This window comes from Duodenibacillus massiliensis (assembly GCF_900128485.1).
Lineage (GTDB): Bacteria > Pseudomonadota > Gammaproteobacteria > Burkholderiales > Burkholderiaceae_F > Duodenibacillus > Duodenibacillus massiliensis.
This window is the reverse complement of the sequence record NZ_LT635856.1, coordinates 10,242-66,025: the sequence shown is the minus strand read 5'-3', so window position 1 is coordinate 66,025 and position 55,784 is coordinate 10,242. Positions and strand designations below refer to the sequence as shown.

General features: G+C 54.6%; 64 protein-coding genes (1 of these 64 only partly in view). 49 read left to right on the top strand and 15 right to left on the bottom strand.

Annotation, left to right across the window (positions count from 1 at the left end; all coding sequences use genetic code 11):
• The 10 genes from BQ7486_RS01585 to BQ7486_RS01540 form a co-directional block, all read left to right on the top strand.
• Positions 1–116 carry the end of an ATP-binding protein gene (locus BQ7486_RS01585; protein ID WP_074008705.1) on the top strand. 724 nt of this gene lie to the left of the window's left edge, so the window shows 116 of its 840 coding nt (coding positions 725–840); its start codon lies beyond the left edge, outside the window; its stop codon occupies positions 114–116.
• Positions 113–394, top strand: a complete 282-nt coding sequence (locus tag BQ7486_RS01580; protein WP_074008704.1) for a hypothetical protein — start codon at positions 113–115, stop codon at positions 392–394. Before BQ7486_RS01585 ends, BQ7486_RS01580 begins: the two co-directional genes overlap by 4 nt.
• On the top strand, positions 391–576 hold the full coding sequence (locus tag BQ7486_RS01575; protein WP_074008703.1) for a hypothetical protein: 186 nt from the start codon (positions 391–393) through the stop codon (positions 574–576). The genes BQ7486_RS01580 and BQ7486_RS01575 overlap by 4 nt, the downstream gene beginning before the upstream one ends.
• On the top strand, positions 573–776 hold the full coding sequence (locus BQ7486_RS11550) for a hypothetical protein (protein WP_074008702.1): 204 nt from the start codon (positions 573–575) through the stop codon (positions 774–776). The genes BQ7486_RS01575 and BQ7486_RS11550 overlap by 4 nt, the downstream gene beginning before the upstream one ends.
• Entirely contained in the window at positions 773–1,138 is a 366-nt protein-coding gene (locus BQ7486_RS01565; protein WP_235836706.1) for a hypothetical protein, read from the top strand. Before BQ7486_RS11550 ends, BQ7486_RS01565 begins: the two co-directional genes overlap by 4 nt.
• On the top strand, positions 1,139–1,372 hold the full coding sequence (locus tag BQ7486_RS11545; RefSeq protein ID WP_143182994.1) for a hypothetical protein: 234 nt from the start codon (positions 1,139–1,141) through the stop codon (positions 1,370–1,372).
• 150 nt (positions 1,373–1,522) lie between these two features.
• Complete coding sequence (locus tag BQ7486_RS01555) at positions 1,523–1,975, top strand: terminase small subunit (RefSeq protein WP_074008700.1); 453 nt, start codon at positions 1,523–1,525, stop codon at positions 1,973–1,975.
• Positions 1,972–3,312, top strand: coding sequence for a terminase large subunit domain-containing protein (locus BQ7486_RS01550; RefSeq protein ID WP_074008735.1), 1,341 nt, complete (start codon positions 1,972–1,974; stop codon positions 3,310–3,312). The genes BQ7486_RS01555 and BQ7486_RS01550 overlap by 4 nt, the downstream gene beginning before the upstream one ends.
• Positions 3,313–3,375: 63 nt before the next feature.
• On the top strand, positions 3,376–5,631 hold the full coding sequence (locus tag BQ7486_RS01545) for a hypothetical protein (RefSeq protein ID WP_074008699.1): 2,256 nt from the start codon (positions 3,376–3,378) through the stop codon (positions 5,629–5,631).
• Between the two features lie 2 nt (positions 5,632–5,633).
• Positions 5,634–7,922, top strand: coding sequence for a glycosyl hydrolase family 28-related protein (locus BQ7486_RS01540; protein WP_074008698.1), 2,289 nt, complete (start codon positions 5,634–5,636; stop codon positions 7,920–7,922).
• A 75-nt stretch (positions 7,923–7,997) separates the two neighbouring features.
• Here the strand turns inward: BQ7486_RS01540 and BQ7486_RS11845 are convergent, their stop codons facing one another.
• Genes BQ7486_RS11845 through BQ7486_RS01525 form a run of 3 tightly spaced genes read right to left on the bottom strand, consistent with a single transcriptional unit; the run spans position 7,998 to position 9,136 of the window.
• On the bottom strand, positions 7,998–8,171 hold the full coding sequence (locus tag BQ7486_RS11845) for a hypothetical protein (protein ID WP_154666297.1): 174 nt from the start codon (positions 8,169–8,171) through the stop codon (positions 7,998–8,000).
• Between the two features lie 8 nt (positions 8,172–8,179).
• On the bottom strand, positions 8,180–8,509 hold the full coding sequence (locus tag BQ7486_RS01530; protein ID WP_143182993.1) for a hypothetical protein: 330 nt from the start codon (positions 8,507–8,509) through the stop codon (positions 8,180–8,182).
• Between the two features lie 9 nt (positions 8,510–8,518).
• Positions 8,519–9,136: a hypothetical protein gene (locus BQ7486_RS01525; RefSeq protein WP_074008695.1), complete on the bottom strand. Its 618-nt coding sequence runs from the start codon at positions 9,134–9,136 to the stop codon at positions 8,519–8,521.
• Between the two features lie 333 nt (positions 9,137–9,469).
• Here BQ7486_RS01525 and BQ7486_RS01520 point away from each other — a divergent pair, with 333 nt between their 5' ends.
• The 18 genes from BQ7486_RS01520 to BQ7486_RS01435 all read left to right on the top strand — a co-directional run bounded on the left by BQ7486_RS01520 (position 9,470) and on the right by BQ7486_RS01435 (position 29,951).
• The gene (locus BQ7486_RS01520) at positions 9,470–9,934 is read left to right on the top strand and encodes a GNAT family N-acetyltransferase (protein ID WP_074008694.1); all 465 of its coding nucleotides are present in this window, start codon (positions 9,470–9,472) and stop codon (positions 9,932–9,934) included.
• A gap of 280 nt (positions 9,935–10,214) precedes the next feature.
• The gene (locus BQ7486_RS01515) at positions 10,215–10,532 is read left to right on the top strand and encodes a hypothetical protein (RefSeq protein WP_074008693.1); all 318 of its coding nucleotides are present in this window, start codon (positions 10,215–10,217) and stop codon (positions 10,530–10,532) included.
• 2 nt (positions 10,533–10,534) lie between these two features.
• Positions 10,535–10,840, top strand: coding sequence for a hypothetical protein (locus BQ7486_RS01510; protein WP_074008692.1), 306 nt, complete (start codon positions 10,535–10,537; stop codon positions 10,838–10,840).
• Positions 10,830–12,497 carry a portal protein gene (locus BQ7486_RS01505; protein WP_074008691.1) on the top strand — a complete coding sequence of 556 codons (1,668 nt, stop codon included), beginning with the start codon at positions 10,830–10,832 and terminating at the stop codon, positions 12,495–12,497. The genes BQ7486_RS01510 and BQ7486_RS01505 overlap by 11 nt, the downstream gene beginning before the upstream one ends.
• Positions 12,498–12,519: 22 nt before the next feature.
• On the top strand, positions 12,520–12,840 hold the full coding sequence (locus BQ7486_RS01500; RefSeq protein ID WP_143182992.1) for a Bbp19 family protein: 321 nt from the start codon (positions 12,520–12,522) through the stop codon (positions 12,838–12,840).
• Positions 12,837–13,523: a hypothetical protein gene (locus tag BQ7486_RS01495; RefSeq protein ID WP_074008689.1), complete on the top strand. Its 687-nt coding sequence runs from the start codon at positions 12,837–12,839 to the stop codon at positions 13,521–13,523. Before BQ7486_RS01500 ends, BQ7486_RS01495 begins: the two co-directional genes overlap by 4 nt.
• Before the next feature lie 9 nt (positions 13,524–13,532).
• Positions 13,533–14,531, top strand: coding sequence for a major capsid protein (locus BQ7486_RS01490; RefSeq protein WP_074008688.1), 999 nt, complete (start codon positions 13,533–13,535; stop codon positions 14,529–14,531).
• Between the two features lie 13 nt (positions 14,532–14,544).
• Positions 14,545–14,946, top strand: a complete 402-nt coding sequence (locus tag BQ7486_RS01485; RefSeq protein ID WP_143182991.1) for a hypothetical protein — start codon at positions 14,545–14,547, stop codon at positions 14,944–14,946.
• Between the two features lie 92 nt (positions 14,947–15,038).
• Positions 15,039–15,668: a phage connector family protein gene (locus tag BQ7486_RS01480; RefSeq protein WP_074008686.1), complete on the top strand. Its 630-nt coding sequence runs from the start codon at positions 15,039–15,041 to the stop codon at positions 15,666–15,668.
• Positions 15,658–18,279 (top strand): phage tail protein, encoded by a 2,622-nt coding sequence (locus tag BQ7486_RS01475; RefSeq protein ID WP_074008685.1) that lies wholly within the window; start codon positions 15,658–15,660, stop codon positions 18,277–18,279. The genes BQ7486_RS01480 and BQ7486_RS01475 overlap by 11 nt, the downstream gene beginning before the upstream one ends.
• Before the next feature lie 117 nt (positions 18,280–18,396).
• Positions 18,397–18,630: a phage holin family protein gene (locus BQ7486_RS01470; protein ID WP_162272213.1), complete on the top strand. Its 234-nt coding sequence runs from the start codon at positions 18,397–18,399 to the stop codon at positions 18,628–18,630.
• Positions 18,627–19,004, top strand: a complete 378-nt coding sequence (locus BQ7486_RS01465; RefSeq protein WP_074008683.1) for a YcbK family protein — start codon at positions 18,627–18,629, stop codon at positions 19,002–19,004. The genes BQ7486_RS01470 and BQ7486_RS01465 overlap by 4 nt, the downstream gene beginning before the upstream one ends.
• Complete coding sequence (locus BQ7486_RS01460; RefSeq protein ID WP_074008682.1) at positions 19,001–19,249, top strand: crAss001_48 related protein; 249 nt, start codon at positions 19,001–19,003, stop codon at positions 19,247–19,249. The genes BQ7486_RS01465 and BQ7486_RS01460 overlap by 4 nt, the downstream gene beginning before the upstream one ends.
• A complete protein-coding gene (locus tag BQ7486_RS01455; RefSeq protein WP_074008681.1) occupies positions 19,246–19,659 on the top strand; it encodes a hypothetical protein in 414 nt (137 codons plus the stop codon). The genes BQ7486_RS01460 and BQ7486_RS01455 overlap by 4 nt, the downstream gene beginning before the upstream one ends.
• Before the next feature lie 47 nt (positions 19,660–19,706).
• Entirely contained in the window at positions 19,707–20,483 is a 777-nt protein-coding gene (locus BQ7486_RS01450) for a hypothetical protein (protein ID WP_143182990.1), read from the top strand.
• Between the two features lie 83 nt (positions 20,484–20,566).
• Positions 20,567–22,591, top strand: coding sequence for a hypothetical protein (locus tag BQ7486_RS01445; RefSeq protein ID WP_143182989.1), 2,025 nt, complete (start codon positions 20,567–20,569; stop codon positions 22,589–22,591).
• A 2-nt stretch (positions 22,592–22,593) separates the two neighbouring features.
• Complete coding sequence (locus tag BQ7486_RS01440) at positions 22,594–27,417, top strand: LPD3 domain-containing protein (protein ID WP_074008678.1); 4,824 nt, start codon at positions 22,594–22,596, stop codon at positions 27,415–27,417.
• Positions 27,414–29,951, top strand: a complete 2,538-nt coding sequence (locus BQ7486_RS01435) for a hypothetical protein (RefSeq protein WP_074008677.1) — start codon at positions 27,414–27,416, stop codon at positions 29,949–29,951. Before BQ7486_RS01440 ends, BQ7486_RS01435 begins: the two co-directional genes overlap by 4 nt.
• Before the next feature lie 315 nt (positions 29,952–30,266).
• Here the strand turns inward: BQ7486_RS01435 and BQ7486_RS01430 are convergent, their stop codons facing one another.
• From BQ7486_RS01430 to BQ7486_RS01380, 11 genes are all read right to left on the bottom strand, one after another.
• Entirely contained in the window at positions 30,267–30,482 is a 216-nt protein-coding gene (locus tag BQ7486_RS01430) for a helix-turn-helix transcriptional regulator (RefSeq protein WP_074008676.1), read from the bottom strand.
• 10 nt (positions 30,483–30,492) lie between these two features.
• Positions 30,493–31,308, bottom strand: a complete 816-nt coding sequence (locus tag BQ7486_RS01425; protein ID WP_074008675.1) for a DUF2303 family protein — start codon at positions 31,306–31,308, stop codon at positions 30,493–30,495.
• A gap of 9 nt (positions 31,309–31,317) precedes the next feature.
• Positions 31,318–31,689: a hypothetical protein gene (locus tag BQ7486_RS01420; protein ID WP_143182988.1), complete on the bottom strand. Its 372-nt coding sequence runs from the start codon at positions 31,687–31,689 to the stop codon at positions 31,318–31,320.
• Positions 31,690–31,783: 94 nt separating this feature from the next.
• A complete protein-coding gene (locus BQ7486_RS01415; protein WP_143182987.1) occupies positions 31,784–31,966 on the bottom strand; it encodes a hypothetical protein in 183 nt (60 codons plus the stop codon).
• 49 nt (positions 31,967–32,015) lie between these two features.
• Complete coding sequence (locus BQ7486_RS01410; protein ID WP_084765528.1) at positions 32,016–32,378, bottom strand: single-stranded DNA-binding protein; 363 nt, start codon at positions 32,376–32,378, stop codon at positions 32,016–32,018.
• Positions 32,360–32,740, bottom strand: a complete 381-nt coding sequence (locus BQ7486_RS01405; protein ID WP_074008671.1) for a hypothetical protein — start codon at positions 32,738–32,740, stop codon at positions 32,360–32,362. The genes BQ7486_RS01410 and BQ7486_RS01405 overlap by 19 nt, the downstream gene beginning before the upstream one ends.
• Complete coding sequence (locus BQ7486_RS01400; protein ID WP_074008670.1) at positions 32,715–32,957, bottom strand: hypothetical protein; 243 nt, start codon at positions 32,955–32,957, stop codon at positions 32,715–32,717. Before BQ7486_RS01400 ends, BQ7486_RS01405 begins: the two co-directional genes overlap by 26 nt.
• 65 nt (positions 32,958–33,022) lie before the next feature.
• Positions 33,023–33,994 (bottom strand): P63C domain-containing protein, encoded by a 972-nt coding sequence (locus BQ7486_RS01395; RefSeq protein ID WP_074008734.1) that lies wholly within the window; start codon positions 33,992–33,994, stop codon positions 33,023–33,025.
• A gap of 668 nt (positions 33,995–34,662) precedes the next feature.
• A complete protein-coding gene (locus BQ7486_RS01385; protein ID WP_074008668.1) occupies positions 34,663–34,908 on the bottom strand; it encodes a hypothetical protein in 246 nt (81 codons plus the stop codon).
• Between the two features lie 7 nt (positions 34,909–34,915).
• A complete protein-coding gene (locus BQ7486_RS11840) occupies positions 34,916–35,053 on the bottom strand; it encodes a hypothetical protein (protein ID WP_154666296.1) in 138 nt (45 codons plus the stop codon).
• Between the two features lie 178 nt (positions 35,054–35,231).
• Positions 35,232–35,846 carry a LexA family protein gene (locus BQ7486_RS01380; protein ID WP_074008667.1) on the bottom strand — a complete coding sequence of 205 codons (615 nt, stop codon included), beginning with the start codon at positions 35,844–35,846 and terminating at the stop codon, positions 35,232–35,234.
• Between the two features lie 117 nt (positions 35,847–35,963).
• On the opposite strand from BQ7486_RS01380, the gene BQ7486_RS01375 reads away from it, so the two are divergent.
• From BQ7486_RS01375 to BQ7486_RS01290, 17 genes are all read left to right on the top strand, one after another.
• Complete coding sequence (locus BQ7486_RS01375) at positions 35,964–36,164, top strand: helix-turn-helix domain-containing protein (RefSeq protein ID WP_074008666.1); 201 nt, start codon at positions 35,964–35,966, stop codon at positions 36,162–36,164.
• A gap of 4 nt (positions 36,165–36,168) precedes the next feature.
• Positions 36,169–37,092 carry a helix-turn-helix domain-containing protein gene (locus tag BQ7486_RS01370; RefSeq protein ID WP_143182986.1) on the top strand — a complete coding sequence of 308 codons (924 nt, stop codon included), beginning with the start codon at positions 36,169–36,171 and terminating at the stop codon, positions 37,090–37,092.
• Positions 37,085–37,240, top strand: a complete 156-nt coding sequence (locus tag BQ7486_RS11835) for a hypothetical protein (RefSeq protein WP_154666295.1) — start codon at positions 37,085–37,087, stop codon at positions 37,238–37,240. Before BQ7486_RS01370 ends, BQ7486_RS11835 begins: the two co-directional genes overlap by 8 nt.
• A 459-nt stretch (positions 37,241–37,699) precedes the next feature.
• On the top strand, positions 37,700–38,287 hold the full coding sequence (locus BQ7486_RS01360; protein WP_074008663.1) for a hypothetical protein: 588 nt from the start codon (positions 37,700–37,702) through the stop codon (positions 38,285–38,287).
• Positions 38,278–38,667, top strand: coding sequence for a hypothetical protein (locus BQ7486_RS01355; RefSeq protein ID WP_074008662.1), 390 nt, complete (start codon positions 38,278–38,280; stop codon positions 38,665–38,667). The genes BQ7486_RS01360 and BQ7486_RS01355 overlap by 10 nt, the downstream gene beginning before the upstream one ends.
• 425 nt (positions 38,668–39,092) lie before the next feature.
• Complete coding sequence (locus BQ7486_RS01345; RefSeq protein WP_074008660.1) at positions 39,093–40,004, top strand: haloacid dehalogenase-like hydrolase; 912 nt, start codon at positions 39,093–39,095, stop codon at positions 40,002–40,004.
• A gap of 227 nt (positions 40,005–40,231) precedes the next feature.
• Positions 40,232–40,858, top strand: a complete 627-nt coding sequence (locus BQ7486_RS12080) for a hypothetical protein (protein ID WP_074008659.1) — start codon at positions 40,232–40,234, stop codon at positions 40,856–40,858.
• Complete coding sequence (locus BQ7486_RS01335) at positions 40,773–42,647, top strand: phage terminase large subunit family protein (RefSeq protein ID WP_074008658.1); 1,875 nt, start codon at positions 40,773–40,775, stop codon at positions 42,645–42,647. The genes BQ7486_RS12080 and BQ7486_RS01335 overlap by 86 nt, the downstream gene beginning before the upstream one ends.
• Positions 42,641–43,180 carry a hypothetical protein gene (locus BQ7486_RS01330; protein WP_074008657.1) on the top strand — a complete coding sequence of 180 codons (540 nt, stop codon included), beginning with the start codon at positions 42,641–42,643 and terminating at the stop codon, positions 43,178–43,180. The genes BQ7486_RS01335 and BQ7486_RS01330 overlap by 7 nt, the downstream gene beginning before the upstream one ends.
• The gene (locus BQ7486_RS01325) at positions 43,177–44,685 is read left to right on the top strand and encodes a phage portal protein (protein ID WP_074008656.1); all 1,509 of its coding nucleotides are present in this window, start codon (positions 43,177–43,179) and stop codon (positions 44,683–44,685) included. The genes BQ7486_RS01330 and BQ7486_RS01325 overlap by 4 nt, the downstream gene beginning before the upstream one ends.
• A 26-nt stretch (positions 44,686–44,711) precedes the next feature.
• On the top strand, positions 44,712–46,634 hold the full coding sequence (locus BQ7486_RS01320) for a phage major capsid protein (RefSeq protein ID WP_074008655.1): 1,923 nt from the start codon (positions 44,712–44,714) through the stop codon (positions 46,632–46,634).
• The gene (locus tag BQ7486_RS01315) at positions 46,634–46,945 is read left to right on the top strand and encodes a hypothetical protein (protein WP_074008654.1); all 312 of its coding nucleotides are present in this window, start codon (positions 46,634–46,636) and stop codon (positions 46,943–46,945) included. The genes BQ7486_RS01320 and BQ7486_RS01315 overlap by 1 nt, the downstream gene beginning before the upstream one ends.
• Positions 46,942–47,514: a hypothetical protein gene (locus tag BQ7486_RS01310; protein WP_074008653.1), complete on the top strand. Its 573-nt coding sequence runs from the start codon at positions 46,942–46,944 to the stop codon at positions 47,512–47,514. Before BQ7486_RS01315 ends, BQ7486_RS01310 begins: the two co-directional genes overlap by 4 nt.
• Positions 47,507–47,962, top strand: coding sequence for a hypothetical protein (locus BQ7486_RS01305; RefSeq protein WP_074008652.1), 456 nt, complete (start codon positions 47,507–47,509; stop codon positions 47,960–47,962). The genes BQ7486_RS01310 and BQ7486_RS01305 overlap by 8 nt, the downstream gene beginning before the upstream one ends.
• Before the next feature lie 19 nt (positions 47,963–47,981).
• Entirely contained in the window at positions 47,982–49,463 is a 1,482-nt protein-coding gene (locus tag BQ7486_RS01300) for a phage tail sheath family protein (protein WP_074008651.1), read from the top strand.
• Positions 49,464–49,478: 15 nt separating this feature from the next.
• Positions 49,479–50,012 (top strand): phage major tail tube protein, encoded by a 534-nt coding sequence (locus BQ7486_RS01295; RefSeq protein ID WP_074008650.1) that lies wholly within the window; start codon positions 49,479–49,481, stop codon positions 50,010–50,012.
• Between the two features lie 46 nt (positions 50,013–50,058).
• Positions 50,059–50,439 carry a hypothetical protein gene (locus BQ7486_RS01290; RefSeq protein WP_074008649.1) on the top strand — a complete coding sequence of 127 codons (381 nt, stop codon included), beginning with the start codon at positions 50,059–50,061 and terminating at the stop codon, positions 50,437–50,439.
• A 137-nt stretch (positions 50,440–50,576) separates the two neighbouring features.
• On the opposite strand, the gene BQ7486_RS01285 is transcribed toward BQ7486_RS01290, so the two are convergent.
• The gene (locus BQ7486_RS01285) at positions 50,577–50,762 is read right to left on the bottom strand and encodes a hypothetical protein (protein WP_022373339.1); all 186 of its coding nucleotides are present in this window, start codon (positions 50,760–50,762) and stop codon (positions 50,577–50,579) included.
• A 51-nt stretch (positions 50,763–50,813) separates the two neighbouring features.
• Between BQ7486_RS01285 and BQ7486_RS01280 the strand changes: the two genes are divergently transcribed.
• From BQ7486_RS01280 to BQ7486_RS12015, 4 genes are all read left to right on the top strand, one after another.
• Positions 50,814–54,065, top strand: coding sequence for a phage tail tape measure protein (locus BQ7486_RS01280; protein WP_074008648.1), 3,252 nt, complete (start codon positions 50,814–50,816; stop codon positions 54,063–54,065).
• A 9-nt stretch (positions 54,066–54,074) separates the two neighbouring features.
• Complete coding sequence (locus BQ7486_RS01275) at positions 54,075–54,290, top strand: tail protein X (protein WP_074008647.1); 216 nt, start codon at positions 54,075–54,077, stop codon at positions 54,288–54,290.
• On the top strand, positions 54,290–55,375 hold the full coding sequence (locus BQ7486_RS01270; RefSeq protein ID WP_074008646.1) for a phage late control D family protein: 1,086 nt from the start codon (positions 54,290–54,292) through the stop codon (positions 55,373–55,375). The genes BQ7486_RS01275 and BQ7486_RS01270 overlap by 1 nt, the downstream gene beginning before the upstream one ends.
• A 1-nt stretch (position 55,376) precedes the next feature.
• On the top strand, positions 55,377–55,784 hold a 408-nt coding region (locus tag BQ7486_RS12015), incomplete at its 3' end, for a phage baseplate assembly protein V (RefSeq protein WP_074008645.1).

Sequence of the window (55,784 nt, the reverse complement as noted above, 5' to 3'; positions counted from 1 at the left end):
ACGTTCTCGGTCCGCGCCTTGTGGACCGCATCCGCGGCAAGTGCGTCGCTTATCAGTTTTTAGGTAACTCAATGCGCCGGCCGCTTTCGGCTGACGTTTTCGGAGAGGCGGCATGAGCACCGAAACTTTTCTTGCCCCTAACGCGAGTCTGATTTCGTGCGACGTCTTTGTCAGAGAAAAAGTACTCGGGCCGGAAGACGTGGTGTACGACTCTTGGCACGTCGTTATCAGCATTCCGGCGTACGTGCAGTGGACGCCTGCCGTCTGGGTGGGGCTCGATGAGGGCGAACGCAGACTGTGGCCGGTTCCGGCGGACTGGCGCATGACAGCAAAGGACTGCGAAAAGGTCGCTGTGGAATTTATCGAAAAACTCAAAAAGGAGGGATTGGCATGAGCAACCCGAAGCACGTGCAGTTGAAGCCTGAGGACGCCGCGAAGATCGTGGAAGTTCTCGCAGATGTTGAAACAACTGCGCCGCGATATTTCAAAAAACAAGGTTTGTTGCTTCAGCTCATGCGGCTGAAGCGAGAGGTTCGGCGCGTTCACGCGCAGTACGAAAGGGAGGATGAGGAATGATGAAAACGCCTACCGGAGTTTCACGCGCTGTCGCAGAGAAGCTGACTCGCGCTTATAAGGTCGGCCACGACGTAGGGCTTAAAGGCTGGGCGCCGTCCGTAGAGGCTGAACAGTTCAAGACGAAATTAGAGCAGCGGTATTTTTGGCTGGGCGTCTGCGACGCTCAGGTCGAAAAGAACCACAGGAAGGACGAAGAATGAAGCCCACAATGAAACGTCTATACGCCAAAGGTCGGCTGAAGCCTGGTGAGATGAACGCGACGGAATCCGCTTATGCGGCTTTTCTGAAGGCAGAACAGCAGGCGGGGCGCATTGAGAAGTTTTGGTTCGAGTCCATGAAAGTCAAGATTGCCGCCGGGAAGTGCTGGTACACGCCCGACTTCATGGTGCTCCGGCCAAACGGTGAAATTGAACTTCACGAGGTCAAAGGGACGCTCGCCGTGTTTCAGGACGACGCCCGGGTAAAGGTGAAGGTTGCTGCGTCTCAGTACCCGTTCCGGATGTTTGTGGTCTTCCCAAAGGCGAAGCGTCAGGGGTGCGGGTGGAACATAGAGGAGTTTTAAATGAATGAACGACTCGGAATTGCTTTTGTTTTCCCGCCTTTGGTGGCAACCCGACTTGCCCGGGCTGCCGCCGAAGCCCAAGCCTTGCCAAAAGAGTCAATCTCCCGCAAGCGCGTCATCGAAAACGCCGTCGCGCAAGCTCGACAAGAGTGTCCGAGTTTCTTTGCGGATGGTGGCAGTGAGCGGCAACGGGGTACGGATCGGGGAGGACTCGCCGGTGGCAAAGTACACTGACGCTGAGATAGATCAGGTGTTTCAGCTGCGGGATGAGGGGTACAGCTTCAAGGCCATAGCCGATATGCTTGATATGCCAAAATCAACCGTGTGGGCTGTGGCGGCGGGGCTCATGCGTGGAAGAGTTGTGGATCATTGGGAGAGGAGAAAGTGCCGAAACTGACGCCGAAACAAGAACGATTTGTGCAAGAGTACCTTGTCGATCTGAACGCGACTCAGGCTGCAATTCGGGCGGGATATAGTGCGAAGACGGCGCGGGAGCAGGCATCACGCCTGTTGTCAAATGTTAACGTTATGGAGGCTGTTGCGGACGGGAAAGCCGCTCGAACGCAACGGCTCGAAATCACTCAGGATCAGGTGCTGCAGTGGCATATCGATCAGTACCGGATCAATGCCAAGACTTACGGGAAAACCGAGTTCGATGGCGAACGCCGGTCTCAAGTCTACGACGATGCAGGACTGCCGGTGCAGGAACAGGTAGACGCACCGGCCGCCAATAAGGCGCTTGAGTTGATCGGAAAGCACGTCGGGTTCTACGAAAAGGACAACAAGACGACAATTGCTGGCGGTCTCAGCATCGGATGGAGCGGCGACGAAGAATGACGGTACAGATAAAAATTCCGTACGCGCCCCGGTATCCTCAGGACGAGATTCATCAGGCGCTTGAAACTCATCGTTTCGCTGTCCTGGTTGCGCATCGCCGTATGGGTAAAACGGTTCTCAGTGTCAATCACCTTATCAAGCGGGCTATCGTTGACGCGAAGGAGCGGGGCTTTTACGCCTACATTGCCCCGTTCCGGAATCAGGCCGAACAGATCGCCTGGGGTTATCTGAAGCACTACACGGCCCCGATACCGATGTGCAAGGTCAATGAGCAGAAGTTGTCTATCACACTGCCGAACGGCGTCACTATCCGCATTTACGGTGCCGATAATCCGGATGCCCTTCGCGGCGCGTATTTTGACGGCGTGGTTCTTGACGAAGTGGCGCAGATGAAGCCCGAAGTGTGGGGCGAAATTTTGCGCCCGGCGCTCGCTGACCGCAAAGGTTGGGCGGTATTCATTGGGACGCCGAAGGGGATAAATCTCTTCAGTCAGATGTATGACAAGGCTCTCGAACGCATGGCCGCCGGTGACCCGGAGTGGATTGCAATGCTCTACTCAGTGGATCGGACGCACGTTATTCCGGACAACGAGTTGCAGGCGTTGAAACTCGAAATGTCCGAGAATGAGTTCCGGCAGGAATTCATGTGTGACTTCAATGCGGCGGCCGACAATGTGCTGATCTCGATTGATACCGTCCGCGCCGCTGCGTGCCGACAGTACCGAGAGCACGATTACGCTGCGTCTCCGCGCATCCTGGGTGTTGACGTGGCACGCTTTGGGTCTGACGCTTCTGTGATATTCAAGCGTCAGGGCGTTGTGTCTTGGCCGCCGACAGTCATCCGGAAACTCGACAATATGGCACTCGCGGATCAGGTGGCGATTCAGATTAGGGAATGGCAACCGGATGCGGTGTTCATCGATATTGGCAATGGTTCCGGTGTTGTCGATAGGTTGCGGCAATTACGTTTTGATGTGACGGAAGTGGCCTTTGCCGGTGCCTCTTCGGATCCGCACTACGCAAATAAACGCATGGAAATGTGGGCAGAAATGGCGAAATGGCTACAAGACGGCGGGGCAATCCCTCCGGATACGATGCTACAAGCTGACTTGTCCGCGCCGACGTACGGCTACACCACGGGCAAAGGGCTGAAGATTTTGGAGTCGAAAGACAAGATCAAGGAACGCATTGGGCGAAGCACTGACTTGGCGGATGCTTTGGCGCTCACCTTCGCCGCGCCCGTCGCGCCGAAACTAGATCAGCGGCTCGAACGACAGCTCTACGGCTCTTCGAACGACTACGACGCAAACGAGGAGTTCGATAGGTCGTGGCGTTAACCCGTCCATAAACGCCGGGGCCACGGGGCGAGACTGCAGAGACTAAATTCTGAGGTCTCGCCCATGGCTATTCAATCTCAACTTCGCCGAAGCGATATTTATGTCGGCGACGGTGTGCAGACGCAGTTTTCTTTTTCTTTCAAATTACTGAAGTCTGAGGATGCCGAAGTTCACGTTGCGCCGCCCCATGGCGTTGATGCGGTTCTTAACCCAAATGCGTACGTCTGCGTCCTTAATGACGACCAAGATATCAACCCTGGCGGCAAGATTACGCTTAAGGAGCCACTGGTAAAAGGCGCGGCGCTTGCCGTTATCTCGGGCGAAGCCTATGTACAGCCGACGGTTTTCACAAACCGAGGGGCGTTCTTTCCGACGGTGCTCAATGATTCGCTCGACCGGCTGACGATTCTCTGTCAGCAACTTGTCGAGCAAGTCAGCCGCGCGCTCATCACCGATCCGACGGACGCGATCACCCCTCGTCAGCTGCGCGATAAGTTGCTCGCCGCGGTGGACGACGCTATCGCTGCAGCCGGGGCGTCCAAGGAAACGCTTGCCGCCTGCGAAGCCATCAAGGGCTTTATCGAACGTTATTCGTGGGATATTCCCCACCTGGTGAACTCCCTTGAAGAGGTCGAGGCTTATCCCTACGACGGTTACTTTTGGGTCAAGGGCTACGGCAATCCGGGCAACGCCGGGGAGGATATTTCGAACAGGTTGGTGGGCGGCGAGACCTTGGAAAAGCTGTTTCAGACGATTGCGGAGAAGTTGGCCGATATGCTCAGCAAGAGCGCCGTGCTGGCTTCTCCGTGGTGGCGGACTCGTCAATTTACCGAACGCCTTGATCCCGGCATCCTTTTTACCACGACGGTTGACTGGCGGGATTCAAACTCGCGCTATTTTCTGCAAGGCTTTTGCACCGATGGAGAGGATACCGTTTGGTTCGCTGAAATCACGCAGGACAACGCGTCTCAGCGAATTGTGAAATACACGGTGTCTACGGGCGCCCGAACGTCCGCGGATTACACTGATCTCTATCACGCTAATGGTCTGACGTACTGCAATGGAAAGTTGTACGTCACGACGTTGGCTAGTGACGTGGCTCAGGCTATCGCTGTCGTTGACGCGGCTACATTGACGCGCGAAGGTTTTATCGCTTTGCCTGCAGCTAGTGGCGGCGCTATCGCCTACGACTCCTATACCGATCGGTTCTACGCCTATGCCAATGCCAAGGTTTTGGTGTACACGACGGAATGGGTATTGGAGCGTTCTATCCCGTGGAGCTATCCAACATGGGCTCCGGCGACAGGGCAGGACTTTGGTGTGTACAAGGGCTTGTTGTTCTTCCCGCGCAGTACCACAAGCAGTACGAATGTTCTGCAGCGCGAGGAAGCCATTGTCGTGTTTGATACGGCAAAGTGTGAAGTCGTGTGGAAGTGGTTCCTTGGGGGATCGTTCGCCGAGTTGGAAAGCGTGGACTTCTTCAAGGGGGCCATGCTTCTTGGCTTTAACGACGGCCCTAATGAAATTCCTTTCTATCTCGCAGATTTCGACTTGGCGGAGCCATCAGCGTTACCGCAAACACAGGATAGAGTCCTCGCTGAAAGCGGGGGCTTTTTCGGTAATCTGATGCAGGAGAACGTCGCCATCTATGTGGATGCCTCGGCGGCCTACGCCGGGGATGGTACCGCGGCTAAGCCATTCAACTCTTTGAACCGGGCAATTTGGTGCCTGCAGCAGACTAAGAAGCCATACCGCGCGGTTATCAACGTGGCCGGGGACTTCTCCCGCGTCAGCGTTCTGTATCTGCAAGGGCTGCTTCGCCTAGTTGTCGTGCAGCAGTGGGCAGGGAAAACGACAGCCGTTCTTCCGCCTCTCCGAATCAACGACAGTACGGTGCGATTCTCACAGCTCACGTTCAAGGGGGTTCAGGACTACGGTGGAATACGGATGATTGTTCATGCCGAAGGCGGAGAGGTCGATATTCGAAACTGTAGCTTCAACTCGGACGGCGCATCGTTGTCGCCTCAGTACGCCATCTATACCCTGCGCTGCGACCTGCGAATCAATACCCTCGACTTCTCCGGAATGTCGTCAAACCTTCCGACGAATTACCTCGTGTACTCGAACTCGGGCTCCTCCTTAAGTCTGTATTCGAATCTGGCGTCCTTCACTTTCCCCGACGGCTTCACCGGTGTGCGGTTCTTTGTGTTGGGGCCCATGTACTCGCAGTACAGCGATTGCCGATCCAGTATGAAATCAAATATGTATGTCGGTGCAAAGACTGCCGTGGTCTACGACGGTAGCGGCACGGGTGCTTAATCATGACAATCCAATACCATTCCGGCGTCGCCCTCGCCAAGAAGAAGGGCAAGGATATTCACATTGTGGAAACGCCCACAGGCATCGGGGATATGTTGCCGGTGGCCGCGGCCGGTACCGTCTACCCGCGTCAGCTCCGGTACCGCTTCGCGGACGTCGTCAATGTGAAGGATTTTGGAGCTGTTGGCGATGGCCACCATGATGACACTGCAGCCATTCAGGCCGCGATTGTTCAAAGCACTGACAGACATGTCGCTTGCTACATGCCTTCAGGCGTCTACTTAATTTCGTCAGATATTGCGTTGCCCTCTGACAGCTTCGTTTATGGAGATGGCGAAAAGAAAACGATATTTGTCGTGGCTAAAACGGCAAAGAACGAACTTGATGGTTTCGTAAATCTTTCTAGATATAAAGCGAAGTACCAGTCAGTCGCACAAACAACTTATGATACTGACATCACAATCAAAAACTTAGCTATCAAGATGAACGGGTGGGATAGAGCCGCTCAGGTTACTGATAGTTATGGTGGTTGCGGTGTAAAGCTCGCAGGCGTAAAAGGTGCTTTAGTTGAAAATGTTACTGTCATAGATGCAGTTATGCACGGGTTTGACTGTAGCACTTTTGAATTAAAAAACAACCACGATGTTGGTCACTTTAATTACGATGCTGTGTCTGGCGGATGTGAGCAAATTGTCTTTAGAGATACAAAGACAATTAACTCAGTCATCGACGATGGTTTAACGACACACTTTGCTAAAAATGTTTTGGTTGATGGTCATAAATCAATATTTAATCGATCTGTCAAAGCAAAAGAAAATCAAAACGGCATTGAATTTGATGGGGGTAGTGAAAATTGCACTGCTACAAGCTGCTACGTCTATGGCTATGCAAGCGCATATTCTGCTGTTGGGCACCATCAAGAGCCGCCTGCAAGAAACATCACAGTTACAGCTTCAACTGCTGAAAAGGTTGCCAACGGTTGTGTTGCCTGGTGCGTTCCTACGGAAGTGCCTCAGACTGAACTTGCAGAAAAGACTTGTGCAAGGAATGTTATTTTCACTGACATTACGTTAAGAGATTTGAGTGCTTCATACGAGGGCGCAACCAAACTCCGACCTGTCAAGGTGGAAGGTTATGCAAACGTAGTCGTGGACGGGTTGCAAACTTATGGGATTTGTTCTGAAAACGTGGCGAAGGTTCAATGCGTCCTCAACGGATTCTTTGGCGTATATAGAAATCTCGCCTTCAGAGATATTAGCTATGTAAGCGGTACTTCGGAATACTACGGGCTGTTTACGACGCAGGTATCGGATTTTGCATCGTCTAAGCACAATATCGTCGAAAATGTTTTCGTGGATAATCTAGAAGGCTATACGTATGCTCTTTTCGATAAGGCTGGATCCATAGATAAAATTGCAAATTTCATTGTAGAAAAGCAATCTGGATTAGCTGCGGGCATCATATCTAATAACGAGCGAGTTGTTCTTGAAAACATTGACATAGTAGGCTTGAAAAATAAAGTCTTGGTGACATCGTCAGAAACATCTACGGGGCAGCTAAGAGACTTCGTTGCAACTAATGTCAGTGCTTGTGAGTCAGATTTTGCTCAAAATGCAACGTCAACATTCGTTGGGGTAAACCGTCCGCACTTTCGATTTGGAAATGCATATTCAAAATCAGGGCACATTTCCTATCCGATAAATACTCAATTTTTTATTGGGGAGTGGGATGGATCTACATTTACTGCACGAGTTTTACTAAGTGCAGAAAAATCTCTTAACCCCGGTTTGAGTAATGCTCAGGCGTTAGGATCAGCAACGGCACGTTGGTCTCAACTTTTCGCGGCTACAGGCACAATCAACACGTCCGACGAGCGGTCGAAGACTTCGATCGACTCCCCCGACGACGCCCTCATGCGTGCCTGGAGCAAGGTGAACTTCAAGGTCTTCCAGTTCAAGGACGCTGTAGAGAAGAAGGGCGGCGACGCTCGAATCCACGTCGGCGTCGTTGCCCAGGAGGTGAAGGCGGCATTCGAGTCCGAAGGTCTGGACGCAACTCGTTACGGTCTTCTCTGCTACGACAAATGGGATGACGAATACGAAGACGTAGAGGTTGTCGATACGCCAGAGGTCGTCGCAGAAGATGGTACCGTCACGCCTGCTCAGACTCACGTTGTGCATCGTCTCGTGACTCCTGCGGGCGATCGGTACGGCATCCGCTATGAAGAGGCTCTTGCACTTGAAGCCGCTTACCAGAGATGGCGCCTGGCGCAGATTGAGGCGCGGCTGTAACGAAACCCCGTTTCAGCAGCGACTCGTAGAACTGAGATTGCAATGAGAACCCCGGCGATGAACCGGGGTTTTTCGTTACTCCTTGCAGACAGCCTTTATAGTGGCGATGGCGCACCACGCTTTTTCAAGCGTGCGAACGTCCTCACCGCTTAAGCCGCCACTGTCGCGGGCCTCATCGCATACCTTGTCGATCTTTTCGAGCAGGCAGTGCATGGATTGCTCCGCGCGGGCTTTCATAAGTTCCTTCATTTCCATGACTATTCTCCATGCCGGTTCATGATTTCCTTCAGCGCATCCAGGTCGCCTCGATCAGGCTTGTACGGCCCGATGGCGAACGGGTGCGCTTCAAGGTTCTTTGCGGCTTCGCCGTACAGTAAGTCCACGTCGATTCGGTTTTGCTCATCCACCGCTCCCAAAGACTTGAGCATCGGCAGGTAAGGTTCGATCATCGCCGGGGCCCGCTGTGCGACGAGCCCCGAGACGATGCCGACGGCGAAGGGCAGAGAACCGCCCTGCTTTTCTGCGGCCGGGATGAGGACTTGCTGAGCAAATTCCACAACCACCGCAGGCAAGTTTCCAATCGGCATTCTCATGGCTTAACCCCGGTTAACGTTGATGCTGCCAGTCACCGGCTGAACTGCCGGAGCTGCGGCTGTGGGCGCAACCCACGAGTTGTAGCGTTCCATCACTTCAGGACAGATCGCTGTGCGCGGGATAACCGTGTGGGTGATCTGGTTCAACGTGGTGTTGATACCGGCGACAGCGTTGTTGAGCTGGGCAATACCACAGCCGCACGTCTGCGCAACAGTGTCAATCTTGGCGCCAAGTTCGGCGCGCACCAGCTTCTCGCGCAGGTCGGCGATCTCGGCGTTCTTGGCCACGTTGGTTTCGAGCACAGCGATGCGTTCACGGTTCTGCGCGGCCTCGTTGGAGAGCGGGCGGATAAAGCCCATGAGCTCGTCACGTAGCGCCTTGTTCTCAGCGCGAGAGGCGACGTACACCTCGGCGTTCTTGTTGTCAGAGTACTTCTCCGCGCGGAGGTTAGCGTTCTCAGCCATCAGCGCAGAAACCTGATTGCAGTTTCCGCCGCCAAAAAGGCCGCCGAGGATTCCGCCGTTGCCGTTGTTGGCAGAGCCAAGAAAGCCGAGAGAGCCCAAAACAAGGGCAGGGATGCCTACGCCGTTGGCGAGGCCTTTAGAAGCAAATTCAGCCATAGCAAACTCCTTTTGCTATGGAACTCAAGGTTCTCAGGATTGTGCGCTCGCTTGGCGCTGAGAAGTGGGCTCAGGGGCCTCTTTTGAAACAGGCTCCGAATGGGCCTGCAGATTGGAATACGCTGAAAGGTCGATGACGTTCATCGTTTTACAGCGACACAAGATGTAGATGCGTCCGCCTGGAGGCCTGTCTAGCGAAAGGTCGAAAAGGCGTTTGCCGCATCGGCAACGGACTTGAATTTCCATTGCAGTACCCTCCCATGAAATTTCATGAACGCATCGTATTTGCAAGGCTTTGAAGTTTATGGACGATTGAGCGATTGTCGTCCATAAATGTACCGTCGCCCCGCTGAAACTGCGGGTATGCGATACGTACTCATGTCCTGTTATGACCTGCTGCGGAAGCACCGAGATTTGCTTGAAACGAATTTCCGCGAATCAGGTAACGGCCCGATCTTTGATCCGACGGAAGACTTCTACCGCGCACTCTCCGAAAACTCGCTGGCGTTTGCCTTTGTCGCCTACGACGGAGAAAAAGCGGTGGGGGCTGCGTCGATCTTTGTCGCGCCTCATCAGCATTCTGGGGAACTTACGGCCTGCAACGACACGATTTTCGTATTGCCCGAATACCGAGGGACGATGGTGCCCGGACGGCTTTTTGTGATGTGTGAGCGTGAGGCAAAAAAGCGGGGGTGTACGTCGTTTCAGTGGATCTGCGACGAGCAAGCACCACTCGCCGCGGCTTTGCAGAAACGGCCGCATTCAGGCTGTCAGGTGACATTTATAAGGAGTCTGTGATGGCTGAACCTTCAGCAGAAGAGTTTGAACGTCGGCATTTGCGAAAGCATCGACTTGGAGGTGACAAGAAATGAGCCATGGCCTTGCTTTGAAAATGGGCCTTGCCAACATTGTTTCTCGCATTACATCCCGTAGGCGTAACAACGGCACTCCTGGCAAGCCTGCTAGTGCTGAATCCACAGGGGCAGACGACGCGGCAATGGACGCTGGTACGTCTAGTGCTGCGGACGGTGAAGGCGGAAAGTTATTCCGCAAGCGCAATACGTTGGGGGGCTAACAAATGGGATTTTTCTCTAAATTAAATCCGGTAAAGGCCGTAAAGAAGGCTTTCAACAAAGTAACGGGCAAAGACGCCCGCGACAAGGCCAAGGAAGAAGCACGTCGGCAGGAGGCCGAATTAGCAGCGCAGAAAAAGAAGCAGCAATCTTTGTTGGACCAGCAACAACGCAAGTCCAACGGGAACGACGCTGATTCCTCTCAGCTTTCAGGGCTTGGTGACTTCGGCGCTGACTCCGGTCCGGGCGATTCGTTGACGGGGCTTGGCGGCATCAGTACGGATGATCTCAAGCTGCAGAAGAAAAAGCTTTTGGGGGCGTAGCTATGGCGCAGACAATCGCTGGGGCAATTATCGGTGCTGTCACCGGCGGCCTCAACATTTATACCCAAAAGCGCCAACTGGATCGTGAGAAGGCTTTGGCAGAAAAGCAGTATCAGGCCACTAAGCAAGCTTATGAAAACGAGGCGCAGGAACGCGAGAAGGCTAACGGCAAAGAACCGGATATTGATTCTTTGCTTGCTTCAAACACGTCCAGCAAGCGGGCGGCTACTGATCTAACGGGAGGCAAGCTGAAGAAAACGAAGCTGTTTAACCAAACGAGTACGCTCGGGGGCGCGAATGGCAGTTGATGTCAAGCAGCTTCAGCAGCGCTTGGCTGGGCTGAAAGCGGAACGTGAGACGTGGGAAAACCTTTGGTACGACATACGCGACTATGAGGTGCCGGACTTGGGGGCGTTCCCCGGTGAGCGTGGCTACGAGGGCGGTAAGCGCTACACGCGCCTGTATGATGCCGAAGCCGCAGACAGTGCCGATATTTTGGCGGCAGGACTCTTGGCGGGCGTCAGTTCGCCGTCGCGGCCGTGGCTGCGTCTTACGACAATGGATCCGGACTTAGACGAATCGCCGGATGTGAAACAGTGGCTGTCTGAACTTCAGGACTTGATCCTGATGTATTTCGCAAAGTCGGAGGTCTACAACTCGCTGCATCGCTCATATCTTGAGCTTCCGGCGTTCGGGACTGCGTGTTCCATTGTGCAGCGTCACCCTGACCGTGTCATCGATATGATGAATCTCACGGTTGGGGAATACTGGCTCGCGGCTGATCCGTTCGACCGTATCGACACGGTTTATCGTCATATCAGCATGACGGCGAAGCAGATGGTGCAGAAGTTCGGTATCGATGCTGTCAGCACCGATGTCAGAAGTTCCTTACGCGATAACCCGTACCGTCGCTTTGACGTGATGCACGCCATTGAGCCGCGTCTTGACCGTAACGTGATGAAGCACGACAACCACAATAAGCCGTGGCGGTCTGTGTATTGGGAACAAGGCCGCAGTGACGGCAAGGTGCTGGGTGAGTCCGGCTATGACCAATTTCCGGCGTTGTGTCCCCGATGGCTCACTACGGCGGGCTCTGTTTACGGGCGTGGCCCTGGTGCGAAAGCCTTGTCGGCGGCTAAAAGTCTGCAGCGCCTGCAAAAGCAGATGGGCATCCTCACGGATTATCTCTCGAATCCACCGATTCAATACCCGACAAAGTACAAGGGCGCAATGCAGCTATTCCGTCCCGGCGGTCGCATCCCGGTTGACCCTGCGGACAACGACGTGATTCGCTCGGCTTGGGCAGTGCAGGCATCGCCTGAAATGCTGCAGGCGCAGATCGCAGACGCACGGGCGCAGATACAGCGCTACTTCAATGTGAACATCTTCCAGATGATCGCGGCGAATCAAGGTACTGACCGTACGGCTACCGAAATCCAGGCGTTGGAACAGGAAAAGGTGATGATGCTTGGGCCGGTGCTTGAGCGCCTTCATACGGAAATGCTTGATCCGTTGGTCTCTACGGCGTTTGGATACCTAGTGGAGGCCGACTTGGTGCCTGAACCTCCGCAGGAAATGCAGGGGAAAGAACTCAATGTTGAATACATCTCGGTACTGGCGCAGATGCAGAAAAGTTCTGCGGTGGACGGCGTTATGCGCACGGTGCAGCAGATTGGCGTTCTGGCGCAGATGCGTCCGGAAGCGCTCGACAAATTGGATGCCGATGAAACGATTGATCTCTTGGCGGATATGAACGGCGTTCCGCCGTCCATGATCGTTGCGGGCTCTCGGGTGGCAATCATTCGCAAGCAGCGCGCCGAAGAGCAGGCGCAGCAACAGCAGCAGATGCAGGCAGCACAGGCGGCTTCCACTATCAAGGATTTGGGGCAGGCGGCAGGCAGTGTCGGCGGCGCGGATATAGCGATGAGTCCCGAACAAGAGCAACCATCTCAGGGCGTGATGTAAGGCCGTCCATAAAGGTGACGGGATGACAGAAACAATGGCAGACACTCGGATGCAGGGCATTTTCGAAGAGGAAGAAGCCCGCGCAGAAGAAGAACGGCTGCGAAAGCAGGAAGAAAAGAAACTCGACAACGCGCTGAAAAGCCTGATGGAAACCGAGTTCGGCCGTCGGGCAATGCACTGGGTTCTCTCCCTTACGGGGCAGGCGGACTCGGTGACGAGTACTGATCCGATGCGAATGATGCTCCTCAGTGCTCGGCGAGATGTAGGACTTGACATTCTCCGGCGACTTCGCTCGGCCGGGCTTGAAGAGCAGATCAATTCAATGCGAGAGGAAAACAAATGACAGATGCGGCAACTGTTACGGATACCGGTGCGGACGCTGGCGCTACGCCTCCTGATACCGGTACGACTGATCCCGGTGTCGCCGGAGGTACGCCCGCTGCCGCCGATGCAGTACCTCCGGCGACCGGGGGGGCGGACGCGGCCAATGATGGTGGCGAACCTGCGGCGGGTGACGACGGGACGGACAAGGGCGATAAGCCCAATGAATGGCTCGGTGCGCCCGAAGATTCCTACACCAACGAAGGCATCGAAGTTCCCGAAGGCGCGGAACTGAATGACGATGTTTGCGAAACGTTGGCGGGTGTCTGCCACGAAATGGGCCTCTCGCAGAAGTCCTTTGCCACGATCATCAACAAGATGAGTCCGGTGCTGCAGCAGGCGCAGGAACAGGCGCTGGCGGCCTTCAAGAGTGAAAACCTCAAGGCGTTCGCTGCGGACAAGGAACTCGGCGGCGCGAAGGCCAAACAAAACCTCGGCATTGCGGCGAAGGCATTTCAGAAGTATTGCCCGCCGGAGGCGCGGGAGCTCCTCGTAAAGACGGGGCTCGATACGCATCCGGGGATTATCAAGATGTTCTATCAGATCGCTCAGTCGATCTCCGACGACGTTTCACCGCGCGGCAACGGTGAGGGCGGACAGGGAGACCCGTTGGCCCGGTTTTTCAACAATTCCAAGATGAACTAAGAGGAAAGCATGGCTGCTATTGCTCAGTATCCTACCCTTGCTGATGTCGCATCCCGCACGGATGAGAACGGCGAGATTGCTCCGATTGCAGAAGTCTTGTCGCAGAATAACGCTATCCTGCGACATATTCCGTGGCGCGAATGCAACATGACCACGGGCTTCAAGCATTCAATCCGAACTGGCATCCCTGAACCGACGTGGCGCGGGATGTACGAAGGCGTCCAGCCGACGAAGTCTTCGACTGCCTCTGTGGTGGACGTGACCTCTAACGTTGAAAACTACGCTAACGTTGATATTGACCTTGCCAATATAAACGGCAACACGGCTCAGTTCCGCCTCTCGGAAGAAAAGGCCTTTATTCAGGGCATGAGCGATGCCGTCGCTGCTGCTCTTTATTACGGCGACAATGACAAGGATATTCGCAAGTTCACTGGCTTGGCTACGCGCTATGCCACGATGAACAAAAAGGTTCCGGCGTCGCACAATGTGGTTGCTGCTGATGCTGGTTATACCGGTACGGCTGATGGCTACACTTCTGTCTACATTGTTAACTTTGACGAATTCTTCGGACTTTACCCGAAGGGCTCGAAATATGGTTTGCAGCATACAGATAAGGGACAGCAGACTGTCGATGCCCCCGACGGCAAGGGCAAGATGGAAGCATACGTTGACCACTACAAGTGGCAACCCGGTGCGGCTCTTAACGATTGGCGAGCCTGCGTTCGTGTGTGCAACATCCCGATGAAGGATGGCGAAGTTGATCTGCAGTCTGATTCTCTTATCAAGACGCTGATTCGCGCGAAGAACCGTATTCCGGCTCAGTTGCGCCGTCATCAGGTGATGCTTTGCCGCACCGAAATTCAGACGGCCTTGGAAATTGCCGCCTATGAAAAGTCCACGCAGTGCCTCAAGATTGTGGAAGCTGCCGAACAGATGGCGACGCACTTCTTCACGATTCCGATTGAAGCCGACGACGCTATTCGCATCGACGAAGCCAAGATCAGCTAAGGGAGAAAGAACGATGCATGTTGATTTTTTAACCATGTATGCCAGTGAACTGACGCTTTCCGGCGCAAGCAAGGATTCGAAGGTTCTTGATATTGGTAAGGCCGGTATTTCCGAAGGTGTCGGCTATATCTACGTCCGCAACGTCGGTGCCGTGACGGGGCTCGCAAGCGTTGCGCTTCAAGGCAGTTCCGATAATTCCACGTTCACGGAAATCCTTTCCTACAAGCTGACTGACCTCACGGACGGTGGTGGGATCAATATCCCGATTCCGCAGGGCTTACCCCAGTACACCAAGTTGGTGTTTGCGGGCACGTCCATGTCTGGCAAGGTGTCTGCCGGCGTGACGCTCCGTCCGGACAGCCCGCGCGGGAAGCGAATCGGGGATTATGAAGCGAATCCTAACTACGCTGCTTAAGGAGGTGATCCTTATCTCTCCGCTGGCCTGACGGTTGGCGGTGCGCAGTTTTACGGGGAGTCTGACGGCTCCCCGCTTTCATAGGAGGCCCTATGACTACCGTTGTCGATATTTGTAACATCGCGCTGTCGTATCTCGGCGATACGGGCACGGTGACTTCCATTGATCCGCCCGAAGGTTCTCCGCAGGCGGATCATTGTGCCCGGTTCTACCCGTTGGCGCTTAACCGTATTCTCACTGAAACGGCGTGGACATTTGCCACAAAGCGCACCAAACTCAATCAGCTGAAAGAACCTCCGATTGGTGCGGCCTATGCCTACGGATATCCATCGGATTGCCTGCAGATTCAGCGTGTATTCGACAAGTCGGGCCGTGACCTGTATTCCTATCATCTTGAACGGTCGGATTACGGTATGGCGATTCTGACGGACGTTCCAGCGGATTGGGTTCGGTATACGACGTCGCTGGTGCCGGCCGAGTTGTTCCCATCGGATTTTGCCGATGCTCTGGCGCATTTGCTGGCAGCCAAACTCGCAGGTGCAGCGATTACCGGGGCGACTGGTGCTTCCATGGCAGAAGAACAACTGAAGATTTACACGCTGATGGTGAAAGACGCTATTAAGCGCGACGCTTTGCAGGACACTTCGGTGGATATGGCACGAACGCCTTATACGGGTGATATGCGCCTTCCAGAGGAAATGGGAGGCTGGTATGGCCGTTGATAAAGTAATTCAGCTTAGCTTTGCCGGGGGCGAAATCTCGCCGGATATGTATGGCCGCCGCGACGACGTGAAGTATCAGGCCGGGCTTTTGAAGTGCCAAAACTTCATCTGCCTGCCGCAGGGACCTATCCGCAACCGCCCGGGGTTCGAGTTCGTGAACAAAGTGGGTAACGACTCGCGCCCAGTGCGGCTGATCCCGTTCACGTACAGTGCCGGGCAGACGATGATTATTGAGCTCGGACACAAGTACGCCCGGTTCCATAGCTACGGTGCGACGCTGGTGAATGACGACGGGACGGAGTATCAGGTCACAACACCTTGGGATTCTGCGGACTTGTTCTCTTTGGATTATGTACAGTCTGGTGACATTGTGACGGTGACGCACGAAAACTATCCGCCGACTGAAATTCGTCGCTATGGTGCACGGGACTGGCGAATCGTAACAGTCGAAACCAATACGAAACTCCCGAAGCCGACGGGGGTAGCGGCGGTACGTGCAACGGCTGCGGCTGAAGATTCGAACGCCGACAAGTACACTCAGAAGTATCGGGTATCTTGCCTCAATGCCGACAAAACAGAGGAAAGCGAAGCGAGTGAAGCGGTGAGTGTCGTGGCAAACCTCTACGCTTACGGGACTACGGTCAAGATTACCTGCGACGAGATGAAGGGCGCAGCCTTCTATCGCTTCTATAAAAACAAGGGCGGACTTTACGGCTACATTGGCGATAGTGAAACGCCGGAAATCATCGACGACAACATTACGCCGAAGACGGAGATAACGATTCGTCGCTTTGATGATGTGTTCTCTACGTCTCGCGGCATTAAGTCAGTGACGGTAACAAACGGCGGAAGCGGTTACACCAACTGCGTCAATGGACTTTTGCCGGTGGAAAACATTAGCACGACGTGGATTTCACGTTCTGGCTACCCTTCGCTTTCAGTAACGCTTAGCGATTCGGCCAATACTGGCTACGGCGGCAAAGTTGAGTTGGTGCTTGAGCGACATTCATCGCCCGGAACGTCTTCAAGCGGTAACAGTTATACCAACTACTACACGACGCTGAAAGGCATCCGAATTGTCTCCGAAGGGAACAACTACACTTCTCCGAAGGTGGTGGTTTCCGGTCAGACACTCTCTGCGTTTTTCGTGTCCACAAAAACTGAGACGTACTCGCTCTCCACTTATTCTGGCGTTCCGACGGTGGAAGTGTCCGATAGTACGGGTTCGGGGGCTCAGCTGCGGGCTGTGGTTGAAAACGGGAAGGTTGTTTCCGTACAGATCAGGGCGGCGGGTTCCGAGTACACGGCACCGAAACTGACATTCCGCGGCGGTACGGGCTCCGGTGCTACGGGTACGGCGACGACAGGTGGCGCTGGTGACTATCCTCGGGCCGTCGGGTACTTCGAGCAGCGGCGTATCTTTGCCGGATTGCATTCGGATCCGCAACGTGTGCTGATGACGCGTACGGGCAGTGAGTCGGACTTCAGTTATTCCCTCCCATATCGCGATGATGACCGCGTGAGTTTTCAAATGGCAAGTCGAGAATTCAGCGCAGTACAGCACGTCGTTTCGCTGACAAGTCTGATTCTCCTCACGTCCAGCATGGCTTTCCGCATCAGTCCGCAGGACGGCAGTGTGATTTCTCCGTCGTCCATTGCCGCAAAGCCTCAGAGTAATACAGGATCGAGCCGGGTGATGCCGCAGGTCGTCGGCAATGCCGTTGTCTATTGTGCGGCCCGTGGCGGGCACGTCCGAGACTTTGCTTATGAATATTCGGCGGGCGGCTTTGTGTCGTCGGATTTGTGCCTCCGGGCTTCGCATCTTTTCGACTTCAAAAAAGTTTTGGACTCGGCATTGGCTTTGGCGCCTATACCGCTTCTTTGGTATATCAGTTCCGATGGCTCGCTTTTGGGGCTGACATACATTCCAGAACAGGAAGTTTTGGCCTGGCATCAGCATATTACCGACGGTGTGTTTGAGTCCGTGGCGGCCGTGGAAGAGGGCGAAGAGGACCATCTTTACGTTGTCGTTCGTCGTGAAATCAACGGGCAGACGAAACGCTACATTGAGCGGATGACTTCAATGAACGTTGAAAACATCCAGGATGCGTTCTTTGTTGACTCGGGCGGCGTGTATTCAGGAGAGCCGACAACGCACGTTACCGGTTTGAATTGGCTCGAAGGCAAGACGGTTTCTATCCTTGCTGATGGTGCCGTCATGCCTCAACAAGTTGTAACGAATGGAGTGGTCGATCTTGATTCGCCTGCGTCCAAAGTGATAGTCGGATTGCCTTTCGAGGCTGATGCTAAGACGTTGCCGCTCACAATGCAGAACAAGAGTGCGCTTGGTGGGGGCATTAAAAAGAACATCATTCAAGTCTTCCTACAGGTCTATCGCTCGTCGGGTGTATTTGTGGGTCCGGACTTTGACAATCTCACGGAATACAAACAGCGTACGACAGAAATGCCCGGAAAGCCGCCGGAACTCAAGACAGAGGAAATTGAGTTGCGCCTCGCGCCGACGTGGCAAACCGAAGGTTCCGTTTGCATTCGACAGGCTGACCCGTTGCCGCTCACGGTGCAGGGGTTGGTTCTTAATGTCTCGACTTAACCGTCCATAAAGAGTCGCCTCGCCCTTCGAAAATGCTTCCGTTAGAAGAGGGGCGAGATTCCCATGCAGGAGTACCACGATTGTTTTCGATACCTTTTTTCCTTCGCGGTGGGCGCTATGGCTCAGTGTCTGATGTATTTGAACTCGTTGGATAAAGCGAAACCATTCCTTTGGTGGGAATTCTTCGGGGCGGTAGCCTTGTCGGGATTCATTGGTTTTCTGATCTGTATGGCCGCGCACTCTTACGGTTTGCCGGACGAGGCCGCGGGGGCGCTTGCCGGGCTGGGTGGCATGATGGGAAAAGACGGCGTGAGCATCCTGAAAAGTTTTTTAGAAAGAGGCGGCCGATGAAATACGGTTTCTTTGACGAAAAGGAGTTGCAGAGTCCGAATGACCCGCATCAGTCTCCTTTCCCGCACGTCGTACGGGACGAGCTTTTGAATCTTTTGAACCGCATCCGCCGACAGTGGGGGAAGCCGGTTCTCGTTAATTCGGGATACCGAAGCCCAGAATACAACGCGACGATTCCCGGGGCCGTGTCTAATTCTTATCACACGAAAGGCATGGCGGCGGATATTCGACCGGATGATCCGCGGTTAATTCCTGAGTTTCAGGACTTGTGCCTGGAGCTCAATAAAGACGGCGGCGTCGGACTTTACGACGCGTTCGTCCATGTTGACGTGCGTGGTCATCACGCTTATTGGGACTACAGGAGTCGCAAATGATGGAGCTCAAAGACACTGCCGCGCTGATGTGTAGCGATGACTACAAAGATCGCTTCAAGGCGGAGTACCTGCAACTGAAAATTCGCCGGAAAAAACTTGGGGCGATGCTTGATAAATGGGATGCGGGGAAGCTGGACTTTACGCCGACGCTCTCTCGTGAGCTGTATGGTTTCCAGACCTATGTGATGGATGGGTATCTCGACGTTCTTCGCCGCCGCGCGAAACTCGAAGGGGTAGAGCTGTGAAAGATTACGTCTACATGGTGGCGGTCGTCCTGGCTTTTGGCACAGGAGCTTGGTTGACCTCTGCGCACTATGACCGGGAAATTGCCCTCATGGAGGCGGCGCAGTCTGATGCGCTACGTGCGGCGGAGAGAAAGAATGCAGAAGGACTTTCAAAAGCAACGGACACGATCAACCTGGCGCAGGCTGAGTACAACGATTTGCGTGCTGAGCTTGATCGTGCTCGCGCCCGGTTGCGCCACGCGGACGGTCACGGCTCCGCAGGCGGAGATTCCACAGACGCTCTTAGACGAAGAGTTACCGAGCTGGAAGGCTTGGTTCAAAGACTGGCTGACTCTGGTTCGGAATGCGGCCGACTTTATCAGCGCTGCGCCGCAAACCACGACGCCCTCGCCAAAGTAGTCCGTCCATAAAGCTCTGATCTTTCGGTTTACTCTCGGCGAAAATCCGGGAGTGCCGAATGCCTCAATATCTCCATCCAACCAAACAGACAAGCGAAGGATCTACACAATCCTCCGCGATTTCGTCGTCCGCAAACGCTTTCATGAGCGCAAAAGGTGCGGGCGGCTTCTCTCGATTTCAGCAAGGATTCAAGGTCGGTTACACGTCCGTGATGCAGATCGGCGAGACGTGGCTTGCCTATCGCGCTGCAAAGCAGGAAAAGGCGCTCATGAAAATGAATGCCGACTTAATGAATTTGCAGGCGCAGAGCTACGAGACGGCGGCAGACGACGTGATGGCCGGCGGTGAACGTCAGGCGGCGGCCATTGGGTATGAGGCCGGGCAGGCAAAGTCAACTACCAAAACCCGGCAGGCTGCAGCGGGCGTCCGCGTGGGCGGTTCTGGATCGGCAGCCGAAGTGCTGACCTCCATTGACATTGTGAAGGAAATGCAGGTGAATCAGGTGATGGCGAATGCCGTTGCTGAGTCCTGGGGCTACCGCCGTTCGGCTGTCGATTACAAGAATCAGGCACTTGCCTACCGTTCGGCCGCAAAGTCTATTACTCCATGGGCGGCTGCGCTGACCACTTTCAACAACTATGCGATGGACATTATGAATGGACAGATGGGCGGCTCACAGTCCGGTTCTGGCAAGTCCTCGTACAGCGGCGCAACCTTGAGCGATTTCAAGGATGTTTTCGGTGGCAGTTCCGGTAGCGGCGCTACGTCGTCTGGCTCATTCGGGGCTCAAGGATGGAGCCTCAAGATGCCTTCTAATTTCAGTTGGAGCAAGTAATGGGAACTATCACTGTGCCCGGTAATCCGTATCAGGGCGGCGTGACTCCGAACGCTGTAAGGGGGCTCGGGACGCTTCATGCTATGCCGGATTCCAAGTGGCGTACTGACAAACTCGTCGCCGGGGCTACTGATAAGATTGTCTCGGCTGTGGATAAGTGGCAGGCCGAAACCGACAAGACGCTCGTGCAGGACGCTATCAATCAGTCCAAGAGCGAACTCGAAGATTTGAAGTCGAATCCGGAAGAGGGTTGGGGCAATCTCACGGGCAGTAACGCCCTTAACCGTCCTGACGGGAAAAGTCTGTCGGAAGAGTATCTCGAAAAGGGACGCGCACTCTTCGCAAATCGCCGCGGTCAACTGAAGACAGATCGTCAGCGGAAGATGTATGACCTCTATTCGCAGGCGGCCTATCAGCAGTTGGGGGCAGAACTTCAATCCCATATGGTGAAGCAACAGGCGGTATTCGAGAAGGCGACGCACGCGGCGACTTTCAATACTGCGACGAATGACGTTTTGAACGGTGTCCAGTCCGGCGATATGGACAGGGCGAACTCAGGCTACGCCGTTGCAATGTCTGAACTGCAGTGGCAGGCTGACAAGTCTGGCCTTCCGGTTGATGTGACGAAACTGATGGACACCGTTAACTCGAACGCTATCGGTATTTTCATTGAGGGCAAGAACCTTGCGGCGGCTCGTGCGTGGCTGAAGGCGCACAAAGACGATATGAGCGCTGTGCAGGTCGCTAAAAGCGAAAAACTCATCAAGGCCGGTCAGCAGAAACAGGACATTGAGTACCTGGTGGAAAAGGTGCTCGCGACTTCTGGAAGCGATTCGGACATTCTGAAGGCGACGCACGAGGCCACAAAGGGCACTGATGCCGACGTTCGGCAGGGCGTTACGGTGAAGGTTCGGCAGGCGCTGGCGGCGCGTGAATGGGAAAAGCGCACGGAAGCGTCTGATCTTGTTAATACGGCCTACAAGGCGCTAGACAACAATGAAGAGTTGCCGGTTACGCTACTGCAGCGTTTGGACGAACTTGATCCAGAAAAGGCGGCAAAGGTGCGGGATGCTCAGGCGTCCCGAAATCTTTGGGGCTTGGATAGCGCCGGAGTGATGGATTTCGTGAACTCCGCCCGAACGAAAGAAGCAAAAGCTCTTGGGGTAAAAATTCTGAAGGAACGCGAGTCTGATCCTATCGGTGTCGCGATGGCTACGAATCAGTACGGCATCACCCCGCTCAATTGGCAGAACACAGATGAGCTGAAAGCGCAACTTCAGAAGCGCGTGGAAATGGCGGACGCGATGGCGAAGGATTGGCAGGTGCCGCAACGCCTTTTCTCTAAGCAGGAGGCCGCAGGACTGGTGACGCTTCTTGATAGCTCGCCGATTGAAACCCGTGTAGCACTTTTGAAAACGATTGCTGACACGGCGGGTCCGGACGGGATTCGTATGGTGTCAGGGCAACTGAAGGGAAACAGCAACAAGTACGCTATAGCGATGGCGGGGTTTGACATTGTTCCAGGCGACGGCGGCATTACTTCCGGAGAAATGTACCTGCGAGGGCTGCAGCTCATCGCCGAAAAGCAGGTCAAAGATGATCCGGCAGTGGAAACCGGCAATGTGGCACGGCTTTACGCAACTATCAATCCGGACAACGATGGGACGCAGGGGCTGTTTAAGTCGGACGCGGCCCGGGCCGATACGGTGGAATTGGCGCGCGGCATTTTGGCTTATCAGCAATGGGCGGGCTCCGGGAACATCGAAGACGCCATAGCTGCGGCAGTCGGTGGCGATGTTGAAACGTACAACGGCAAGAAAGCCGTGATGCCGAAGGGGATTAAGTCGTCAGCCATTTACTCAGAAGACTTGGGCGATCTCGTAGAGACTCAGGCGCAAGAAGTCAAAAAAGCCCGTGGCACGTTCTACGTCAGCGGTTTAGCGATGACCGGCGAAGAGTTGGCCGCAAAAATGCCGAAACTCGCCTTGCAGACTGAAAAGGTGAACTCAGACGGCAGTGTGACCTACAGCCTGATGCTTAACGGGGAATCAGTGTTTGGTGACGACGGCTCCCTTTATAAGTTCGATTTAGTGAAGACGAAGGAATAACAATGCTGTTTTCTGAAATCTATACCCCGGCCTCTCAGCAACCGCAGATGAGCGAAGAGCAGATGCGGCAGGCGAGAATCAACCGCTGGGGCACGGATGCCGTTGGCCCTCGTGATGCGTTCTCGGAGGATTATTCGGATAAGTTCAATACCGTTTTGTCGCCTGATGAGGAAGAAAAATATCAGGCATGGGCGACAGAGAATCACCGCGAAAAGGACGTTTACGACTACGACTTGCGCGGTGCCTGGAGAGAGCTGCAGTCCGGCACGATGTCTGAGGATGAGCGCGGTCACTTGGGCGATAAATACAAAAAGCCGAATCATCCGACTTTCTCGGATCAGTCGATTTACAGCGGTCAGGACGGTGTGGCGGGGGGTGTATGGTCTCGGAATGCTGAAGGGACGGACGTTTACACCCCGGGGCGGAAACTGTCGTCGGTTGAGGCAGATCGACTGCGCCGTTACTTCCTGCGCAATGAGCCCGGCGTCATGCTCGATCTGAAGGACAAGGTGTTTGAGGAACGTCCGCTTCCGGGCGTCAATATGCCTCTCGGCGTCTTCTCAGGGCTTGGCGATACGTGGAAGGGCATTCCCGCTGCGGTGCTACAGACGGCGAGCTCCGCTATCACGGCTTTTAAGAACACCGGGGCCGATGTTCTCTCCCGTATGGGCAGGGACGAAACCCGCGCCTGGTGGGAGGGGCAAAAGGCGGTCATGGATCAGGCCGCCCGGGATATTCGCGATTACAACAAGGTTCACTTTGAGGTCGATCCCGAAACGATGGGTACGGCTTCTCAGATTGTCTACGGGCTTTTCAAGACGCTTCCGAAGGCAATTGGTTACGGTTTGGCGGGCGGCGTCGCCGGCGGCGCACTGGCTTTCGGCGCTGACGTGGGCATCGATGAGACGAATCGCCTGATGGATGAGGGCGTAGACCGCGACACGGCTATCAATGCCGGCCTGGTGTCGTTCGGGATGAACGCAATAGGTATGCGGCTTCCGGCGGTTCTCGGTGCGAGTCGCGGTATGTCCATGGCGTACGGCGCTGCGGCGAATGCCGGGACGAATGTGGCCGAAGTCGAGGGTATCAAATTCATCCTCGAACATCAGGATTACAACCAACTGGCTCAGCAGTACGACTTGAACGGCGTGGACTTGGCGGTAAGCGCGGTTATGGGTGCGGCCTTCGGCGGGGCGTTTTGGCGCAGTCCTGAACAGATTCGAACGCAGAAGTATCAGGATGCGGCCCGTCTTGTCTACGAGGATCAGCGGACGGCTCTTTTCAACAAAGGACAGAGTCAGTTCAACTTCGAGCAAGCCGGGACGCAGGCGGCGATTAACTCCCTGGCCGTCGTGGCGCTCGCGAAGCGTTTGGGGATTGAGCCGGACAAGGTGCGGGACTTCTCGGCAAAGATCGTATGGTCGGAGGACGGGAAGTCTGCGGAGGTACCGAAGGAAGCCTTCAGTATGCCGGTGACCCAGGGGCAGAACTGGCAATACGGAGATCGTGCAGCGAAGAACCCAGATTACAGGGTAAGGGTAACGCGCATAGAGAGCGACGGTTCTGCGGTTCCGGATAACAAGGGGCTGGCTCAACTTATCAAGCCGTATCGCGGTGATAACGCAGTTCCGTTGGATAATGAAGTTACCGGGTGGCGTTTCACTATTGGCGCCGATGATTCTGATGAGATCGTTCACGGTATTTCCCGTTTAAAGCGCGGTACCGAAAGCCGGGCGGCTAACGCAGTAGTTTTGAAAAATCTCCCTGAAGTGGTGAAGCACGCTTTCCCTGCGGAAAGTTACCGAGACATAAAAGCGTCTCAGGGGGTTAAATCCGCGGACAAAACCCTGCGCGGAATGCACCGGTTCTACTCTCCGGTGGTTGTCGACGGAAAAGAGTTTCTTGTCAAAATCACTGTAAAAGATCGGATTTCGGACGGCGGGAAAGGAAGCAAAGATCGACTGGCGGCTTATCAAATTACCGGGATAGAAACAGAAAAGGCTCAACCGATTGTTGAGCCCTCTGTCCGCGGCGGCGATGCTTCGGCGGGGGGAAGCCCTTCAGAGGTTTTGCGCTCCGACGATTCATCCCCAAATGATCCTATTGCATCGCGTTATACCGAGGATGAAATCACTGTACGCGATATGTTGACGGGTGTCAAGCGCGATGGGGATGTTGTTTACAAAAAGGAAACAGGTGCGGACGGCAAAGAATCCTGGGTGAAGGATGAGGATAAGCGTTCTCGTTTCTTCGTGGATGAGCCGAACGAGTGGGCTTATGCCGAAGATGGCGGCTATTGGCGTAACCCGGCAGACCCTGCGTTCGATATGGAGTTCAATCAGATCATCGGCGAAATCCGCGGTTCCTTCAACCCGCAGACGAACACTATCAAACTCACGCCGAATGCGAATCTTTCCACGTTCTCGCACGAACACTCGCACTGGTACCTGACGAATCTCTTTGCGCACGCGGCCGACAAAAACCTTTCCCCGGAAGCGCGGGCCGACATTGACGCCTTGATGAAGGCATTCGGTCTCAAGTCCGTTGAGGAATACAACGCCCTGCCTTTCGAGAAGAAAGTCAAGCTGCAGGAGCAGTACGCGGCTTGGACGGAACGCTATCTCGCTGAAGGTGAGGTGCCGGCAGTGTATCTGAAAGGGATGTTCCGCAACTTTGCCCGGTGGCTAATGGATATGTACCGTGACCTCGTGGGCGAAGGTTCCGGCGACGATGCGGCCAAGAAGGAAATCGGCGAACGCTACAAGGCGCAGTTCGGCGAAGAACTTCCGGAACTTTCTCAGGAAGTCCGTCGGGTGCTTGATCGAATGTACGACGCAGAAAACAAAATGGCGTCCTTCCGGTCGAATTCCAAGCAAGTGACGGCGGCTCGTGTCATTCAAGCTCAGCGTACGAATAATCAAAAGGTTACGGCTCCCCTGCAGAATGGTTCGGCTCCTGACCACTTCATGGCGGGGATTCGCGCTCAGCAGCAGGCGGCTCAGGCGATGAACTCCGGCGAACGGGTGGATGTTTCTCAGACGATGAAGAACGTCCCGGTGAACGATGCAACGGTTCGTCAGGCACAGAATGCTTTCGCGAAGTCCTTCCAGATGGGGGACGCTGGGACGATAGTAGTGCTTCAGAACCGTGACCGTACGGGCGCAGTGTCTGTCGGACAGATGAACGCCATTGCCACGGCTCCGGACTACACGCGACTTTCCGTCTCCCGCACGACGGACTCCGGTGCTCCGATTGTGTCCTTTGGGTCGTTGCCTGATTCTCGGTATCTCGGAAACACGGAAACCGTGGCCGACGGCAGCCACAAAATCCCGATGACCTACGCCGTGGTTGAGGCGGATTCGGTGCTCCGCTCCAATAACTTCGACGGGACGCCTGTTCAGGGATACGGAACTGATCCTTCCCGGATGCACGCGATAGCTGGTAACGGGCGCATGGCGGGGCTCTCTGAAGCCTATAACCGTGGAACGGCTGAGCAATATCGACAGGACTTGATGGCCGATGCGCATTCCGTGGGGATCAATCCGGAAGTGGTGGCAGGGATGCAGCGCCCAGTACTGGTGCGCATCATGCCGCCGGAAGCTGTGACGACGGGATTTGTCGAGCGCTCGAATTCTTCGAACGTCTTGGAAAAGTCGGCTCTCGAAACGGCGGTGCAGGATTCGCCGCGGATCCGTAACAATGTTTGGAAGTATCAGTTCGATGAGGATGGTGCGCCGACTCCGGAGACGGTGCGGCTGTTCACGATTGACATTGGTGAACCGAATTCTCTCGGGAAGCTCCTTACGGCAGACGGGCGGCCGACAGAGACCGCGACGAATCGACTCCGTGCGGCTGTCTTCTATGAAGCATATCGAGACCGGACGTTGACGGCCCTGGTGGCGGACGATACCGATAAGCAGGGTATCAAGCGCATTTTGAACGCGATGGCGGCTTTCGCGCCTCACGTTATCAACATCCGAGAAGCCTCGAACGGCTCGGTTGACCTGGGCCCGATTTTGGTGGACGTGGTGAACCGCATCCGTAACGCGAAGATCGAAGGGACGCCGCTTGAAAGCATTGTCGGTCAGGGTGACGTGTTCGGCGATAACCCGGCGGTGCAGCAACTTTTAGGCTTCATTGCCGAGAATCAGAACTCGGCTGCGGCCATTGCTCGGGTGCTTGAACCTTTCGCGGCTGCGGTGGAAAACCGACTGAAGTCGTCCGGCAACGGCCCCCAGGGCGGTTTGTTTGGTGAGGCAGAAAACGTCTCGACAGACCTTGCCGATGTTATGGGTATCTTCCGTGATACGCAAAATCGCTTGATTGACGAAGGCAATGCAGCGATGCGCGAGAAAGGGGCTACTGAAGGATTCCGTGAGGCTTTGCCGGCAGTGGATGTGGCGGCGATGCGCAATACCCTGCAAGCGATGCAGCAGGCAGAAAAGCCGGCCGAAAACGTGGTGAAGTCGGTCGTAGAGACTGTGGCCGAAGATGCCGGAGTTGCGTCAGAACCTCCGCCCGATATTCCGCCGGACGCAGGATTGGACGCTGAGGCGAAAGCAGTGTCTGAACTTGAAGCGCATCAGGCTCACGAACTCGAAGGACTATCCGAAGAAAATTCCGAACGTGTGCAGGTTGAGGATTTGGCTGCGCTTAATCCTGATTTTATCTATAAATTCAAGGATGAAAATGGCATTGAACACCAAAAGACGGCTGCGGAGATTTTGGCGGATGAAGCCTCGATTGATAAGCAGGCGGATACGGATATGGCTGGATTGGCAACGGCCGCAATGTGCATCATCAGAAACAACGGGATTCCGGCATGAAACAAGAATGTAAGGACTTGATCGGGCAGACGCTCGGTCGCAAAGAAGGCACAATCAGCGACGAAGAAGGCGAACAGATTATCGCGGCCTTCGAGTCCAAAATGAACACGCTTTCCAAACGCAAAGATTTTCGGGAACGCTGGGGCTCAATGACTCAGGCGGAACGCATTCAGGCCGCCGGTGGTGAGCTGGCGAAGGATTTACAGGAGCAGGCTCGGCAAAAGAAGGCTGCGCGTTATAAGCAGGTTCTCGCACAAAACCGCTCGCTGAGAGAATTGGATCGCCTTGCGCGGGAAGAGGACATTCACGCTCACGCGGGCGTCGCAAAACTGATGCTCGGTGTTGAACGCGCTGCAAAAGGCATTCAAAACGAGTACCTGACTTCGATGCTCGATACGCTTAACGGCATTCGCCCGAAATGGCTTGGTTTTATGGAAAACGCCGAAGATGCTCACGATTTCGCACATGAGGTCTATGGTGAAGACACAAAGAACGCCCGTGCGAAGGCCGCGGCTGAGGCATGGGCAAAGACGGCGAAGGATATGCGGGGCCGTGCCTTACATGCAGGTGCAAGGATTGGTCTTATTGACTATGGCTATATTCCGCAGTCGCACGATTGGGCAAAAGTCCGAAATAAAAAAGGCGGCGGGAAGAATGCTTGGATTGATGAGGTGTTCCCGCTTATGGACAGAACCCGCTATAAGCAGGACAACGGTCAGCGGATGACCGACAGTCAGTTGCGGGACTTCCTTGGTGAGGCATGGGAAGACATTGTGACTTCCGGACATAACGCAGACAATTTGTGGGATGCCTTGGAAACTCCGGTAGAGCCTAGCCTGGTAGGCTACAAAAAATATCCGCACCGAGAGTTGCATTTCAAGGATGCGGATTCGTATCTGCAGTACGAGGCGAAGTACGGTCAGGGCAGTTTGACGAGTACGCTTATCGGGCATGTTTCCAAGATGAGTCACGACATAGCGATGATGGAGGGATTCGGGCCGCAAGCGGAGACGACGTTCAAATTCCTTAAAGAAATTGCCGACGCTCAGGCTTTGGACGCCCGGCGTGAGAAAAGCAGTTGGGAACTCCTTACGAAATATTCAGATCACCACGGTCTGACGCGTGTTACGTTGGATGAAATGTGGCGCGTGCTTTCCGGTGAGGCAAGCGCGATGGCCGTCAACTCCGAACCTGCGGTGCGGTTTCTGTCCGGATGGCGAAATCTCGAAGTTGCCGGCAAATTGGGAAAAGCGTTTATTTCGTCCTTCTCAGATATTGCGACGTACTTTGTGGCTACCGGCTTCAGTCGCTTGGATTTTGGACAAGGAATGCGGCTCCTCTTCTCGGCCTACGGCTCCGACTGGAAAGACTATGCGAATCGTTGCGGCCTCATTGCTGACAGTATCTCATCCGACTTCATTCGGTGGGGTAGCGACAATCTGGGACAAGGGTGGACGGCCAAACTGGCGAATGCCTCAATGAGGGCTTCTTTCCTGACGGCGTGGACTGATGCGGTGCGCCGAGCGTTCAACCTCAATATGCTGGCGTCTCTCGGTAAATTCATTGAGAAAGATTGGTCGGCGTTGGATGATTATGATCGGGCGCGACTTCAGGACGGCGGTATTGGAGAGGCCGAATGGCGGCTGATGCAGGAGGCCGGGACAGAAGAATTCAAGGGCGTGAAGTTCCTGTCGTATAAGCGGCTGAAGGAAATTTCTTCGGATCCGAAGAGGATGATCGTTGACGAGAACGCTGAATCTCTTGCGAGTAAGGTCATCGGCTTTATCCTCAATGAAGGAGAAATGGCTTCCCTCGGTCCTGACTTGATCACTCGGACGGAAGCAAGTCGCGGTAATAAGCGAGGAACAATGTCGGGCGAGTTGTGGCGTGCTGCGATGCTCTTCAAGTCGTTTCCTTTGGCAATGATGGAAAAGCACTGGCGGCGGGCGCAGTTCTTAAATCACCACGGCGGCCGAGTGGATCAACTTGGGTACCTGGCGGCGATGGTAGTATCGACGACGGTCATGGGGGCATTGTCCCTTCAGATTCAAGACTTGCTTAATGGTAAGGATGCAGAAGATGTTACCTCCGGAAAATTCTGGGCGGCTGCGCTGACAAAGGGTGGCGGCTTAGGTTTCCTTGGGGACTGGATTGTGAACGGACTCTCAGATGATTCTCGTTACGGTGCAATGTCTGGCGCGGCTAACATTCTTGGTCCTCAGCTTGGTTCGGTGATTGAGGCTTCGGACGCGGCGTTTGCTTGGGCTCGTGCACCTATCTACGACAAGGACACAAAACCTGGTGCGAAAACTGTGCGTTCAATCCGCTCGCACCTTCCGTTCCTCAATATGTGGTACACGTCAACGGCGATTGACCGCGCCTTTATGAACGAGTTCAATGAGTGGATGTCGCCGGGATACCTGTCGCGGATGGAAAAGAAGCTGCGCCGTGGGACTGGACAGGACTACTGGTTGCCGCTTGACAGTCTCATGCCGACGCGTGCTCCTCGTATGGCGGATCAGCCGGAGAGATAAAATTGAACCCCGGGTACCTTGCGGCGCTCGGGGTTCCGTGTCTCAGGCGCTCTTGGCGCTCAGGACATCTAGTGAGGAGTTTACGCTTTTTCTGCATGACTAGGGAAAAAACTAGGGAAGATTTTTGGAGCCGCCATACACGCCTTTATTCATGCGGGTTTTTGGCCCAGTTAGATCCGAACTCCTTAATATTTATTGATGTTATTTGCGTATCCCGTCTCTATTGGGAGCAATATTGGGAGCAATGTTTCATTTACTGGAATTATGATAAAAAAAACGCCCAGGAGTCACCTCCTGAGCGTTGTAGATCGGGTACTAATTAGTACCGGCCGCCCATTTTGCGACTTCGCTGGCACGCCAGCGAACTGTCCTCGGCGTGATCGCTATGGGTTTGGGGAAGCCGGGGATGTTCTTTACGGCTTTCCAAAGTGACGACACTCCGATGTTTAATGCTGCGGCGACCTGACGGGCATCAAGCATCAAAACGCCCAGTGCATCTGGCGGCGGCGGAAGCTGCTTACGTTTGCACATCTCTGACTCCTTATGCTTTCAGGTAGACCGGTATGCCGTCAGCAGACAGGTCTTTCTTCAGTGTCTCCGTGATCTCCTTTCGGAGCGCTTCAATCAGCTGGTCAATGTCGCGGAGCTCCAGCGTGAAGATGAGCTTCACGGAGTCTTCGATCCGGTAGCGCATTGCGACCTTGAGCTGATACGTCCAGTCGTGGCCTTCCAGGGGCTTCACCTGGATGTAGAACTCGCGGGGAATCGTCAGGTTCTGCGTGCCGGCATCTTCCTCGGTGTAGGTGAGCTGGACGCGGCCGTTGTCCAGATTCACGCTCTTTTTGAACTCCACCTTGCGGATGTCGGAGAGTGTTGACGCGAAGGTCATCACCTCGGCGGCCGATGGTGCGGTCGTGCCTTCCGGCCGGACGATGTCCTGCAGGTGTCTGTCAAGAAACACGCAGAGGTTGAGCTGATTGATCTTCTCCTGATCAATCATCCTCCAGTCGCTGAATGCCTTGGTGAGTACCGGGGAGAGCGTGGCCCGGTGGTCTCTCCACGAGCTTTGGCCGGCAGCTCCGTCATCGATGATGACCTCGGCCATCGGCGCATTGGAAGCGGGCCATGTGGCCGACACGTAGACGGCCGTGTTCTTCTGGCCGTGACGGCGGATGTATTCCGTGAAGCTCGCAGCATCTGCAAGCGTCACAAGGCGTTCATCGTGCACGGGCCGCGGCAGCAACTTCTCGCAGGACGATGCTTCGTAGTCCTTGTGACCGACGATGAACGGGACGCCCTTGACCTCCAGCATAAAGGGGCGGCGCTCGGCAGCGGTGTCAATCATTTCCTTTTCCATTTTCTTCTCCTACTTCAATTTCTCAAACTTGCCGGCCGCGGCATTGGCCGGTTCTTTCACTTCAACTTTTGTAAAACTGAGCTTGCCCTGTCGCGGGTTGTCAGCACTCAGGCGGCCGTCTTCACATGCAAAAAGAATCGTCTCGCCGGAGGAGAGCTTCGGCAGCTTGACGGACACGTCGTCCGTGATGATCACGTTGTCACTTGATGACTTCGTGGCCGGCTTCACGGTGAGCTTGATGGTCACCGTTGCGGCCTTGCCGCGTTCGGTGACGGCCTGTGTGGCATCACGGATTGCGTCCTCAATGTCGCAGCAGAGCAAGCCGTTGCGAATCAGTTCCAAAGAAAATTGCTGGTCCATTTCTATCCCCAAATCAGCCATCCAAGAAAAAGTCCCGGGCCGAAGATCAGCACGGCCGCGATACAGATCGTCAGGCAGAGCTCTGTCAGCCCGAAGGTTTCGTCATCGTCTCGAATCACACATACCTCTCAATGGCTTTGAGCCAAATCTTCAGATCTGCCCGTAGCCCTTCCGCGTACTCGTTAAGCGTCTCCCGGGAAATCACGCTGCGCTGGCATTCGTCCAGTGCGATCATGTAGGTCAGCAGTTGCGGCATCAGGTACTCCTTGGCAACAGCCACGTCGACAAGGCTGACCATGTGTGCGATGCGGAGCCATTGCACGTAGTACTGCTTTTGATAGGGCTTTTTAAGCAGCTTCCTGGCTTCCTTCACTACGTCCCTCAGTAACATCAATTTCTCCTCTGAAATCCAACATGTCGGCGATGACCTCGGTGATCCATTTCTCAACACCGTCTCTTCCCTGGTAGCGCCGGGTGCGTAAGCGTCCCTCGGCATGTACCTGGTTCCCTTTGTGTATTCCCTGCTGCGCGATGTCGGCGAGATCTCCGAACGCAAGCACCGTGTGGTAGTTCCTTTCAACATTGCCGTTGCGCATGGGGGTTTCAGTCAGCAGTTGCAGGCGCGTCGCCTGGATAACTCCATCGCCGCCCTTGCGGTACTGCGGCGTGTGAACCACCTGTCCCACAAGAATCACTTTTTGGTAGGACATACGTGCTTCCCCATGGACTTGCGCCAGCTGAATTGCTTCTTCCAGTCGCTGCTCACAACCGGTGTGAGCTTCCCACCGGTAATGTTCTGAAGCATCAGATTCCGGATTTCGTCGTATTGGGCCTTCGTGAGGTTCACAAGGTATCGGTCAGCGCCGTAACCGGGACAGACGATCACAAACCATCTGTCGTCTTCCGGAGCGCCGCTGTCAGCTGCATGCAACTTGATCGTGGTGCCGTCTGCCTCGCTGTCGAAAGCCTGACAGGCAAGATCCGGCCTGAACTGTGGCTTCTCAGCCTGCCACGGGGCGTAGTCGCGGATGATCGCCTTGATGTGCTCAGGCGTTGCTATCAAGCGTGTCATTGGCGGCTTCCTCCTGCATTTGACTGTCGCGTTGCCGGCACTTTTTGATGATCAGTTTTTTCAAGTCTTCGACTGCTTGGGCGAGTTGCGGCATGACAAACTCCAGCGCGGCCGCATCGGCGTAATCGGCATGGCCGAGTCGGACTTTGGCCGAGATCGCCTGGATGCCGACGCAGTAACGGCTCAGCTGTTCGTTTTGTTCGGATGTCCATAACATTCCATTTCCTGATGGATAAAAAAAGGCCCCCGATTGCTCGGAGGCCTTGGTTGAAAAGGTAAGAATTATTTTTCTTTGGCGGAGCCCTCAAAATCAAGGCTCATTTGACCGCCAAAGCGCTCGACGATCTTTTTCTCATATTCCTCACGCGTCTTAGATGACTCAGCCATTTCTAAAACTCGCCCCAGCTGGAATCTCAGAGCCTTTGTTCCAATATCACTAAGAAATTGAAACAGCTTTTTATTGTTCTCGCCCGTCTCATGCTTTTGGTTGCGCAAGAGTTTTAATACCCGTCCGTTACTTTTTGCCAGAGGGGTGTATACGTGATCAATAGTTAACACTTTAAATTTCCAGGGCCAGCCACGCTCCGGCATCTGTATTTGGTACAAACGAGTCCACTCGCCATACAACTCCACAGGAAACTCGCTCTCATATCGTTTCGCTTCTTCTTGAACAAATCGCTTGAAAGCTATGAGGAACTGTTCTTTGGTCGAGTTCATCCCGACAATCTTATAGACCAGTTCTCGTATGCCGGATTTTGCGCAAGCGGTCGTAATGACGGAGGCATGTTTTGCGATCTCGTGTTGACTGGTCTTGAGAGCGCCTTCGATTTCAGCCTTATTTACGGCTTTGCAGATATCAATCAGAATGGTTACGTCGTAGCCATTAACCTCAACTTCAGGCCCATCAAGAGATGATTGAAAAACAAGCGGTTTTTGTATTTTTTCGATAAGTTCAGGCCCAAGGTACTGGCTAATGCTTTTCCCTTTTGTGAAGGATATAAAGCGAGAGCCGCCGGCTGTGACACTGAACCCTAGTGCCGCAGCCATGCCACGTTGACTGATCACCGGCGTTCTGTCATCGTTGTTAAGAACGTAGCACTCAACATCAAAACCAAAGTCTTCTTTGAAATTTCCTTTGTACAGAGCTTTTAAATGGCGAAACTGTGCAGCTTTGCGGGCTATGTCTTTGCGTTCTTCCGCTGATAGGTTTTTCGCTCTTGCCTGGCCGCCTTTTGATTGTTTGCTTTCAGTCATTTTGTTTCTCGTAACTCGAATCAATACGCGGATGATAGCAGGTAGAACAAAAAATGTTTTGCTTGCTAAAAAATGATGTTTTGGCGAAAGCTTAAGCGTGCAGAAACCTCCAGTGGGTCCGATGCCCGGGCTTTGTTAGCCCCACCCGTAAACTTCGTTCACAATGAAACTGAAAGGGGATCTCTTATTTTCTGAAGTTAGCTGCATTGTCAGGGAAACGATGAGTTGATCCCCGGAGCGAAAGCTGATTTCACGATTCGACACCTTCTTCATGAATTTGTTGTCCTGGATACTGACTTGCAGATGGCTTCCGCCACATATCACAGTCCATTTTTCCCCTGGGGTAAAGCATACGGTTTCGATTTCCACAATCGCGTTAGCTGTGAACATAAAACCCTCACAAAAAAAGCCCACATCAGCGCTCGTTGCCAAGCGCTGAAATTGGCCTTCTCGAAGACTCAGGCGTGTTGTCGCCCCGCGGCCCCGAAGGCTGGGTCTTCGCTGCTCACCGGGCTGCGTGAGCTCAACTCGCGTACATGCAGTGCCCGCTGCATATCTAATCGGTCAGGAGCAAAAGCTGCTCTTTAACCGGCCCCCGCATTAAACAAACATTGAAAATTCAGGTCTCAGACTTGCTGAGTGGTTGACAGGGGCCGGTTAAAAAGGCTTCAGTTAACCTTGAGAAGCTCCGAGAGCGGCTGCCACTTTGTCCAAAGAGCGCCGTGAAAGAGCATGTTGCCGTCACGGAACTTGCGTGCCTTGCGGTCATACCGGGCCACAATGACATCGTCTGTGGTGAGGCACGGTCGCACGAGGTAGAGCTGATTCTTGCGGTCATCCTCTGCCGGCCGCGTGTCCGGATCGTCTGACTGGAAGATGATCCAGTTGAGCTTTTCTTCAACGATTTCCTTCATGGCTGCCTCATGCAAAGAGTTGACCAACGAGAAGGGCGGCGTAGATGCCGGCCATCACGCGCATGACGGGAAGCCAGAACGCGGCCGAAGTGTCTTCGCGGCCGGCGCGGCGGATGTTTTCGTGAAGGATGTCGAGAGAGGTCATTATGTAATTCCTTACGGCATAAGCAGTAATAAAACTGCATTTGATGAACGATAGTATTACATCAATTGGCGAACCTCTGTGATCCAATTTAACATCTTTTGATGTACGTCAAAAGATAAAGACATGGAATAGGGACAAAAAATCCCCCGTTGCGGGGGATTACTGGGAGGCGAGTTGGTTAGTGTCCGAGCTGCTTAATCACCTGAATGGCGACTCCCTTGATCTCCAACTCCTTGTAATCTTCGCTGGAAATGGTTGGGTAGTCAGGGTTCAGGGGGATAAGTTCGAAGCCCGACTTGCCGCGGCTGCGATACTTCCGGAACACGGGTTCTCCATCGGCCACAGCGACAACGTAGGACGACGGGGTGGGTTTGATCTCCGGGTCGACAATGACGATATCGGTTTTTTCAAACCCCGGAGACATCGAGTTGTCTTCGATTTTCAGCGCAAAGGCCGAATCTGATGCAGTGTTTGAAGTCACAATAAAGACCTCCTTTGAATCACTTGGATTTTCTGGGTCTCCCAGTGATTCCCAAGGAATCAGGGGGAGTCTTCGAAATCCAGAGGAGATCAAAGGCTGCATCGCAGGTTCGTCGGCGGTGTCAAAGTAGCCAGGGGCCAAACCTAATTTAAGTTCTAGCGCCCGTGCAAGTCGTTCGCCTATCCGCCTTCGGCCCGTAGAGATGTCAGAGATTTGACTGGGGGAACGGCCGACCATATTGGCGAGTTCACTCGGCGGTGTAACGACGAGCAGCCGTTTTAAGTTGTTTGCTCTGATGTCGTAAATGCTCATGATCGGGCCTCTGAACTAACGTAGCTAGGACATTGTTCATTTTTTCGTCTTTTGATGTACAAATCAAAAGCTGTTGCTGTAATATCTCTTTTCATCAATAGACGAAAAGAGGGCTAAATGGAACTTAGCGATTACTGGCATTCGCTGCCTCTGGCCGAGAAGGAGAGATTCGCCAAAGACTGTGGCGTCTCCAAGGGCCACATGTCGAATGTCGTTTATGGCTTCCGGAAGGCGAGTGCTGAGCTGGCGATCAAAATCGAGAAACGCTCACGAGGCCTTGTGCGACGCGAGAAGGTCGCACCACACGTTGAATGGTGATGTCGTGTCAGAAAAAGGGTGCCTGAACCCGTTTAATACACAGCGGGCTATTTTCAATGACACCAGGCTCTCCAGCTCGGAGACGCTTGTGGCGTTAGCTGTGCTCGCAAAACGTTTTTCAAAGTCTGGTGAATGTAAGCCAAAGGTCGCCGAACTTGTCCACATGACAAGGTTGTCAGAGCGAACAGTCAGGTCAGCCGTTGGAACTTTAGCGGCGAAAAACGTTCTCAGAGTCGTCAGAACAGGGCAGGCAAACGAATACGAATTTATCGAAGCTGATGTCGCGGAAAGAGGTGCTATTGCTGCAGGTCAGAGAGGTGCAATGGTTGCAGGCCGTGAGTCATCAGAGGTGCAACAGTTGCAGGTCAGGGGTGCAACAGTTGCAGGTCGCTCCTTAAATATAGATAAACAAAGTTTTAACAAAGAAAACCCCTCCCACGCACGCACGAGCGCGCACGCGCGTGAGGCGGACATCGCGCCCTGGGAGGAAGAACCCGAACTTCCTGATCCCGAAACGCTTCCCGACACCGAGCTGCAGTCCACTGCCTCCTGGGAGGACCTACAGGAAGCAGACGCTCTGATGCAGGCTGAGGCTTTGAAAAACCCAACACGGCATCTTCAGAAAAACTGTCCGTACGTTGCTTTAAAGGACCTTTACCACGCGGTGCTGCCTGAGCTTGAGCCGGTACGTATTGACACCGAGAGACGCAAGCGTGACGTTCAGGAGCTTTGGCGTGAGGTTGTCAAGCGGCAGGAGTGCAGAACCGTGGCTGACGGACTTCTCCAGTTCCGGCGCTATTTCGAGAAAGTAAGGCGGTCAAGGATTTTCGAGCAGGCAGTGAAAAGCGATCTGCCGTGGCAGGTCGACTTCTCATGGCTGATGACATCAAAGACATTCGTCAAGTTTGTGGAGGGTGGATATGACTGAGCTTGTTTGCTTCCTGATCGGGGCCGCGGCCGGCGCGGTGATCGGGCTTTGGATGACGTCCCTGCCGGTGAAGGGGGATAAGGAAAAAGAGCCTGAGCTCTTTCCCTCGGTGCCGACGTACTGGAGGAAACATGGAAGCCGTGTTTGAGATTGTCGGAGTCCTGTCTCTGGGCGTTGTCAGCGCTCTCCTTGGGGCGGGGGCTGCCTCAGACAGTGATGGCGCGCGTGAGGGCAGCCTGTATAGGACGCTGTCAGCGATCTCTGCGTGGGGTTGCGAACTACTTGCCATTGGGTTTCTGTTGCGGGGCTTTTGGCTCGTGGTGTGGGTTTACGGGAAGTAAGGAGGCTGACGGATGGGATACAGCGCAAAAGACGTAAGGACATTTTTGGAAGGGCAGCCGAATGGGCTCAAATGCCCGTTTTGTGGACGAAGTGTCGGCCTGATTGTGGCCGCAGATCGTCCATTCACGTACCTGATCTGCACCAGTTGTGGCTGCCAACAAAAGTTTGATTCTCGAATTCTGTGCAGGCGGCTACCAGAGTTCATGAATTCGGCCGATCGGCTCAAAAAGCTAAACACGGGCGATGTAAGTAAGGGAATTAAGGCATGAGCGATGTTTTTGAAAAGACGAAGAAAGAGGTAGCCGATGCCGGCAAAGCTCAGGAGAGTCGCGGACGGTACATGTGTTGCTACAGCGGGTGTCCGAACATTGGGCTTGACTTCGCCGGCTATGCAGACGGCCTGCCGCGCTACAAGTGCATCTTTCATGCCGAGTGCCATGAGCCGAAGTGCATCCCGCTCGTGAGCAAAATCAGCCGCTGGCAACCGATCCTGGCGTTGAATGACGCGATTAAGACGATTTTGGCGTGGCCTCTTGGTGAGGAAGCAAAGAAAACGGCCTTGCTGTTGCCGGGTCTGGCTGAGCGGGCGCTCTTCCTGGAGGAATTCTCTGCCGAGGAGCTGCGGCGCGGCCCGGCGGAACCTCTCCAGGCGTATGCGAACCGGATGCAAAAGCTCATGGCCAAGTTTGTGAACATCAAGGCGCAGAAGCTCGCGGTAAAGAATGGGATTCTGACGGAGATCACGCGGGAGACGCCTCGGGGCGTCGGTGTGGCGAATGCGCAGCGGGTGCTTGACATCCTCGCCGGTAAGGTCATCTATGAGCCGGCAGAGGAGGAGAAAAAATGCGCCTGAGATGGGTGATGCGGCGTTTGCGCGAGTGGGCGGCCTGGATTGACTCTGAGGGGCAGATCAAGTCGCCGGCACTGGACGGGATGCCGGTGGCGGCCGCCAATGCCGAGGCGTGGATTCCGAAGGACTACCGGCTTGCGCGGGAGGTGCATGCGGCGCTGCGGAAGCTCTCGCCGGATGACCGGGTGACAATCGTGCTTGTGTACGTCACTGGGCCCCGGTCGAACAAGGTGCTTCTGACCGATATTGCGGATTGGTGTGACCTGGATGTTGAGGTGTTGCGCAAAAGAGTCACGAGAGCGGAGTACAAAGTGGCTGAAGCCCTTGATACTGCTCGCATGCGCCGGGATGCGGCTAACGATGCCGCTAAGGCGGCCGCTTGACGGTTTGTCCGGTAAATGGTACATTTTCGCTAGAATTTGGTGCTACGTGTAGGTAGTGCCAGTCGAGAGAGTCAAAAACCCGTTGCGAAAGCGCGGGTTTTTTCGTATCCGGAACCCTGTTGACGGAGGTGGTGATGGCGTACTGGCTACTGGCCGTTCTTGCGGTAGCAGCGCTCTTGGGTTTCGTTGCCACATTCCTTTCGTTCTTATGGTTTCTAAAGCAGCTGGTTGTGATTAAGTTGGCTTTGAGGACGCAGCACCGAGTACCTGCTAAGTACACTGGCGGAGCGTCGGAATTCCCGCGCTTGAGTCAGTTTCCAGAGGCCTCAGCTCCGGCAAGGGCTGAGGCCTCTCCCTGAATATAATTTTTGCTGCGGCGGATGCGCTGATTAGACTGTCGGTACGGGAACAATTTCGGAGATTCTATGTCTGATGTAATCGCGACAATTTGGGATTTTGATAAGACGCTGATCAGCGGCTACATGCAGGACCCGATGTTTAACGAATACAGAATTGATCCTGTCGGCTTTTGGGATGAGAACGAAAAACTAATTGCTGAGTGCAAAAAGGGTGACTGTTTTGTAAATGCCGACACTTTTTACCTGAATCTGATGCTTCGTTACGTGAGAGACAGGCGATTGCAAGGATTGTCAAACGAAAAACTCAAAAGTTACGGCAAGGAGCAAAAGTTTTACGAAGGTGCGATTGATCTTCTTCGGGAGATTAAAAACTTGACGACACAGAAGCCATACTCCGAGTATGGAATCAAGTTTGAGAACTACATCGTCAGCACAGGGCTGCGCAAGGTAATTGAGGGCACCGTCATAGCGCCTTACGTTGAAAAAATCTGGGGATGTGATTTTCTTGAAAATGCTGGTGGAGAGATCGAGGAAATCGCTTACAGCATCGATAATACAACGAAAACAAGGGCACTTTTTGAGATCAATAAAGGTGTTGGTATTGCTGAATACAAAAACAGCAAAATTGACGTGAATACAAAGATCGATGAAGCCGAGCGGCGGGTTCAGTTCGTCAACATGATTTATGTCGCTGATGGCCCCAGTGACGTGCCGGCATTCTCGGTAATCAATCAAAAAGGCGGTGCAACATTTGCTGTCTATCCCGAGGGTGATGAAAAGGCCATGAGTCAGGTTGAGGATATGAGACGCGACGGACGTGTGCAAATGTATGCCGAGGCCGATTATCGTAAGGGAAAAACGGCGTATATGTGGATTATGCAAAGGCTCAAAGGGCAGGCCCAAAAGCTTATTGATGCTAAACAGGCCGAAATTGATAAGTACAAGCCCGGCACACCAAGGCATTTGATTGAGAAATAAAAAAGAGCTCGCTTCGGCGGGCTTTTTTATTGATTGAATTTCGCTACCTTAGGCTCGTTTCATCTCCCGAGCGAGCCGGGGTCTTGGGGCGGCTTCGGCTGCCTCTTTTTTATTCCTGAAGCCGGGCGGCACTCGCGTGAGCGGGTCCTTCCCGGCCTCAAACCGATGCGGCGGCGAAGCGCCCGAAAATTCACTACTCACCAGCGCCCCAAGGGGGTTGACACGGTATGCAGCCACTGACACTTGAACAGATTGGTAACCATCTCGGCATCAGCAAACAGGCGGTTGCCAAAGTGCTTTCCAAGTTGCAGATCGATTGGCGGGAAAAGACGCTTGATGAAGTCCGCCTTGCTTACTGCGCCCGACTGAGGGAAGTAGCGGCCGGGCAGGCCTCGATTGACGGCGAGTACGACCTCAACAAGGAACGCGCGATGACCGAGCGCGTTGACCGCGAGCTCAAGACGCTGCAGCTGGCGGAGAAGCGGCGACAGCTTGTCAACATCGGCGAGCTGATGACCGAGCTGGAGAACGTCTTCACGGCATTTCGCCAGGAGCTTCTGGCGCGCGATGACAAACTGAAATTGGAGCTTGACACCCTGTACGGAACAGACATCGATGTCACGATTTTGAATGAACACACCTACAACGCTCTTCACCATCTGTCCGGATACCTCGCCGGCAATTCAGGAAATCCTGAAGAAGCTCGCGCAGGTAATTCGGCCTCCGGAGAAGATGGGAACCACGGAGTGGGCGGAAGCCTTCCGGGGAATGAGCGCGAAGTCAACGGCAACGCCGGGCAAGTACAACGCGGGTCTGACGCCGTGGATCAGGGGGATTCACGCAGCGCTGGATGATCCGGCAGTCCGCAGAGTGGTTGCTCAGAAGTCTGCACAGGTGGCGTGGACTGACGGCGTGCTCCTTAACTACATCGGCAGGCGCATTGATATTGATCCCTGCCCGATGATTGTGATGTTTGCCAAAGAAGGCGGAGCCAAGGAGTTCAACGACGAAAAGCTCACGCCCATGATTGAGGCTACTCCGCACCTGATGGAGAAAATCCCGATTGCGTCCAGACGCGACAAGAACAACCGATGGAATTTCAAGGGATTCCCCGGCGGCTTCCTGAAACTCGTAGGTTCCAACTCACCGTCCTCGGTGAAGTCGACGCCGGCCCCGGTGGTCTGTGTGGAAGAGCCGGACGACTGCAACACGAACATTAAAGAGCAGGGTGACACGATCACGCTGCTTATTGAACGAACAAAAACATTCGCCAGAAGTAAGGTGATTTACGGCGGCACTCCGACGGTCGAAGGATTCTCGGCCGTGGAGCAGGCCTACAAGACGTCTGACAAACGAAAGTTCTTTGTTCCTTGCCCAGACTGCGGTCAGGAAAGCGTTTTGTCCTGGGACAACGTGAAGTGGAACGAAGATCCCAACATCAACCATGAGGTGTACGGACATGCGGTGCTTGATTCAGCTTATTACGTGTGCCCTCATTGCGGGACCGTTTGGGATGACGCAAAGAAAAACCGTGCCGTGCGACAGGGCGTGTGGCGTGCCACCGCACCGTTTAACGACACAGCGGGCTTTTACATCAACGAGATCTACAGTCCGTTTCCCGGATCTCGCTTCCGGAATCTGGTGGATAAGTACCTGACGGCCAAACATGCGCTTGATCAGGGTGACGACTCCAAGATGCGCAGTTTCTTTAACTCGCAGCTTGGGCTTCCTTATGCGTTTAAGAGCGGACTTCCGGAACCGGATGTACTGGCTGAGCGCGTTGAGGATTACGACGAACTCACGGTGCCCGAGGTCGGCTGTGTGCTGACGGCGGGCGTGGACGTTCAGCATGACCGCCTGGCGGTCATCATCCGGGCGTGGGGCCCGGGCGAAGAGTCCTGGCTTTTGTACTGGGGCGAAATCTCCGGTAAGACCATGCTTCCGGAAAAAGGGGCATGGCCTGATCTGGATGCTCTCCTGTCGAGAAAGTTCGCCGGACCGAACGGGACGCAGCTGCGTATCCGTGCAGTTTCCATTGACTCTTCAGACGGGCAGACAAGTGATGCCGTTTACACCTTTGTTAGAAAGCGAATGGCCCGTGGCTTCATGGCGATCAAAGGCTCTTCTGTCAACGATGACAGTAAGGAGATTTTCACAACGCCGAAACCTTCTGTTGATCTCAACGGCCAACAGAAGTCCGTGAAGTTCGGCCTGAAGCCTTTTATTGTCGGCACATCCAGAGCAAAGGACATTCTTCTCGGTGTGGATGCCAATGCCGGCCGCATCAAGCTCGAAGGACGCGGCCCCGGACGTATGCACTGGTACAAGGGGGTGCGTCCCGACTACTGGGAGCAGATCACCAGTGAAGTGAAGGCTCCGGCGAGTCACAGCGCCCGGCGGGTATGGCAGAAAAAGTCAGGCGTGCGCAATGAGGCGCTTGACTGTGAGGTCTACGCACTTCATGCCGCACGTTCGCTGAAACTTCATCTGTGGTCTCCGGCACGGTGGGATCAGGAAAAGAGTACACAGCTGCAGATGGATTTGTTGTCGACGGAAGCGCCGAAGAAGCCTAAAGAAAAGAAAGAGGCTCCGGTAGCGCGTGACGACTTCTTCAATGCCTTTAACGGGAACAACTCATGGTAGAGAGACTTATTGCCGGGGACAGCCGGGAGTGGGTGGTGAATGTCAAAGAGCATTTTCAGTGCCTGCATCCGGATGCCGAACCAACGGCTTTCATCCGGACGGCTGCCGGTTGCCTGGTAAAGGTGCCGGCGAAAAGACGCAGCGATACGGTGCGCATTGAGCTTTCTCCGGAAGCGTCAGAGAAGCTGCCGGAAGGGGAGTCCATCCTCCTGATGCAGATGACCTACGGGGATTCGTACCGGAAAACGGTTGCGCTGCGGGATTTTCGTGTGATTGCAGCCATGACCGACAAGGGCTTTGACCACCGGACTGAAGCGCAAAAATGTTTAGCTCAGGCAAAGGCGGCTCTTGCTGATTACACAAAAGGTGGTTCCCGCGTCAAAAGCTACACCATCGGTACGCGAAATCTCACGTACAACAGCGCAAAAGAGCTGATGGACCTGGTCGAGTACTGGGAAAAACAGGTGTACCTCGAATGCTGCAGGCGGCGTGGTGTTGATCCGCGTCGGATGCATGTGGAATTTGTGTTATGAAACTGTTCAATTATTTTCGGACGCTGGCCCGAAGGCAGAAAATCGGTGAGTACGTTGAGCGTCAGTACGCTGCAGCCGCGGGCGGCCGTCTCACCAGTGACTGGATGGCCGGAGGGTCGAGTGAAGACACAGAGCTTGCCGGCAGCCTTGAGACGATGCGCAACCGCAGTCGGCAAATGATCCGTGACAATCCTCACGCGGCAAACTTGCAACGCATCATTGAGGACAACGTCGTGGGGACCGGAATCGGGCTGCAGTGTCTGGTGACTGGAGCTGACGGAAAGCCGGACGCGGCCATCAATGACCGTATTGAAGCGGCTTGGGCTGAATGGTCGGATCGCAATACCTGCCATACGGCGGGACTTCTGTCTCTCACAGATCTCCTGCGGGTGGCCGTGGGCGGCGTGTTCTCTGACGGCGAAGCCCTGGTACGGATCGTTCCCAAGGCTTTCGGCGGAGGCCGTATTCCGTTTGCGCTTGATCTCATTGAGCCGGATCTGCTGCTTGATCAGGCGAGCGGTACTTTTCAGACCCGACAGGGTTCAACGGTGCGGCTTGGTGTTGAGGTGAACGAGTGGCACCGGCCTCTGGCCTACTGGATGCGGACAACACATCCAGGGGACACGACGTTTCTGAGCAGTCCGGCTGCGGCCACGATTCGACGCATCGCGGCTGATGAGATCCTTCACATGTACATCGTGAAGCGCTGGCCGCAAACCCGAGGTGTGCCGTGGATGCACATGGCGCTTCGGAAGATGAGGGATATGGGCGGCTACACCGAGTCCGAACTCGTCGCGGCAAGGGCGGCGGCCAACATCGTCGGTTTTGTGAAGCAGGGGATTGACGTCTGTGGTGCAGAAGGTACCGAAGAGATCATCAAGAGAGCACGCGAGCAGCCGATTGTGAAGAGCTCTCCAGGGCTTTTCCAGCGATTACTCCCTGGTGAAAGCTTTGAGGGATTCTCTCCGAGTCGCCCCAATGCCAACCTTGACCCTTTCATGCGCTACATGCTGCGCGAAGTGGCGGCCGGTGTCGGCGTCTCCTATGAGGCTTTGAGCCGGGATTACAGCCAGAGCAACTACTCCAGCAGTCGTTTGGCGCTTTTAAACGAGCGGGATCTCTGGCGTGTGCTGCAGGGGTGGCTGATCCGCAACTACCTGACGCCGATTTACCGGAGGTGGCTCGATGCGGCCGTTCTTTCCGGAGCGGTGGATATCCCGGACTACTTCAACAACAAGTCACGGTATCAGGAAGTGCGCTTTAAGCCGCGCGGCTGGTCTTGGGTTGATCCGGCGAAGGAAGTTCAGGCCTATGCGCTTGCTGTCCAGCATGGCTTCATGAGCCGAAGTGATGTGATCGCGGCGATCGGAAACGGTCAGGACCGCGAGGACGTGGATAAGGCAATTCAGAGCGACCGCGAGCGTGCGGCCGAACTAGGGCTCAACTTTGATCAGCCGGTGAAGATAAAGCCGGAAGAAGAGAAGAAGGAAAAGGCCGACGAGTGATCGTCGGTTTTTTATTGGAGACAAGGATGACGAAAGAAACGCCGAAGGAATCCGAGGAGCTGCGGTACAGATCGCTTGCGGCTTCGGATGCCGATGTGAACGAAGAGGCGCGGACATTCCGCTTTCCAGCCGTATCCGATGCACCTGTGGAGATGTATCGCGGGCTCTTTGAGGTTCTGAGTCATGAACCCGGAGCGATGAGAACCGGTGACCGCCAGCGGTCAATGCCGCTGCTCTTTAACCACGACTGGGATCGTCTGCTCGGTGTCGTTGACGGCATTGAGCAGGACGAACACCGAACTTACATTCGGGCGCGGTTTGCCAAAACAGAAGAAGGTAGCCGGGCGCTGGATCTGGTGAAGGACCGTGTGTTGGTCAATGTGTCGGTCGGATACCGCGTGTTTGCCTGGGATAAGCCGGACGAACAGACGCGCCGTGCGACCGATTGGGAAATTTTTGAAGTGTCTTTGGTAACGGTGCCGGCAGATCCTTCTGTCGGCGTTTATCGGAGTTTGAGTAAACAACAGAAGGAAGAGGGAAACACTATGCCCGAGGAAAAGAAGATGATGCAGCCTGAACAGGTGAAGGACGAAACGCGCGCCCTGAAAGTTGATGCCAATCCAGCTGAAATCCGCGTCAATGAAGATCAGGTGCGCAGCGCTGAACGAGCCCGTATCCGCGGCATCGAAACAATGTGCCGCGATTTCCATGTCAGCCAGGATCGCCGTGACGCCTTGATCAATGAAGGACGCACGCTCGACGAAGCCCGTGCAGCGGTTATGGAAGAGCTGCGCACGCGCAGCGCAACGTCTGTAGCCGACCCCAAGAGCCGTGTGGCCGAGGATCTGAACCTTGGTCTCACACCGGAAGAAAAGGGGCAGTACAGCATTGTCCGTGCGCTGAACGCATCGCTTAACAACGACTGGCGTGCAGCAGGCTTTGAACGCGAAGTCTCCGTGGAACTCTCCCGCCGCATGGGCAGAGAAACCAACGGCTTCTTCATGCCCACGGACATTTCCCTCACAGGTCGCCGTGATGCCGGCGATTACCTTGTCGGTACGGCCGCACAGGGCGGCAACCTTGTTGAGACGAAGCTTCTTGCCGGCTCCTTTATTGAAGCGCTGCGAGCAAAGGCCATGGTGACGCGCCTGGGGGCCACGATGCTCACGGGGCTTGTCGGCAACGTTGAAATTCCGCGTCAGACGGGCGTAGCCAACACCCAGTGGATCAGCGAAACCGGCACTGTCAGTAAGTCCGGTGCTACCTTTGACAAGGTGCCTCTCAAGATGAAGACCATTGCGGCCAAGTCCTTTGTGTCCCGCAATATGCTGATGCAGCCCTCCATCGGTGTTGAAAGCTTTGTCCGCCGTGAACTCATTACGGCCATTGCCCTCGGCCTTGACCTTGCCGCGCTCTGCGGTTCCGGTGAAGACGGTATGCCTCTTGGCGTTGCCAACCAGGCCGGCATCCTGACGGTCGAAGGCGGCGAAAACGGTGCTCCCATTGACTTCGACCACCTGATCGAAATGGAAACACTGGTGGCCGATGCCAACGCAGACGTGGCCACGATGGCTTACCTTGCCAACGCCGTGACCATCGGTGCCATGAAGAAAATCAAGGACGGCAACAAGCAGTACATCTGGAAGACGATCACCGAGACTGTGAAGAACGGCATTCCCGGCGAACTGAACGGCTATCCGGTCGCCCGCAGTAATCAGGTGCGCAAGAACCTTACGAAGGGCACGGCCACGAACTGCTCCGAACTCTTCTTCGGCAACTGGTCTGACCTGGTGATCGGCGAATGGGGCGTGGTGGAACTGCTTCCCAACCCGTACAGCCAGACGGCATACGACAACGGCGGCGTTGAAATCCGCGCGTTGCAGTCCATTGATGTTGCTGTGCGGCATCCGGAGAGCTTCTGCCGCATGAGCGATATTGTGACGGCCTGATGAGCAGGTTCAAGGATATGGTGGCGCGTGACGCCCTGACGGTTTTCATGAACATGGAGGAGTTTGCCGAAGTTCATGAGATCAACGGGCGTCGGTTGCGCTGCATCATCGACACGAATGAGGCTGATACCGCGCCCTCTCTTTATGAGGGCGTGTACACGCTGCTCACGACCGTCTATGTGCTCTCCTCCGAGATACGGGCCCCGGCGGTTGATGAGGTGTTCACTATTGACAACGTTATGTTTGTTGTGAAGCACGTCAGCGATGAGGACGGACTCATTGTGATCAAGGCCGAAAGGAAGGCGCGGTGAAATCGCAGTTCAACGTTTCTGTCGACAATGATGCCCTTGAGCATGCCCGGATGTACCTGCAGGGGATACCGGGCGGTCTGCAAAAGGCGTTCTCTCTGGCAGCCAACCGTGCGATTGACCGGGGTAAGACTGCGGCCGCGAAAGCGGTCACGCAGGATTACACGATCAGGTCCTCGGATGTGAAGCGGACGTTCAGGGTGCAGAAGTTCAGCCCGAACTCTACGACCGGAGAGATTGTCAGCAAAGGCCGAAGGATTCCTCTGATGAAGTTCAGGCATCGCCCGGCGGGCGTGGCCGAAACAACAGGATCCGGACAGCGTCAGATTAGGGTGGAGGCACAGCGCGGGAAGCCGAAGGTTCTTCCCAGGGGCTTTAAGCACAAGGGACAGATATTTACCCGTGTCGGGCCCGGCCGCTATCCGATTGTGCATCTGAAGGAAATCTCCGTTCCGGAGATGCTCTCGGAGGATGGTCGTCACGAACTCGTTGAACAGGTGATTTCCGAAACGCTTTCTGAGCGCCTGGAACATGAAACAAAACGTCTGATGGAGAAGAAGCGAAGTGGTTGAGATTATGTTGGCCGCTGCGCTGCGGTCTTTTCTGGCGGATTTGTCGCAAACCTTTTCGGCCATGCCCTGCGATGACCAGCTGATGCGCAAGCCGGTAGTTGTTGACGGGTATTTGCCCCAGAAGCGCGAAACGGACCTGGACTTCTCGCCGCAGATCATTGTCCGTGTGATGGGGTCAACGGCTGAACGTGAAGTGACGGAGGTCACGGTTGACCTCATTCTCTGCTGTCACAGTACCAGTAATGACGGCTACGCCTATCTGCTGACGATGGCAGAGCGTATCCGGACGGCTTTGCTCAGGATGCCGATGCAGACGCTGGATCGCCGCTACGTGCTGCAGTTCCCTTTGGAGTGCAGGCTGCCGGACGATCAGCCCTGGCCCAACTGGCAGATGTCGATGAGTACCCGGTGGCTCATTAAAACGCCGCAGTTTGAAGATCAATTCTGAAATTTATGGAGCACTGACTATGGCTTATAACCACGGTGTCAGAATTTCCGAGGTAGCTACCTCGTTGCTGCCGACAGCAGAGGTGTCTGCCGGCATTCCCTTTATCGTCGGCACGGCTCCGGTCAACATGACCGATCCGTCCAACGTCAATGTGCCGAAGCTCGTTTACTCCTACGCTGAGGCGGTGAAGGAGTTTGGTTACGTGCCGCCTGCGGATGATGCGGCAAGCGGCCTGAAGAAGTTCGGCTTTTCGATCTCCGAGTTCATTTACTCGCAGTTCTCGCTGTTCGGCGTCGGGCCCGCGATCATTGTTAACGTGCTTGACCCGACAAAGCACAAGGTGACGGCCTCCATTACTCAGGTGGCTTTGGACACAAAGACCGGCAGTGCCACGATTCCGGAAACGGCCATCATTGCGTCCACTGTTGTTCTCTCCGGAACGAGCGGTGATTACGCCCTGGGGACGGACTACACGCTCTCCTTTGACGATGACGGCCAGTTGGTGGTTACGTCGCTTAAGAACTCCGAAGGCGACTTCCTTTGCGCGACGGGCAGGGACTTGACGTTTGCAGCTGAAAAGCTCGACCCGTCCAAGGTGTCGGCTGATGACATCATCGGCGGTGTGACCGCTGCCGGTGTCAAGAGCGGTCTTGAACTGGTGAGCGAATGCTTCCCGCGTTTCCGTTTGGTGCCCGGTCTCATCATTGCTCCGGGATTTTCCGAGAATCCGGGCGTGGCTGCCGTGATGGCTGCAAAGTCCTCCGGCATCAATTCCGTTTTTAATGCTGTCTGCATCGTTGACATCCCGACCGATGAGGTGAAGACCTACACTGAAGCCGCAGCCTGGAAGAACACGAACAATGTGACGGATCCGACGCAGATTGCCTGCTGGCCGAAGCTTGCTTTAGACGGCATCGTCTTTAATCAGTCCACGCAACTTGCGGGCCTCATTGGTCAGGTGGATTCTGAAAACGATGATGTGCCCTACGTCTCGCCATCCAACAAGAATTACCAGATGACATCGGCGGTTCTTGACGACGGCGAAGAGGTGTGGCTGGATGTTGAGACGGCCGCTTACCTTAATGGCCAGGGAATTGTGACGGCTCTGAACTTCACAGGCGGCTGGAAGTGCTGGGGAAACCGTACAGCCTGCTACCCGGCTAACACTGACGTGAAGGATGCCTTTATTCCGATCCGGCGTATGTTTGCCTGGGTCGGTAACACATTTGTGCAGACCTTCTGGCAGCGTGTTGACTATCCGCTCACGCGCCGCCAGGTGGATGTGATTGTGGATTCGGCCAACATCTGGATGAACGGCCTTGCGGCCAAGCAGTACATCCTGGGAGGCACTGTGGAGTTCCGCGAATCGGACAACCCCACAACGGATTTAATGGACGGCATTTCAGTCTTCCATGTGCGCATTACGCCGCCCAGTCCGAACCGCGAGATCTCGTTCGTGCTTGAGTATGACCCGAGCTATCTGCAGACACTTTTTGGTTAATGAGAGGAAAAGAGAATGGCAGCAGGATCCAACAAGATTCCGGAGCGGCTGATCGGCTTTCGTGTCTATAACGACAACAACGATCTGCTCGGGATTGCGACCGTCACGCTCCCGACGATTGAAGCCATGACAGACACCGTGAGCGGTGCCGGCATTGCCGGGGAAGTGGAAAGCCCGGTGCTCGGACATTACAGCTCGATCACTGTCAGCTTTAACTGGCGGACGATTGAGAAGGCGGCAATGTCGCTTGCATCGCCCGGTGCGCACTCCGTGGAAGTCCGCGGCTCGCAGCAGGTCTATGACGCCTCCGAAGGGACGTACTCGACCAAGCCCGTGCGAATGACGCTGAGGATTGCGACGAAGTCGACAAACCTTGGCTCCTTTGAGACGGGGGCAACGACGGACACCGAACAAGAATTTGAGGTGATGTACCTCAAGCTCTATGTGGACGGCAAGGCCGCGATTGAAATCGACAAGTTCAACTATGTGGCTAAGTTCGGCGACACAGACATTCTGTCGTCCGTCCGCGGCGATCTGGGACTGAACTGATGAGACAAGATATCCCCGGCCAGTCCGGGGATGAGGAGACGTGACAATGAGCAATGTGGTGCACAAGCTTTTAAGGCCGGTAAAGTTTGAAGACAAGACTTACGAAATGATCCCGTTGGATCTGGACTCGTTGAGCGGTCGCGATATCAAGGAAGCAAAAAAGGAGTTTGAACTCGCCAATCCTCAAAAGGTGTCCTTTGTGTTGTCGGCTGATTCTGATTTTGCATCTTATCTGGCGGCCAGAGCTTCTAAGTTGCCGGTGGAGCTTTTTGACTACATTCCGGCTCCGGATTATGTCGTCATCACGCAGACGGTGATTAATTTTTTGCTCTTGTCGGGTTTCGGAGAGGTCGAGGCCCGAATAATTCAGCAGGCCAAGGATCGGGTAACGACAGAGCAGCAGGCGGTGACATTGACGAAGGAATAAAAAACCTGATGCGCTGCTGTTTCAGATTGGCTGCATCAGGTGCCGGAGGAAGTGCTGCTGAGTGGTTTGAGCGGCCGATTACGGAGCTTTATGAGTGGTGTGAGGCTGTTGCGGATGAGTTGAAAGTCCGAAAGTAGTTACTTGATGAAGTAGGTCACATAAAAAATGATGCCGGCACCAAAGCAGACAGCAAAGAGCAGAAAAATTCCCAGCAATTTAAGTACGGCACCGATCAGATCCATCGCGTCGGAAAAGGGAGTTCTGGCGAGTTCCTGGATCTCTATGGGAAGTTCAGGGTTTGTTGAAGCGCTGTTGTAAAACATTGTGTGTCTCCATACTCCTCTTAAGCAATTTTATTGATTTTTGGTTGAAATATGGCGAATGAATACGAAATTTTGTTTCGCTTGCAATCGAAATACAGCAGCCAATTCGCAACGGATTTCAGTAAGGCAGCTGCAAATACCCAAAATTTGTCTGAAAAAACAGCAGAACTCAATAAAACGAGTAAAGACATCAGAGGGTTGATTGCTGCCAGGGAACGGGCAAAAGCGGCTGCGGCAGAGTTCTTCCGCTGTAAGGCTGCTGTTGATAGTCTGAGTAAAGCAGTTGCCGGAACGAAATCGCCGTCAACAGAAATGCTGAAGGCTTTGTCTGAGCAGCAGGAAAAGCTCAGAAAGGCGAAGAGGGCGCTTGATGCTCAGAAAGACAGTGTCCGCAAGGGGAATGCTGCCCTGTCTCAATACGGTAAGACGACAAAGGATTTGGCGCAGTCACAAGCGCAAATGGAGCAGGCGGTTGTAAGGTTGACTGCGGCTCGCCGCAGGTTACTGTCGGTAGAGGCAAAACAGCTGAAGGCAGGACAGCGCATGCAAGCGAGCGCGGACTTGGCAGTTTCTTCTGTTGTGATGATGCAGTTCGTCGGAGAAAAGGCTGTTCATGCCCTGTCTGCGCCTGTTAAGGCGGCCATGAGTATGCAGGATGCTATGGCCGATATTGCGAAAGTTGTGGATTTCGATGATCCTCAGGGACTTGCGAAAATGCAGACGACTTTGGAAAAAATGAGTCTGTCTATCCCGGTGACTGCAGAAGGATTAGCGCAGATTGCGGCAGCGGCCGGACAGTCCGGCGTTGCGGCAGGTGAGCTGGCTGCCTTTACTGAACAAGCGGCAAAAATGGGCGTGGCTTTTGACATGACAGCGGCCGATGCCGGTGAAATGATGGCGAAGTGGCGTTCTGGTATGCAACTGACGCAGGATCAGACGGTGGCCCTGGCGGATGCGACGAATGCTCTGAGCAATGCAAACGCGGCTCAGGCTAAACAGATCGGAAAAACACTGCAGCGGTATGGTGCTTTGGGAAAGGTTGCAGGGTTGACGGAAACACAGACGGCCGCTCTTGCTGCCACAGTCATCAGCTCAGGGGCTGAAGCCGAGGTGGCGGCCACGGGTATCAACGCATTCATGCGTGCTCTGACCCGTGGCGGCGGTATGACGGATCTTCAGGCTGCCGCATTCGGTAACGTCGGGTTTGATCCGATTCAGCNTGAGCAGCAGGAAAAGCTCAGAAAGGCGAAGAGGGCGCTTGATGCTCAGAAAGACAGTGTCCGCAAGGGGAATGCTGCCCTGTCTCAATACGGTAAGACGACAAAGGATTTGGCGCAGTCACAAGCGCAAATGGAGCAGGCGGTTGTAAGGTTGACTGCGGCTCGCCGCAGGTTGCTGTCGGTAGAGGCAAAACAGCTGAAGGCAGGACAGCGCATGCAAGCGAGCGCGGACTTGGCAGTTTCTTCTGTTGTGATGATGCAGTTCGTCGGAGAAAAGGCTGTTCATGCCCTGTCTGCGCCTGTTAAGGCGGCCATGAGTATGCAGGATGCTATGGCCGATATTGCGAAAGTTGTGGATTTCGATGATCCTCAGGGACTTGCGAAAATGCAGACGACTTTGGAAAAAATGAGTCTGTCTATCCCGGTGACTGCAGAAGGATTAGCGCAGATTGCGGCAGCGGCCGGACAGTCCGGCGTTGCGGCAGGTGAGCTGGCTGCCTTTACTGAACAAGCGGCAAAAATGGGCGTGGCTTTTGACATGACAGCGGCCGATGCCGGTGAAATGATGGCGAAGTGGCGTTCTGGTATGCAACTGACGCAGGATCAGACGGTGGCCCTGGCGGATGCGACGAATGCTCTGAGCAATGCAAACGCGGCTCAGGCTAAACAGATCGGAAAAACACTGCAGCGGTATGGTGCTTTGGGAAAGGTTGCAGGGTTGACGGAAACACAGACGGCCGCTCTTGCTGCCACAGTCATCAGCTCAGGGGCTGAAGCCGAGGTGGCGGCCACGGGTATCAACGCATTCATGCGTGCTCTGACCCGTGGCGGCGGTATGACGGATCTTCAGGCTGCCGCATTCGGTAACGTCGGGTTTGATCCGATTCAGCTGCAAAAGCAGATTCAGAAGGATGCCCCGAAAGCCATCATGGATGTGCTCAACGGCATCAAGGTGAAGATTCCCAAAGAGCTTCAGATGCAGTATCTCACCGCAATGTTTGGGGATGAAGGTGCTCGGGCGCTTGGTCCGATGCTGGCAAACACGGAACTGCTGGCGAAAAACTTCGAGTTGGTGGCTAAGCGGGAGAACTACTCCGGATCAATGCTCGGTGAATTTGAGGCTCGAATGAAAACGACCTCAAATGCTTTGGAACTGGCTGGCCATGCGATCAGTTATGTCAGCGGGGCTGTGGGTGCGCCGTTACTGGACCCCCTGCGGACGACAATGCTTGAGTTTGTCCGAATGGGCGAGGTGGTCGGTGATTGGGTTTCGCGAAATCAGACCCTCGTTTCAGGATTGATGACGGCGGGTGGTGCTGCCTTGACAACTGTGATGGCATTTCATGCAATACGTATGGCTGTGGGGCTGATTTTTGCTCCGATTTTTGCTGCTTCAAAGGCTGTATTGGCTGTCAGGACATCCATGCTTACTGGCGGAGCGGCAGCAAAAGTATGGTCTGTAGCCTGCGCCGGAGCCGGGGTTGTTGCCAAGGGGTTGACGTTGGCGGTCAAGGGGCTTGGCATTGCTCTGCGCTTTATGTGCGCTAATCCCATAGGTCTTGCTGTCACAGCAATTGCCGGCCTTGTGGCCGCCGGTATTGCCCTTTATAAAAACTGGGATACCGTCAAGGCATACATGACGCAGACCTGGAACACCATTGCAGCGGCTGCTAAGGGGCCGATTAACTCGGTGATCGGGATGATCAATTCGCTCATCGGTGCAATCAACAGCCTGCTCTCGTTTAAGGTGCCGGACTGGGTTCCCGGCCTCGGCGGAAAGACGTTGTCTGTGGACATTCCGAAGGTTCCCCAGCTTGCTGAGGGCGGAATCGCAACGGGGCCGACCTTGGCAATGGTTGGCGAAGGTAAAGAGTCTGAGGCCATTCTTCCGCTCTCCCGTTTGCCGGAAGTGGGAGGCAAGGGGCCGGCTTCCATTAATGTGAACTTCGCGCCGGTCATCAATGTATCCGGCGGCAAAGATGCATATGAAGGGGTGCGCCGCGGGTTGACCGAGGGCAGCAAGAGTCTGAAGCAGGATCTGCAGCGCCTTATGGCGGAAGAACGGAGACTCTCATTTTCCTAAGGAGCTTTAATGACGGAGTATGTCACCAAACAGGGCGACACCTGGGATGCGATAGCAAAGCGCCTCTATGGGGATGAGCGTTTTCTGGATGTTCTCATCCGGGCCAACATAAACCACAGGAAGACTGTGGTTTTTTCGTATGGGAAGCGGCTGGCAGTGCCAGAGATCAATACGCAGTCGGCGGCATACGAGCTCAACCTTCCGCCTTGGAAAAGGAGAAACTGATGGAACCGCTGCAGACAAGACTTCGGTTGCTTTTTTCTGCATCGAAAACGGACGTGACGGAGGATCTGATGCCGGATCTTCTTTCCTTTTCCTATACCGACAAAGAGAATGCCGAGGCCGATGAGGTGACGTTGACGCTCATGGACCCGGATGGGAAGTGGGCATCGCAGTGGAAGCCTGACGGCGGCGAGGTGGTTCAGGCTTTTTTGTCTGCCGGAACTGTTCTTATCCCCGGCATTGAGCTCGCATGCGGTACTTTTTACGCAGATACGCTGCGGGTGTCCGGATCGCCCAGAGTATTCGAAATGAGGGCGGTGTCGGTGCCTATGAATAAGCCGATTCGCCGCAGGCTACGAACCCGGGCCTGGGAGAAGACAACGCTCAAAGCGATTGCCGGATCAATTGCAGGTGAGGCTGGTGTGGGGCTTCTCTTTGATACGCAGACGGATCCGGAGTACGACAGGCAGGATCAGTCAAAAGAGAGTGATCTTGCGTTTTTGGTGAGGCTTACCGATGAAGCGGGCTTTTCCCTGAAGGTCACAGATGATCAGATTGTGGTGTTTGATCAGGCGGCTTACGAAAAGAAAGCGCCGGTTGAAACGCTCGTGTTGGGTACATCGCAGGTCATTTCTTGGGAATTTGAGAGTGCTCAGAGCGAGTCATACCGCACCTGTACGGTGTCCTACCGGGACCCGAAACAGAAAACCAAGCAAAAGGCGGGCGGTTATGACTTCAACCTGCGACCGGTATCCGGGAAAAGCACAAATCCGGCAGTGATGACCTACACGGCCACCGATCCGGATGCCGATCCGAACGGGCAGGAGTATGCCCTCAAGCGCCGGGCTAAGTCCCTTGAGGAGGCAAAGCGCCTTGCAACGGCAAAGTTGCGCAGCCTCAACAAACGTCGGGTGACGGGGCGGATTTCAGTTATTGGCGATGTCATGCTTGTGGCCGGTGCCGTTGTTGAGTGCAGCGGCTTCGGCAGCTTTGACGGGAACTTCATCATCGAAGAAGCAGTGCATTCGCTGGATTCGTCCGGCTACAGAACGGACATTAGTTTGAGGCGTGTGAACAACGCGTATTGAGATGGGACTTTTTGAACACTCCGCGCTGCCGGAAAAGATTAATGACCTGATCCGGATCGGAGAGGTTTCAAGTATCAACCCGAAAAAGGGAACGGCCCGCGTGGTTTTTGACGATGATGACGGTACGGTTTCTTTTGACCTGCCGATTCTGCAGCGCAACACCTTTGCCACGAAGGACTTCAACAGCGTCAATGTCGGCGAGGATGTGCTCTGCCTTTTCCTGCCGACGGGGCCGGAGGAAGGCTTCATTATCGGGAGTTTTTACGCGGGTGAAATTGAACTTCCGGAAAGCGATGAGAACAAGCGCACGACGTTGTTTAAAGACGGGACGCGCATTTCCTACGATATGGCAGCCCACGTGCTGACGGCGATTATCGAAGGCACGGTGCTGACGGCGGACCGAAAGAAC

Bases quoted from the DNA above. Each gene is read 5' to 3' on its own strand.
- BQ7486_RS01580 (WP_074008704.1), top strand. From the start codon at position 113: ATGAGCACCGAAACTTTTCTTGCCCCTAACGCGAGTCTGATTTCGTGC.
- BQ7486_RS01575 (WP_074008703.1), top strand. From the start codon at position 391: ATGAGCAACCCGAAGCACGTGCAGTTGAAGCCTGAGGACGCCGCGAAG.
- BQ7486_RS11550 (WP_074008702.1), top strand. From the start codon at position 573: ATGATGAAAACGCCTACCGGAGTTTCACGCGCTGTCGCAGAGAAGCTG.
- BQ7486_RS01565 (WP_235836706.1), top strand. From the start codon at position 773: ATGAAGCCCACAATGAAACGTCTATACGCCAAAGGTCGGCTGAAGCCT.
- BQ7486_RS11545 (WP_143182994.1), top strand. From the start codon at position 1,139: ATGAATGAACGACTCGGAATTGCTTTTGTTTTCCCGCCTTTGGTGGCA.
- BQ7486_RS01550 (WP_074008735.1), top strand. From the start codon at position 1,972: ATGACGGTACAGATAAAAATTCCGTACGCGCCCCGGTATCCTCAGGAC.
- BQ7486_RS01545 (WP_074008699.1), top strand. From the start codon at position 3,376: ATGGCTATTCAATCTCAACTTCGCCGAAGCGATATTTATGTCGGCGAC.
- BQ7486_RS01540 (WP_074008698.1), top strand. From the start codon at position 5,634: ATGACAATCCAATACCATTCCGGCGTCGCCCTCGCCAAGAAGAAGGGC.
- BQ7486_RS11845 (WP_154666297.1), bottom strand. From the start codon at position 8,171: ATGAAGGAACTTATGAAAGCCCGCGCGGAGCAATCCATGCACTGCCTG.
- BQ7486_RS01530 (WP_143182993.1), bottom strand. From the start codon at position 8,509: ATGCCGATTGGAAACTTGCCTGCGGTGGTTGTGGAATTTGCTCAGCAA.
- BQ7486_RS01525 (WP_074008695.1), bottom strand. From the start codon at position 9,136: ATGGCTGAATTTGCTTCTAAAGGCCTCGCCAACGGCGTAGGCATCCCT.
- BQ7486_RS01520 (WP_074008694.1), top strand. From the start codon at position 9,470: ATGTACCGTCGCCCCGCTGAAACTGCGGGTATGCGATACGTACTCATG.
- BQ7486_RS01515 (WP_074008693.1), top strand. From the start codon at position 10,215: ATGGGATTTTTCTCTAAATTAAATCCGGTAAAGGCCGTAAAGAAGGCT.
- BQ7486_RS01510 (WP_074008692.1), top strand. From the start codon at position 10,535: ATGGCGCAGACAATCGCTGGGGCAATTATCGGTGCTGTCACCGGCGGC.
- BQ7486_RS01505 (WP_074008691.1), top strand. From the start codon at position 10,830: ATGGCAGTTGATGTCAAGCAGCTTCAGCAGCGCTTGGCTGGGCTGAAA.
- BQ7486_RS01500 (WP_143182992.1), top strand. From the start codon at position 12,520: ATGACAGAAACAATGGCAGACACTCGGATGCAGGGCATTTTCGAAGAG.
- BQ7486_RS01495 (WP_074008689.1), top strand. From the start codon at position 12,837: ATGACAGATGCGGCAACTGTTACGGATACCGGTGCGGACGCTGGCGCT.
- BQ7486_RS01490 (WP_074008688.1), top strand. From the start codon at position 13,533: ATGGCTGCTATTGCTCAGTATCCTACCCTTGCTGATGTCGCATCCCGC.
- BQ7486_RS01485 (WP_143182991.1), top strand. From the start codon at position 14,545: ATGCATGTTGATTTTTTAACCATGTATGCCAGTGAACTGACGCTTTCC.
- BQ7486_RS01480 (WP_074008686.1), top strand. From the start codon at position 15,039: ATGACTACCGTTGTCGATATTTGTAACATCGCGCTGTCGTATCTCGGC.
- BQ7486_RS01475 (WP_074008685.1), top strand. From the start codon at position 15,658: ATGGCCGTTGATAAAGTAATTCAGCTTAGCTTTGCCGGGGGCGAAATC.
- BQ7486_RS01470 (WP_162272213.1), top strand. From the start codon at position 18,397: ATGGCTCAGTGTCTGATGTATTTGAACTCGTTGGATAAAGCGAAACCA.
- BQ7486_RS01465 (WP_074008683.1), top strand. From the start codon at position 18,627: ATGAAATACGGTTTCTTTGACGAAAAGGAGTTGCAGAGTCCGAATGAC.
- BQ7486_RS01460 (WP_074008682.1), top strand. From the start codon at position 19,001: ATGATGGAGCTCAAAGACACTGCCGCGCTGATGTGTAGCGATGACTAC.
- BQ7486_RS01450 (WP_143182990.1), top strand. From the start codon at position 19,707: ATGCCTCAATATCTCCATCCAACCAAACAGACAAGCGAAGGATCTACA.
- BQ7486_RS01445 (WP_143182989.1), top strand. From the start codon at position 20,567: ATGCCGGATTCCAAGTGGCGTACTGACAAACTCGTCGCCGGGGCTACT.
- BQ7486_RS01440 (WP_074008678.1), top strand. From the start codon at position 22,594: ATGCTGTTTTCTGAAATCTATACCCCGGCCTCTCAGCAACCGCAGATG.
- BQ7486_RS01435 (WP_074008677.1), top strand. From the start codon at position 27,414: ATGAAACAAGAATGTAAGGACTTGATCGGGCAGACGCTCGGTCGCAAA.
- BQ7486_RS01430 (WP_074008676.1), bottom strand. From the start codon at position 30,482: ATGTGCAAACGTAAGCAGCTTCCGCCGCCGCCAGATGCACTGGGCGTT.
- BQ7486_RS01425 (WP_074008675.1), bottom strand. From the start codon at position 31,308: ATGGAAAAGGAAATGATTGACACCGCTGCCGAGCGCCGCCCCTTTATG.
- BQ7486_RS01420 (WP_143182988.1), bottom strand. From the start codon at position 31,689: ATGGCTGATTTGGGGATAGAAATGGACCAGCAATTTTCTTTGGAACTG.
- BQ7486_RS01415 (WP_143182987.1), bottom strand. From the start codon at position 31,966: ATGGTCAGCCTTGTCGACGTGGCTGTTGCCAAGGAGTACCTGATGCCG.
- BQ7486_RS01410 (WP_084765528.1), bottom strand. From the start codon at position 32,378: ATGTCCTACCAAAAAGTGATTCTTGTGGGACAGGTGGTTCACACGCCG.
- BQ7486_RS01405 (WP_074008671.1), bottom strand. From the start codon at position 32,740: ATGACACGCTTGATAGCAACGCCTGAGCACATCAAGGCGATCATCCGC.
- BQ7486_RS01400 (WP_074008670.1), bottom strand. From the start codon at position 32,957: ATGTTATGGACATCCGAACAAAACGAACAGCTGAGCCGTTACTGCGTC.
- BQ7486_RS01395 (WP_074008734.1), bottom strand. From the start codon at position 33,994: ATGACTGAAAGCAAACAATCAAAAGGCGGCCAGGCAAGAGCGAAAAAC.
- BQ7486_RS01385 (WP_074008668.1), bottom strand. From the start codon at position 34,908: ATGAAGGAAATCGTTGAAGAAAAGCTCAACTGGATCATCTTCCAGTCA.
- BQ7486_RS11840 (WP_154666296.1), bottom strand. From the start codon at position 35,053: ATGACCTCTCTCGACATCCTTCACGAAAACATCCGCCGCGCCGGCCGC.
- BQ7486_RS01380 (WP_074008667.1), bottom strand. From the start codon at position 35,846: ATGAGCATTTACGACATCAGAGCAAACAACTTAAAACGGCTGCTCGTC.
- BQ7486_RS01375 (WP_074008666.1), top strand. From the start codon at position 35,964: ATGGAACTTAGCGATTACTGGCATTCGCTGCCTCTGGCCGAGAAGGAG.
- BQ7486_RS11835 (WP_154666295.1), top strand. From the start codon at position 37,085: ATGACTGAGCTTGTTTGCTTCCTGATCGGGGCCGCGGCCGGCGCGGTG.
- BQ7486_RS01360 (WP_074008663.1), top strand. From the start codon at position 37,700: ATGAGCGATGTTTTTGAAAAGACGAAGAAAGAGGTAGCCGATGCCGGC.
- BQ7486_RS01355 (WP_074008662.1), top strand. From the start codon at position 38,278: ATGCGCCTGAGATGGGTGATGCGGCGTTTGCGCGAGTGGGCGGCCTGG.
- BQ7486_RS01345 (WP_074008660.1), top strand. From the start codon at position 39,093: ATGTCTGATGTAATCGCGACAATTTGGGATTTTGATAAGACGCTGATC.
- BQ7486_RS12080 (WP_074008659.1), top strand. From the start codon at position 40,232: ATGCAGCCACTGACACTTGAACAGATTGGTAACCATCTCGGCATCAGC.
- BQ7486_RS01335 (WP_074008658.1), top strand. From the start codon at position 40,773: ATGAGCGCGAAGTCAACGGCAACGCCGGGCAAGTACAACGCGGGTCTG.
- BQ7486_RS01330 (WP_074008657.1), top strand. From the start codon at position 42,641: ATGGTAGAGAGACTTATTGCCGGGGACAGCCGGGAGTGGGTGGTGAAT.
- BQ7486_RS01325 (WP_074008656.1), top strand. From the start codon at position 43,177: ATGAAACTGTTCAATTATTTTCGGACGCTGGCCCGAAGGCAGAAAATC.
- BQ7486_RS01320 (WP_074008655.1), top strand. From the start codon at position 44,712: ATGACGAAAGAAACGCCGAAGGAATCCGAGGAGCTGCGGTACAGATCG.
- BQ7486_RS01315 (WP_074008654.1), top strand. From the start codon at position 46,634: ATGAGCAGGTTCAAGGATATGGTGGCGCGTGACGCCCTGACGGTTTTC.
- BQ7486_RS01300 (WP_074008651.1), top strand. From the start codon at position 47,982: ATGGCTTATAACCACGGTGTCAGAATTTCCGAGGTAGCTACCTCGTTG.
- BQ7486_RS01295 (WP_074008650.1), top strand. From the start codon at position 49,479: ATGGCAGCAGGATCCAACAAGATTCCGGAGCGGCTGATCGGCTTTCGT.
- BQ7486_RS01290 (WP_074008649.1), top strand. From the start codon at position 50,059: ATGAGCAATGTGGTGCACAAGCTTTTAAGGCCGGTAAAGTTTGAAGAC.
- BQ7486_RS01285 (WP_022373339.1), bottom strand. From the start codon at position 50,762: ATGTTTTACAACAGCGCTTCAACAAACCCTGAACTTCCCATAGAGATC.
- BQ7486_RS01275 (WP_074008647.1), top strand. From the start codon at position 54,075: ATGACGGAGTATGTCACCAAACAGGGCGACACCTGGGATGCGATAGCA.
- BQ7486_RS01270 (WP_074008646.1), top strand. From the start codon at position 54,290: ATGGAACCGCTGCAGACAAGACTTCGGTTGCTTTTTTCTGCATCGAAA.